Raw genomic sequence first — 52,933 nt, forward strand, 5'->3', positions numbered from 1 at the left:
GCTTTACGCCACCCATAAATTTGAGATTCATATAGCGAAAGCTGTCGTGCGGCAGCAGAGACACCGACTTTCTCTGCTAACTTAAGCGCTTCGGCTTTAAATTCAGGAGCATGTTTGATTCGTGTTTTCTTAGTTGTCATTGTTCACCTCGTTAGTGATTGTACTCACTTAACTCGGTGTCCAAAACTTCTGGTGCGGATCAGAATCGCCCTTTTTTTATTTGCTTTTTCACAACTAAAAGTCGTCAATCTCCCTAAGGGACGACGTTCATATTCTGAGCGTACCTTTGTCATGATCACGATTTCAATATCAACGTCAAAAACGGCCGCTTTAACCTACAAATTCCCCCTGAATGTCTACCTATATATACATCGCTTTTTTATGGTGAAGCGCATAATAGGCGCTTTCATGGCCTCCCCCAACAAACGCAATCTTCATTCAATACGTATAAATCCAGCGCGGGAATGAGAAAGCTTCTAAAAATCACAAAACAAACACCTGTTCACCTCGAATACAAAATAATTTCCTCCTACTCACCTCAAGTTGCCTATTGCTTTCATAAGCTTATTCACACGCAAAATTGTAAATAAATACATAATTGTTAAGCAAAATTGTGGAAGCGGGTCTAATCTTAAAAGGTAGGGAGAGCCTATTTTCAATCGCTCGTCAGTTTTGACTGGTTAACAAGGGGAATGTGACTATGAGTATTTTTGACCACTATCAATCACGTTATGAAGCAGCCAAGGAAGAAGAGCTAACATTGCAAGAGTTCTTAGGGCTGTGTAAAGACGATAAAAGTGCTTACGCGAATGCTGCCGAGCGCTTATTACTTGCCATTGGCGAACCGGAGGTCATTGACACCGCTCAAGACCCTCAACTGAGTCGTATTTTCTCGAACCGTGTCATCTCACGCTATAGCGAATTTAAAGATTTCTACGGCATGGAAGATGCGATTGAACAGATTGTTTCTTACTTAAAACATGCTGCGCAAGGTTTAGAAGAACGTAAACAAATCCTTTACCTACTTGGCCCTGTGGGCGGTGGTAAATCTTCTCTCGCTGAAAAGCTCAAAGCCCTGATGCAGAAACTACCCATCTATGTATTGTCTGCTGACGGTGAACGAAGCCCAGTAAACGATCACCCATTCTGTCTATTCGATGTTAACGAAGACGGCGACTTATTGAAGAACGAATATGGCATTGAAAAACGCTATCTTCGCTCAATTATGTCTCCGTGGGCCGCGAAACGTCTGCACGATTTTGGCGGTGATATTTCCAAATTTAAAGTCATCAAACTGCGCCCTTCTATTCTCGATCAAGTTGCGATCGCGAAAACAGAGCCCGGTGATGAAAACAACCAAGATATCTCGTCTCTGGTTGGTAAAGTTGATATTCGTAAACTTGAACACTTCTCTCAAGATGATCCTGATGCCTACAGCTACTCTGGTGCGCTATGTAAAGCCAACCAAGGTGTGATGGAATTCGTGGAGATGTTCAAGGCTCCAATCAAAGTATTACACCCTCTACTAACGGCAACGCAAGAAGGTAACTTCAACGGTACCGAAGGACTTTCAGCACTGCCATTTGACGGTATGATTCTCGCTCACTCGAACGAATCCGAGTGGCAGACCTTCCGTAACAACAAAAACAACGAAGCCTTCCTCGACCGTGTGTACATTGTAAAAGTCCCTTACTGTCTGCGCGTCTCTGAAGAAGTTAAGATCTACAAGAAACTGCTTGAACACAGTGAGCTATCCAAAGCCCCTTGTTCACCAAGCACACTCGATCTGCTATCGCAATTCAGCATCCTATCGAGGCTGAAAGAGCCTGAAAACTCTTCTCTGTTCTCAAAAATGCGCGTTTACGATGGTGAGACACTAAAAGACACCGATCCAAAAGCGAAGAGCTACCAAGAGTACCGAGATTATGCTGGCGTTGACGAAGGCATGTCTGGGCTATCAACGCGTTTCGCCTTTAAGATCCTATCTCGTGTGTTTAACTTCGACCAAGCCGAAGTGGCCGCGAACCCAGTACACCTGTTCTACGTGATTGAACAACAAATCGAACGTGAGCAGTTCCCTCAAGAGACCGCCGAAAAGTATCTAGAGTTCTTGAAAGGATACCTAGTGCCACGTTACGTCGAGTTCATCGGTAAAGAGATTCAAACCGCTTACCTAGAGTCTTACTCTGAGTACGGTCAGAATATCTTCGACCGCTATGTCACCTATGCCGATTTCTGGATTCAAGACCAAGAGTACCGCGATCCAGAAACAGGCCAGCTATTTGACCGTGCTTCTCTGAATGGTGAACTAGAGAAAATCGAGAAAACGGCCGGGATCAGTAACCCTAAAGACTTCCGAAATGAGATTGTGAACTTTGTGCTTCGTGCCAAAGCCAACAATAACGGTCAAAATCCAGTTTGGACGAGCTACGAGAAACTGCGCACTGTGATTGAGAAGAAAATGTTCTCTAACACAGAAGAGCTACTTCCTGTTATTTCGTTCAATGCTAAGACCTCAACGGATGATCAGAAAAAACATGACGACTTCGTTGCTCGTATGATGGAAAAAGGCTACACCGAGAAACAAGTGAGACTGCTATCCGAGTGGTACCTAAGAGTTCGTAAATCTTCATAACCAAACGGTATTGAGCTGCTCAATTGGGCAGCTCGTACCAACCAATAACTTTATACCCTAACGAACGAATAGCTCTAATAAACCGAATACTCTTATACCCTAACAAAAAGTAGCATCGCGACATCAGCTGAGAGGGAGTTCTTATGGCACAATTTATCGATCGGAGGCTCAATGGCAAAAATAAGAGTGCTGTGAATAGACAGCGTTTCTTACGACGCCATAAAGAGCAAATCAAAGAATCTGTGGCCGATGCAGTTAACCGACGCTCAATCACCAATACTGAAACGGGTGAAGACGTTACGATTCCCCATAAAGACATCAAAGAGCCAAGCTTTCACCAAGGTCAAGGTGGCGTAAGAGAACGCGTTCACCCAGGTAATGACCAGTTCATCACGGGCGATAAAATTGAACGCCCTAAAGGTGGCGGTCAAGGTGGTGGAGCAGGCCAAGGCGACGCAAGTCCTGATGGCGAAGGCCAAGACGAGTTTACCTTCCAAATTTCAAAAGATGAGTATCTTGATATTCTCTTTGAAGATTTAGCGCTACCGAATCTGGAGAAAAATCAAGTCAACAAGATCACCGAATGGAAAACACACCGCTCTGGTTACCAAAGTGCAGGGATTCCATCCAACATTGCGATTGTTCGTTCACTCCAGCAATCTTTGGCTCGTAGAACGGCAATGACAGCAGGTAAAAAGCGCGAACTTAACCGACTGATGGAGCAGCTTGACCAAGTTAAAATGACGGAGCCGGCACAACCCTTTGAAGAAGGTCGCCTCAAAGAAGAGATTGCCGAGTTACGTAAAAAGATTGAAAGCGTGCCGTTTATTGACACCTTCGACTTACGTTTTAAAAACTACGAAAAGCGCCCTATTCCATCTAGCCAAGCCGTGATGTTCTGTTTAATGGATGTGTCGGGCTCAATGGATCAGGCCACAAAAGATATTGCGAAGCGCTTTTATGTTCTTCTATATCTGTTCCTAAACCGCACCTATGAAAACGTCGATGTGGTGTTTATTCGTCACCATACTCAGGCGAAAGAAGTCGATGAACATGAGTTTTTCTACTCACAAGAAACGGGTGGCACCATTGTTTCCAGTGCCCTAAAACTGATGAAGGAAATTGTCGCAGACCGCTACCCCGCGAATGAGTGGAACATCTACGCAGCTCAAGCCTCTGATGGTGATAATTGGGCTGATGACTCTCCTCGTTGTAAAGAGCTACTGGTCAATACGCTTCTACCGACTTGCCAATATTACTCTTACATCGAGATCACGCGCCGTTCACACCAAACACTTTGGCATGAATACGAGAAGTTAGAAGCGAGCTTCGACAACTTCGCTATGAAGAACATTAAAACCGTGGATGATATTTTTCCTGTGTTTAGAGAACTGTTCCAGAAAGAGACAGCGTAAGGGGGCTTGCTATGACAACAAAATCGAACGTTGCAAAGAAAAACAAAGCAGCACTGAAGAAAAACGACAAGATGCTGCCTGATGGTCCAGATTGGACATTCAACCTCTTAGAGCGATATCACGTAGAAATTAAACGTGTGGCGCAACATTATCGTTTAGATACGTACCCGAACCAGATTGAAGTGATTACCTCCGAGCAAATGATGGATGCTTACTCAAGTATTGGTATGCCGATCAATTACAACCACTGGTCTTTCGGTAAAAAATTCATCCAGACAGAGCAAAACTACAAACATGGTCAAATGGGCTTGGCGTACGAAATCGTGATCAATTCCAATCCTTGTATCGCTTACTTAATGGAAGAAAATACGGTCACCATGCAGGCGCTGGTCATGGCTCACGCTTGTTACGGCCATAACTCTTTCTTTAAAGGCAATTACCTGTTCCAAACTTGGACTGACGCCAGTTCCATCATCGATTACCTGTTGTTCGCGAAAAAGTATATCAGTGGTTGTGAAGAGAAATATGGCGTCGCTGAGGTCGAGCAACTGCTTGATTCTTGCCATGCATTAATGAATTACGGCGTAGACCGATACAAACGCCCAGAAAAGATTTCCATTGCAGAAGAAACAGCAAGACAAGAAGAACGTGAAGCTTATCTGCAATCGCAAGTGAATGAGCTTTGGCGAACCGTTCCTCAAAACAAAAGTAAGGAAGAAGCAACGAAAGTTCGTTTCCCGAGTGAACCTCAAGAGAACATTCTCTACTTTATCGAGAAGAACGCACCACTGCTTGAACCTTGGCAACGTGAATGTGTTCGCATTGTTCGCAAGGTAAGCCAGTACTTCTACCCTCAGAAACAAACTCAAGTCATGAACGAAGGCTGGGCAACCTTCTGGCATTACACTATTCTGAACCACCTTTACGACGAAGGCTTAGTGAGTGATAAGTTCATCTTAGAATTCCTACACAGCCATACTAGCGTCGTCGCACAACCCGCCTACAACAGCCCTTATTTCAGTGGCATAAACCCTTATGCGCTTGGCTTTGCGATGTTTAAGGACATTCGACGTATCTGTGAAGAACCCACCGATGAAGACCGCGAGTGGTTCCCAGATCTGGCGGGAAGTGATTGGTTAGAAGCGGTGCACTTTGCGATGCACAACTTCAAAGATGAAAGCTTTATCAGCCAATACCTTTCTCCAAAGATCATTCGAGATTTTAAACTGTTCGCTGTGCTCGACGACGACCGCAAAAACACCATAGAGGTAAGTGCTATTCATGATGACCCGGGCTATCGCCTGATTCGTGAGAAGCTTGCCGCACAATACAATCTCAGTAATCTGGAACCGAATATTCAGGTGCTGAATGTCGATATTCGTGGTGATCGTTCAATGACGCTGCAATTTGTGCCTCATGACCGTATCCCGCTAGATAAAGGCTACGATGAAGTAATGAAACATCTCTATCGCTTATGGGGCTTTGATGTCATTTTAGAAGAGCTCAAAGATACGGGACATCGAGAAATTCTAACCACTTGCCCAAAACGTAATGACTATGGCTCTCAAATTTAAGACTAATTGCAGTAATATCAATCACCATAAGTGATTGGCAAAAGACTCCGCTCCCCCTACAACATAGTGGTCAACCCGCTCGGAAGTGGAGCAATAAAAAAGCGCATAAGTCTGATGACTTATGCGCTTTCTTTTTAAGGAACCAACGTCTTTAAATGGACGTGAGGCACTCAACCTAGAACTGGATACTAGAGCTAAAATTCAATAAGCTTAAACAATCGGCTTTTGGCCACGTTCAATCAGCTTCATCAGTACGCTGTCTGCAGATTTACCTGCCACACCCGCGAGTTTGTCTGACAATTTTTTCTTCTGTACATAGTGAATCGCAAGAACCGTTTTGTCCTGACATGCCGCTACGACTAAATCATCCGAAGTGCTGATCTCATCCACCAGCCCAAGTTCCAGTGCTTGCGTACCAAACCAATGCTCACCCGTTGCTACTTTTTCAAGATCGAGTGCTGGACGATGGTCACGAATAAAATCTTTGAATAGACCATGCGTCTCTTCTAGCTCTTCTTTAAACTTCTCACGTGCTTTATCGCTGTTCTCACCAAACATAGTCAGTGTGCGCTTATACTCACCCGCCGTTAACTGTTCGAACTCAATATCATGCTTTTTAAGCAATTTATTGAAGTTTGGCAGTTGAGCGATAACACCAATAGAGCCAACAATAGCAAAAGGGGCAGAGACAATTTTGTCTGCGATACATGCCATCATGTAACCACCACTCGCGGCTACTTTGTCTACCGAGATAGTCAGAGGCAAACCTGCCGCTTTGATGCGATCAAGTTGAGAAGACGCTAAACCATAGCCGTGAACCATGCCACCGCCAGACTCCAGCTTAAGCAAGACTTCATCGCCTTCACGAGCCACAGCCAGAACCGCCGTTACCTCTTCACGTAGAGAGGCCACTTCTTTCGCATCAATACTGCCATTAAAGTCGAGAACGAATAAGTGTGGTTCACGCTTGCTATCAAGTTCCCCCTCTTTCACGGCTTTCTTCACTGCTTTACCACGTGATTTTACTTTCTCTTTTTCCGCTTTCTTTTCTGCTTTATCACGGGCTTTGATGAAAGCATCATCGTGTAGATGGTGCTCTAATTGTTCAATCGTCTGTTTATGGTGCTCAGATAGGTTCGTGATTTCCAGCTCACCTTTAATCGCGCTTGATTTTCCACTCACAGATTTAGCGATCACTAAAATTGCGATGATGGCGATTACAACGGTCGCAATCTTGGCTAAAAACAAGCCGTAGTCCAACAAAAATTCCAATGTCATATCCCCTATTGTATGAATTAGTGTATTGTAACCGTCTTGTCACGATTACCAAGAGTTTCTCATCATTCCTGCGGTTATCTGTGTGATTAAACATCAATGGAATGACGAGCATAATAAAAGAAAGAAGGATAAGCACAGTGGATTACCCAATCTCTACAGATGCCCTCAAAGATAAAGTAATTTTGGTTACAGGTGCCGGTGCTGGCATTGGTCGCCAAGCAGCACTCAGCTTCGCTCAACATGGCGCAACTGTCATTCTGTTAGGTCGCAATGTTAAAAACCTTGAATTCATTTACGATGAAATCGAAAGCGCTGGTTACCCACAACCTGCGATTATCCCATTGGATTTAAAAGGTGCGACAAAGCAGAACTACATTGATATGGCTGAAACCATTGAATCACAGTTCGGTCGTTTAGACGGTCTACTTCATAATGCTGGCGTTCTCGGCACTCTGAGTCCGTTTGAGCAGATTGATGAAGAAACCTTTGATGATGTTATGCAGATCAATGTGAAATCTGAGTTCTTGATGACTCAAGCATTACTGCCTGCACTTAAGAAAGCAGAAGCGGGTCGCATCGTATTTACCTCTTCAACGGTTGGTCACTCTGGCCGCGCATTCTGGGGCACTTACGCGATTTCTAAGTTTGCTACCGAAGGTATGATGCAAATCCTAGCAGACGAGCTTGAAGACACTAACATCCGTGTTAACGCAATCAATCCGGGCGGCACTCAAACACGTATGCGTGCAAAAGCGTACCCAGGAGAAGATGCGAATAAGCTAAAAACGCCACTCGATATCATCCCGCTGTACCTACACTTAATGAACCCAAGTGTGACAGACATTCATGGCCAATGTATCGATGCTCAACCTAAGTAACTGATATCATTAACCAACAGTAAAAAGTCGCTTCTATAGCGGCTTTTTTTGTATCTAAATCAATCAACTAACACTTACTTCCTCTGATTTTCATCATTTTGCTTTGCATCTTTTTTATTGTTAAATATACTGTATAAATAAACAGGTATTTAATTATGCATGAACTCATAAAAAACTTACAAGACCGCCAGCTAATCTGGAAAGGGTTACAATCGACAACTCAAGGAAATACCACTCCGACAGGCTATCCGCAACTGGATAAACAGCTTGATGGTGGCTTCCCGACGCACGGCGTTATTGAGGTTGAATCACAACAAGGGATCGGTGAACTTCGCCTACTTACGCCCTATTTAGCGCAACAAAACCCACAAAAATTGGCCATATTTATAAACCCACCAGGGAAAATCTGTGCCGAGTTTTTTAGCAGCCAAGGCATTGAATTAGAGAACATTCTCGTTATCCAGCCCCAACGCGATCTCGATGCGTTGTGGGCAGCTGAGCAGTGCCTCAAAAGCGGCGCTTGTCACTCTGTATTGCTATGGGGAGCCGATCTAGAAATACACCAAACAAAGCGCTTACAAGCAGCAAGTGAAACTGGTAAATGCCTGCAGTTTCACTTTAAAGCCACCAGCCATAATCAGTTATCCCTACCCGTATCTTTAAGCATGAAACTGTCTTCTCACGCCCAAGGATTGAAGGTAGAGATAACAAAAAAAAAAGGCAGTTGGTCATATGGCAGTTTTATTCTAGACATGACACACAACTGGCCGTTACTCACAGAGAAAGTCGTTTATGAAGACAATTCAAACCGCACTTTGCCTGGTAACACTGTGCTGGCTTTTCCTATTGCGAAGCAAGGCTAGCGTATGTTGTGGCTTTATCTGCACTTTCCATCTTTGCAGTTGGATACCTTGTTTAACTCTAATGAGTTGGGTTCGAACGAAGACTCACGCGAGCAATCTATTATCATCGTGGATGAAAAAGATCATCGTGTACTGCAAGCTAACCCAGCCGCGCTGCAATCGGGGATTTCGCTTGGTATGGGCTTAGGGTCTGCAGCGGCGCTGTGCCACAACTTACACGTCCACCCTTACAGTATTAAGCTGGAGAAAAGTAAGCTCAAAGAGATCGCTCAATGGGCGTATCTCGTCACTTCTGATATGGCGTTAGTGCCACCGAATGGTTTGTTGATTAAAGCCTCTAACATGCTGTCACTTTACGATGGGCTAGATAACTACTGGCATGCACTCAAAAGTCACTTAGAAACGCTCAATATCCAGTTCAGCTTCGCTACGGGTTATTCGCCGCTTGCTGCGATCCTTTTAGGTAGGCAAGCGATCAATCAAATCACAAACAATGTTGAGCAGATGAAAGCTTGGGTCAATCAGCAAGCATTGAGCTCCAGTGAGCTACCGAGCAAACAAGTTGAACGCCTGAATCGTGTCGGTATCAATACCGTCGAAGACTTATTGAAACTGCCTTTGCAAGAGGTCGCACGCCGCTTTGACATCGACTTGGTGAATTATGTCGGTCGCCTTAACGGTCAGTTTAAGCACCCGATTGATTTCTATCACCCACCAGAGAATTTCCAGCAATATTTGGAGCTGTTGTTTGATATTGAAAACATCCTGTTCATCGAAAAGCCGTTACTGAAATTACTGAATCAACTCGAGTGTTTTTTGAAGCTACGCGACCGAGTGGCTTTCGAGTTAACGTTGACTTTACACCTAAGAGATAAAGACGATCACCCTATCTCTTTTTATTCGGCACAAGGGGATTACCTTGCTGGAAAATGGGCGAACCTGACCCATCTCACCTTAGAGTCACTCAAGCTCACAGCACCGGTTCAGGGCCTAACCCTCAGCTTGATTCGTCATGGAGAACCGCAAATGGCCTACCATGATCTTTTTGATGGTCATACCGGAACACTTGCCGCATTAGATTTGCTTTCACTGTTGCAAGCAAAGCTTGGCCAAGCCTGTATTCAAACACCGAAAATACAGCACGACCCAAGGCCAGAAAAGGCCAATCAGTACTCGCTCCCAACACTGAGTAAATCTGTGGCAAAAAAGCAAGCGCCCCAACAAACCATAGCTCTCAGCGTCCATCAACAACGACTCAGGCCCAGTATTTTACTGCCAGAGCCCGAAGCCTTAGCCGAAAACGTCACTTTATCTCAAGGCCCTGAGCGCATTGTGTCTGGCTGGTGGGATGGAGAGAAGATCATTCGTGACTACTTTATTGCTCACAGTGAAAATGGTCGCTGGCTATGGATCTGTAGAACGCCAGATAAGCAGTGGTTTTTACACGGTTTATTTAGCTAAGCAATACCGGGACTTCGTGAAAGCATCCGCTTCATAGAGTCAAACTCAACGCCCATGTTCAATCATATTGACTCGTCATGGTTAAGTGAGATTATGTTATGTCTCAGCAATATTCAGAACTCTTTTGCCAAAGTAATTACTCCTTTCTTGAGGGAGCCTCACACGCAGAGGAGCTTGTTTTACAGGCCGACTTCTTACGTTACAAAGCACTCGCGGTGACTGATGAGTGTTCGGTGGCGGGCATCGTTAAGGTTCACTCGGCAATCAAGCAACATAAACTGTCGCTCAAGCAAATTGTTGGAAGCATGTTTTGGCTCAATGAAGAGTGCCAAGTAGTGTTGTTATGTCCGAATAGAACGGCCTATGCCGAGCTGTGCCGTATTATTACCAACGCGAGGCGTCGTAGCAGCAAAGGGCATTATCAGCTCTCTGAGTGGGATATCATGTCGGCTAAGCACTGCTTCATTCTTTGGCTTCCTCAACAAAAAAATGAAGACGCACACTGGGGGCAATGGCTATCCCAGCATCACTCTGGTCGACTGTGGATCGGCTTACAACGACACCTAAAACAAACCGACCAGCAGTACACAGATTACTGCGTTAAGCTGTCACAACATCATCACCTACCGATAACGGCTTGCGGCGGTGTATTGATGCACAACGCGAATCGCTTACCCTTGCAGCACTCACTCACCGCAATTAAATACCAAAAACCCATCACCGAAGTAGGCTGTCACTTACTCGCTAATGCAGAACGTTGTTTACGAAGTATCAATAAGCTCTCTCATATTTTTAAAGCGGAGTGGCTAGAAGAGAGCAATCGCATCGCTGAGCTGTGTGAATTTGATTTAGATAGCCTGCGCTACGAATACCCAAGTGAACTGATTCCTCAAGGTGAGACACCCATGAGTTATCTGCGCAGGTTAGTCGAGAAAGGAAAACGGGCTCGCTTTCCACAAGGTGTGCCTGACGACATCCAACAAATCATAAATAAAGAATTGAGGCTAATTGGCGAGCTTGACTACCCTTTCTTTTTTCTCACCATTCACGACATCGTCATGTTTGCCAAAAGCCAAGGCATTCTTTACCAAGGACGAGGTTCCGCGGCTAATTCCGTTGTCTGTTACTGCTTAGAAATCACCTCTGTCGACCCAAGACAGATCTCAGTGCTGTTTGAGCGCTTCATCAGTAAAGAGCGTGATGAGCCGCCTGATATTGATGTCGATTTTGAACATGAACGTCGTGAAGAAGTGATCCAATACATCTATAAAAAATACGGTAGAGAACGGGCCGCGCTTGCTGCAACGGTCATCTCTTATCGCTTCAAAAGTGCGGTAAGAGATGTGGGGAAAGCATTAGGGCTACAAGAAACTCAGCTCGACTACTTCATCAAGAACACCAATCGCCGGGACAAAAGCCTAGGTTGGCAAGCTCAATTAACTCAATTGGGGCTACAGCCTGATTCGTTGAAGGGACAACAATTTATCCACTTGGTTAATGAAATCATCGGCTTCCCACGTCACCTATCTCAACATGTCGGCGGCTTTGTCATATCTTCAGGGCCTTTATATGAACTGGTTCCCGTCGAGAATACCGCGATGCACGACCGAACCATTATTCAGTGGGATAAGGATGATCTAGAAACCTTAGGCTTACTGAAAGTCGATGTACTCGCATTGGGCATGCTCTCTGCGATTCGTAAATGTTTCACTCTGATTAAACGCATTCATGGGCGTTCACTCACCATCGCGGAGATCACTCGCCTTAAAGACGATCCTCAAGTTTACGGCATGATTCAACAAGCGGACACAGTCGGAGTCTTCCAAATTGAGTCACGCGCGCAAATGAGCATGCTGCCAAGGCTTAAACCGAAGACTTATTACGACTTGGTGATTCAAATCGCTATCGTCCGCCCAGGTCCTATTCAGGGTGATATGGTGCATCCATTTCTCAAGCGTCGAGATGGCATTGAGCCAATCAGTTATCCATCTAAAGATGTGGAATCGGTACTGTCGCGCACCTTGGGGGTTCCTATCTTCCAAGAGCAAGTGATTAAACTCGCGATGGTAGCCGCAGGGTTCACAGGTGGAGAAGCGGATCAGCTCAGACGCGCAATGGCCGCTTGGAAAAAAAATGGCAACGTCTTTAAGTTTAAAAACAAACTCATCGAGGGAATGCAAAAGCGCGGCTATGAGACTGAGTTTGCCGAACAGATTTTTAAACAGATATGTGGCTTTGGCGAGTACGGTTTTCCTGAAAGCCACTCGGCTTCGTTTGCGGTGTTAGCGTATTGTTCTGCTTGGTTGAAATGTTACTACCCTGAATGTTTCTACGCTTCTCTGTTAAATAGCCAACCCATGGGCTTTTATAGCCCATCACAGTTGGTACAAGACGCCCAACGGCACAATGTGGTGGTTCTTCCGGTATGTGTGAACGCTTCACAAGATAACCACGTCGTCGTTGAACATCAGAAGAGATTAGCTATTCGCTTAGGGCTGCGACAAATCAAAGGATTCAGCGAGCATGGTATCCAATGTGTGCTCGCTAATCGCCCACCATCCGGTTATCGACACCCAAATCAAGTGAAACAGTTATCGATGAATAAGAAAGATATCGAGCTACTGGCATCGGCCAATGCGCTACATAACGTTTCTGGAGACCGCTTCCAGACTCGCTGGGCGATCATGGACTCAGTGTCTGATTTACCGCTGTTTAGCCAAGCCTATGAGGATGTTGAGGATGACGAACAGGTGCTGAACAAGCCCAATGAGATGCAAGATTTACTCGAAGACTTCACCAGTATCGGCCTGTCATTGAACAAGCATCCAATCACTTTGCTAGAAGAAGCGAACCAACTTGGTCGATTCACCCATATGCAAGATTTAAAACAACAAAGGCATCAATCTATGGTCACCGTCGTGGGATTAGTCACCGGTAAACAATCACCCGGCACAGCGGCAGGGGTCACCTTTGTCACACTAGAGGATAACACGGGCAATATTAACGTTGTGGTATGGGGATCCACCGCACGCGCACAGCAGCAAGCTTATCTCACCGCCAAGGCGTTAAAAGTACAAGGGATATTAGAAAAACAAGGCGAAGTCGTGCATGTTATTGCTGGGAAACTCATCGACATTACCGATAAAATTGTTGGCTTACACACCCAATCACGAGAGTTTCACTAGCTATTTGAATAGCCGATGGCATGAACGTCTGAACAAAAATACAAGATATAAAAAAGGAGACCTAAGCCTCCTATTTATGGAATGGTTAAACTGGAAATCAGCGTCAGTTTCCGTATAGAAACATGAACTATAGAAGCTGACGCATTCGCTCTTGAGTCACTTCAACCAAGAGATCGGGTTGGAATTTAGAAATAAAGCGGTTACAGCCAACTTTCTCAACCATAGCTTCATTAAAACTGCCGCTCAATGAAGTATTGAGCGTGATGAATAGATCGTGCATTCTTGGGTCAGAACGCACTTCATGGGTCAATTTATAACCATCCATTTCAGGCATTTCAGCATCCGTGATCATCAGCAGTATTTCTTGATTGATATCTTTGCCTTCATCACACCAGCCTTTAAGCAAGTTCAGAGCTTCTAAACCGTCGTAACATTCAATAATGTTCAAACCGAGTTGTGACAAGGTGCCCTTAATCTGGTTGCGCGCTGTTGAGGAATCATCAACAATCAGAACGTTACGTCCAACCATTTGGTGGGCTAACTGTTCGTCTAAAACACCTTCTGAAATAGAAACATCGTAATCAATAATCTCAGCCAGCACTTTTTCAACGTCGATAATTTCAACAATTTTGTGCTGTTCTTCTTCTTGAATGTGTGTAATAGCGGTTAGGTAATTCGCACGCCCAGTCGTTTTAGGTGGCGGCTGAATTTCAGTCCAAGTGGTATTAACGATATTGCGAACTTGTCCAACCAAAAAGCCTTGTACGCTTCGATTGTATTCTGTAATGATCAAATTGCTCTCTTGAGAATCCATTCGAGATGGCGGAAAACCAATCGCACTACGCAAATCAATAACAGGAACAGATTCACCGCGTAAAGAAGCCACTCCGGTAATATGATGGTGGGAGCCCGGTAAGCGAGTGAGTACTGGTACTTTTAGAACTTCTTTGACTTTGAATACGTTAATCGCAAATAGTTGACGACTATTTAAGCTGAATAACAAGAGTTCTAGGCGGTTTTCACCTACCAGTTTGGTTCTCTGATCAACCGAATTTAAAACCCCAGACATACAACACCTTAGTGACAAATAATAACTGCTGCTACAATACCCCACTTCAATAGGTTAAAGCAAAGTACCAATGTACAGAATACGTAAGCTCAGTATCGAGAACAATGCTATAAACAGTCTAAATACATGGGAAATGTACGATAAAACTCAAGTACAAGTAAAAGATATTAACCTTCAATCACCTTCATCAATAGTTGACCATCAAACAAGGCCTGCTTGATAAGAGCAGCTCCTGGCATGGTTGCCTGCTTATAAAAGCGAGATTCCACCAGCTCTAAATCTTGATGGTAAACCGACAAACTCTGCTCTTCGATACACTGTTGAATCGCTGGGTATAAGACACTCTTTGCTTGATTGATTACGCCGCCAACTAAGATTTTCTCTGGGTTGAAAAGGTTAATCACAATCGCAATCGCAGAGCCTAGGTAACGGCCTAGTTGTTCAATCACTTCGACAGCCAGCGGATCTCCATCAGCAGCGGCAGCGCAGATCTGTTCAATAGTGACATCTTCAAAGACCGCTAGTGTTGATTCTTCGCCATTGTCCAGTCGCTCTTTGACTTGCTCACGGATTGCCTGAGAACTCGCGACCGTTTCTAAACAGCCTCGGTTACCACAGTGACAAAGTTTGCCCTGCCTATCGATCTGAATATGACCCAATTCACCGATGTTGCCGTGACGCCCTTGTAGGACACGACCATCAAGAATGATCCCGGCACCTAAACCATGGTGAATCGAGATAAGAACAGAGTTGTCGTTGTCTTGTGAGTTACCAAACAGCTTTTCTGCCAAGGCCCAAGCTCGGGTATCATTAGCAATAAAGACTGGCAAACCCGTTTCTTTGTAGATCTCCGGACCCAACGCTAAATTCTCCACGTTGTAATGCGGCATCTGCAACACAATCCCTTGCTCTGAATTGACAAGGCCAGGCAGTGTGATAGCGATGCTCGTCACCCGGTCAAGCTGCTCAGAATACGTTTGGAAAAACTCATCAATCTCATGAAGAAGACGCGCAAGCACATCATCTTGGTCACGTTCGTGAATGTCGATTTTGGTATCGATAAGCACATCGCCCCCCAATTCATGGAGTGCGATAGTCAAATATCCACGACCAAGACGCATGGAAAGAAACTGCCAACCTTCATTGTTAGTTTGTAAGCCGACAGCAGGACGCCCACGCGTCGTCACTTCTTGGACTGTCGTTTCGTGAATGAGGTGAGCTTCAATGAGTTCACGGGTAATTTTAGTAATACTCGCAGGAGCCAACTCACTTTGCTTGGACAAATCAATACGAGAAATAGGACCTTTAAGGTCAATTAGTTTATATACACGACCAGCATTGACCTGTTTGATATGATCAATATGGCCTAGTTGAGCCATGTACATTTTATGCTCCAGAAATCATCAACAGGGTAATTTTTTTACTTTGCGAAGTAATTGTGAAGTCACTTGGCATATCGCCGTGACCAGTATCACGTATATACATGAATCTTTGCGTATCTAGTCAAATAGTTAAAGGCAAATTAATAACCATATCGATAATTTGAGACTTAATTTTTATAAAAAAAGATCACATTTAATAAATAATGGCCGAAGATTCTCCCAAAAATAATCCTCATGGAGGTGCTGTAACGGCACGAGAGCTTGAGCAAAATGACAAACCATTTCCATTATAAATTTGACGCTAATATTCATCCACGAGTCACCCCATTTATTTCTATATTTACGGAATAAATGTAGGAATATCTTCCTAGCGCCCAATAAATGATCCATTAATGCATATACTTAATTCTGTCTAAACAAGATTTTCTACGTCTCAACTTCGGAGCATTCATGACAAAAGAGTTAAGAAAAACAAAAATCGTCGCCACTTTAGGACCCTCAACCGATAAAGGAAACGTGCTTGAAGAGATCATCAAAGCCGGGGTTAATATTGTCCGCATGAACTTCTCTCATGGCACCAGCGACGACCATATTCAACGCGCTAAAAAAGTTCGGGCAATCGCAAAAAAATTCGCTATTCAAATCGCAATACTTGGCGACTTACAAGGCCCTAAGATTCGTGTGTCGACATTCAAAGATGGCAAAATCCAACTTGCCGTCGGTGATCGGTTTACTCTCGACAGTAGCCTAGGTTTGGGCGAAGGCAACCAACAAGCCGTCGGCCTTGATTATAAAGAACTGCCTAACGACGTATCCGCCGGCGATATCCTGTTGCTGGATGATGGTCGTGTTCAACTGAAAGTAACCAAAGTGGAAGGCTGTCGCGTTCATACCGAAGTCATCATTGGTGGCCCACTGTCGAATAACAAAGGGATTAACAAGAAAGGCGGTGGACTGTCTGCTGAGGCGATCACAGACAAAGACAAGCAAGACATCATCACAGCCGCGCAAATTCAAGTCGACTATCTAGCTGTATCGTTCCCACGAAATAGTCAAGACATGCACTACGCTCGTCAGCTCGCACGAGATGCGGGTTTAGAAGCACATCTCGTGGCCAAAGTAGAGCGAGCAGAGACAGTCGCGACTGTTGAGAACATGGATGACATCATAATGGCCTCAGATGTGGTCATGGTGGCCCGTGGAGACCTCGGCGTGGAAATTGGCGACCCTGAGTTAGTCGGTGTACAAAAACAGCTTATACGCAGTGCTAGAGCACATAACCGAACGGTGATCACCGCGACTCAAATGATGGAATCGATGATTTCAGCCCCCATGCCAACTCGTGCCGAAGTCATGGATGTGGCCAACGCTGTATTAGATGGCACCGATGCTGTGATGCTGTCAGGGGAAACCGCAGCAGGTGACTACCCAGTTGAAACCGTAAAATCAATGGCTGAAGTGTGTATTGGCGCAGAGAAAATGGCCGGTATTAACCATCAATCCAATTACCGTATTGACCGAACGTTTATTACCGCAGAAGAAACGGTCTCGATGGCGACGGTATACTCTGCGAACCATATGGAAGGCATCAAAGGTATTGTCGCTCTCACCGAGTCAGGGCGAACGGCACTAATGATGTCCCGCCTAAGCGCTGATATGCCTATCTACGCCTTGTCTCGTAACGAAGGAACTCTTAACCGTTGTACTCTGTACCGAGGCGTAACACCTATCTATTTTGAGACAGAGGCCAAAGATAGTTTTGATATAGCACTATCGACGCTCGCTTGTCTAAAAGAACAAGGGCACCTTAAATTTGGTGACCTCGTGATCATCACTCAAGGTGATATTATGGATGTTGCCGGTTCAACCAACTGCATGAGAATCTTACCTGTCACCTAATTTTTACCTTTAGACTCTCGCGACTAAATTCAGAGATGGCATAGAGAAAACAACAAAGGAGTATCGAACCCAGTTCTATACTCTTTTTTAATTTCAGAATATTGTTCGCGTTATCAACAATCAACGACGAGTGTTATTTATCCGCTGCATTAACCATCAACTGCGACATATATGAACTGCGAGCGTTCTCTGTTGAAGTGTAGGTTTCAACAAAGCGGTAACCCGCCTCTAACCCCAATTGGTAATCATGCAGCAAATCTTCTTTGTCACTCATTAATGAACTCGATTTAAGCGGTTGGCTAGGCGCAATCTGAACCACAAACGCATCATCGGGAGGAGAGTTCAGGAAATTCTGAGTGAGTGAGTAAGTTTGATAATGGACCATCAATATATCAGCCAAACCTGAGTCAAATTTATCACCAATCAAATGACTTAAGCGGTAAATATCATCGGCACCAAATAACCATCGTCCACCGTTTAACAGATCCAAATGCCCACGGTCACACTTCTGCTCTTTTGAGCGCATAATTTGTTGTTGAAAGAAAGAGGTCCAGTCGGTTTTCCACTGTTCCATTTTTTGTTGCCAATGACCTTGAACACTGTCGAAAGATTCGCGGAACCATTGCAGTTCTTCGGCAGATATCGGTTTAAGCGCTTTGACTGTAGATCCCTTGGTTGGTGCTTCAACCAAATGACCATTGCCTTCCTCAACCACAGGCTCAGTGCGAATCACCACAATAGAACGAGCTTGACGGCGCCAAGCTTCTTGCACTGGAATAGCAGCCGAAACACCGCCGTCTACATAAGCACCATTACCAATCAAGATTTCGTCGTTATATAGACGAGGTATGGCGCACGTTGCAATCATCACCTTATACCAATCGTCACCGAGCAAAGGAAAATAATGATCTTGAAGATCTTTCGAGTCTGTTACCGCCGCAAAAAGTTGGCGATCCCCCAGCGTTTGCCTACCTAGGTCAAGATCAAGTTTGTATGGATACGCCATGATCTGTTCCAACGCCCATTCTAACCCTAAGTTCTTACGGTGTCGTATGTAAGAGAACAAGTTAAAGAATTCTGGGGCTGTGGTGAGGTCAAGCACAAAAGAACGACCTAAGCCTTTATCACGACACAGATAAGCGCACAAATTCAACGCGCCTGCGGAAGTACCAAAAAATTCGTCGAAGGGATCAAAATTAGAAAGAAGAAAGGCATCGAGCACTCCAGAAGTAAAAATACTTCTCTGTCCGCCACCTTGAGCGACCAGCGCTGTTTTTCCAGCAATAAACTTAGCGTAATAATCCAAGTCTATTGCTGTATCAATATTGGTTATAGTCCCACTATTCATGATTCCCTGAGTATAAAACCCAGCCTCGCAATAGATGATTGTTAACTACCAATCGCCATAAAGCCAAATGAAAGAATAATTACGTAGATAAACGCGGTTATTAGTAGGGCATTTTTCAGATTATGTTCCATAGACACCTCTGGCTTATTATTAATTCATCAAGTCTCTATTTAAGTACTATCAGGTGTGTGAAGTATCTTCAAGATTCGTCGAAATTAGTCGCACAATATTGATGTAACCATCACACTTAATAAGTGTATGGATAAGGATATACTCATGAATAACAAAGTAAATATGATGGCGCTAATGACACTTTTCTCTGTTTCAAGCGCAGATGCGGCACCGGAAATCATCATAACCCCTATGGTGGGTTACACCGGCGGTGGCAGTGTTGAAGACCAGGATGGTAAAACCTATGACATGAAAGCGTCGGAAAACTTCACCTTCTCGATTGAAACACCACTACAAAAAGGACGAGTTGGTCTTTTCTATTCCAATCAAAGCTCAGAGTTAAAAACGTTGAATCTTAGCTCTTCAATCCAATACCTGCACTTTCAAAGCAGCATCGACTACCCCGCTTCGTCCGCATTGTCTGGTTATTTTGGATTAGGTATTGGAGCGTCTTACGTCGATGTGGATTGGGCAAAAGATAAATATGGCTTTTCAACGTCGATCTTTGGAGGATTAGAATACAAGTTTAGCGACCGCTTAGCGATCAATACCCAAGTGCGTTGGTTAGGCACGGTGGTGGATAACGATACAACGGGGGTGTGTAACCTCCCCAGTAATGGTCAAGACTGCATTATTCGTTTTGATACCGACTGGATGAACCAATTCCAGGCGAATATCGGATTAAGTTTTACTTTCTAAATAAAGATACGCGCTGAAAACATAAAAAAGCCAACGGATTTGAACTGACCCCCAATTGCTGGCTTTTCTCTATGCCCTGTTTTTCAGTTCAACCTTAGAACTTATAGGTCACGCCTAGAGCACCACCTAGCTGTAGCTCAACACCTCTGTACATGTCGAGTTCAGGGTGGAACTGTGCGTAAGCATTCCACCCTTCATAGAAATTCACTTTCACACCTAACGGAACTCTTAGACCAAAATCATCATTCCACTCTGCCCATGCACCTGCGCCAACATACCAGCTCAAAGGCGCTTCTGTCTCAAACTGACCACGCTTCCAGATGTAATCAAACGCAGCACCGTCATTACCAACGGTGACACGGTATTGTTGATCCAACTCAACAACGACACTCAGGTCTTGATCAACGGCGAGACCAACTTCTAACGCTGGAGCTTCAGAAGCATGAGCGAACGAGGTAAGGCCGCAGCATATAAGGCCAATCATGTAACGATGTTTCATAGTATTCTCAAACAGTTTCAAAAAGCGCTAGGTTAATTAAAAACCAACGCTATTTGTCATCACAAAGTTAAAGATAATCGGCATCAGAATTTCATTGAACAGCCATCAATATCTGAGCGAACGATAACAGATTGGGTTAGAAGGGAACAAACTTAAAAAACTTTCATAGTACAAAAACAAAAAAGGAGGCCTTTCGGCCTCCTTGGTATTCATTGAATCAGTGAATTAACCGTTATTACGGATCCACTCATCCATGTCTGTCTTAAGGTTGTCAGACTTAGTACCGAAGATAGCTTGCACACCACCAGCTACTGTTACGACACCAGCAGCACCGAGTTTCTTCAGCTTATCTTGGTCAACAATCGCGGTGTCAGCAACGGCGACACGTAGACGAGTGATACAAGCGTCAAGGCCTGTAATGTTCGCTTTGCCACCGAATGCAGCCACTAGCTCACCAGCCAGTTCTGTACCCGTTGCAACGATGTCATCTTCAGACTCATCTTCGCGACCAGGAGTTTTAAGGTCCATCGCTTTGATCACAGTGCGGAATACAATGTAGTAAATAGCAGCGTAACCAATACCACATACAATCATCAGACCCATTTTCTGAGCGTTGCCAGAAAGAACTAGGAAGTCGATAAGACCGTGTGAGAACGAAGTACCGTGAACAAAACCTAAAGTGTTCGCAAGAACGTATGCTGAACCCGCTAATAGAGCGTGGACTGCGTACAGTACTGGAGCAACGAATAGGAATGAGAACTCGATTGGTTCAGTAATACCCGTTAGGAATGAAGTCAACGCAGCAGAAGCCATGATGCCCATTACTTTAACGCGGTTTTCAGGCTTAGCTGAATGTGCAATTGCGATTGCAGCAGCAGGTAGACCGAACATCTTGAACATGTAACCGCCCGCTAGCTGACCGAAGCCATTACCCGCAGCACGAGATGCGTCATCAGCAACAAGGTAACAAGTCAAAACACCGTGTTGAGTTTCACCAGCAGCGTTAACACAAGTACCAGCTTCGAAGAAGAAAGGTACGTTCCAAACGTGATGAAGACCAAATGGAATCAGTGAACGTTCAACGACACCGTAGATACCAAATGCCACTTGTGGGTTTTGGTGTGCAGCCCAATCAGAGAACGCAGAAATAGCGCCGCCAATAGGTGGCCATACAACAGAAAGTAAGATAGCTAAACCAATCGCAGCAAAACCTGTGATGATTGGCACAGCACGCTTACCAGCGAAGAAGCCAAGGTATTCTGGTAGTTGAATACGGAAGAAACGGTTGAATGCCCAAGCAGCAACACCACCGACTAGGATACCACCTAGTACACCAGTATCGATTTTATCAACGCCCATGATACCTGCCATTACGCCAAGTGTCGCAGTCATGATGCCGTAACCAACGATAGCAGCTAGACCCGCTACACCGTCGTTGTTAGTAAAGCCAAGCGCTACACCTACTGCAAACAGTAGTGCCATTTGGCTGAATACTGAACCACCCGCTTGTTCCATTAGGTTCGAAACAATCTCTGGAATAAAACTTAGGTGGGCAGCACCAACACCTAGCAAAATACCCGCAACTGGTAAAACTGATACTGGTAGCATCAGTGATTTACCAACTTTTTGCAGGTTAGCAAAAAGGTTCTTAAACATGTTTATGCTCCTGATAAAGAAAAATAATTATATGGGTTCTAACGGCACACCCCCGTAGCCTATATGTTAGCACCCTGTGAAAATGTAACCATGTGTTGCATTATATTTTCTGCCGCTAAATATATATTGATGAGGAACTAACTTTCTAGTCACTTACGAAATTTTGTTTCAAAACACGTCTTGGATCACATGTCAAATATAGAAATGCAATGGTTTGCAAAATTTTAAGCTATTGATATATAAGGATAATTTAATTAATTCATATTATTTTACTGAGTAAATAAAATAGGCACCAATGWTATTTTTAGTAACAAAATTACAAATGTTGCAATTAGTGCTCTCAAGTTCAACATATTTGGTAAACATCAAAAAAAAATGCGATTTTGATGATCAAAAACACAAAAAGGGAGCGCAAGCCCCCTTTTAACTGTTTCATTAGTTTTTTATCGCAAAAAAAGTTTTTGATAGTTTTTGGTCGTTTGTTCAGCAACCTCTTTCATCGACAGACCTTTCAATTGCGCAATGTAGGCCGCCACTTCTACGACATATGCAGGTTGATTCTGTTTTCCGCGATATGGAATGGGAGCTAAGTATGGAGAATCCGTCTCGATCAATAACCGTTCTAACGGTAAAGTCTTAACAACCTCTTTAAGCTCTATGGCTTGTTTGAAGGTTACAATCCCCGATATTGAGATATAAAAACCTAATTCCATTGCTGCTTCAGCGAATGCTTGATCTTCGGTAAAGCAGTGAATCACACCACCACACTTCTCTGCTCCGCCATCACGTAAAATCGCTAATGTGTCTTCACGCGCTTTACGAGTATGGATGATCAAAGGCTTATTAAGATCGACAGCTAACGCGACATGCTGCGTAAATCGCAGTTGCTGCAACTCAGCCGTCTCCGGTTGGTAGTGATAATCTAAACCTGTTTCACCAATCGCCACTACTTTAGGGTGGCTCGCGTATTCACGCATTCTGTCTAAACAGAAATCACTTTCTACGTCGAGAGGGTGAACACCACAAGAAGCGTTAACGTTATCGAACGGCGAGATCATCTCAAGCATATTTTCGAATGAATCGAGTGTCACACCAACAGACAGCAATTGGTCTACGTTGGCTGCCTTGGCCTTATTAACCACGTCTTCTACGCTGGTGTGTAAACCTTGATAATCCAGTTTGTCTAAATGACAGTGGGAATCTACGAACATGTTTCCTCGCAAGCAGCAATCAGCCAATTTATTATGAGTAGCTCCGTATTGAGCCCTGGGTGTTGTTTTAACTGCTCAATCAATATCAGCAATTTTTTCGAGGCTACATAAGCACTTTGATAAGACATTACTTCAGAGAGCGCTTCCGCACTTGGTGTGATAGCACGATTAACCAAACCAAAATGCAACTTCTGCACATCAGAGAGCAAATGCCACAACCAACCAAGTTGAGTCAAAGGGTCTTTACTCAGCTCAGTAGAGAATTGCATCATATCCAGTTGAGTGCCTTTGATAACATTCAAAAAGCCATCGAGCACTTTAGTTGAGCCATCAACACCGCCTTGTTCAAACATAACTTTGGCTTTCAAAGGCGCGTTGTCATTGAGAGCTAAAATATACGGCGGAATCGCTTTATCCACTTCTTTATCTAACCATGCAGAACCCACATCTAACTGCGGACTGACTACTTTAAATTGCTGACAGCGGCTAAGGATCGTGGGCATTAAGCGATGGCTATTACGCGTCGAAAGAATAAAGATACAGTGACTCGCCGGCTCTTCCAGTGTTTTCAAAAGCGCATTCGATGCCGATTCATTCATCGCTTCAGCAGGATCAAGCAAAATAACACGCAAGCCACCTAACTGAGACGACTGTTGAGCCCAGCGGTTGCTAGCACGCACTTGATCGACCGTAATCGACTTACCTTCTTTCTCGGGTGAAAGTACATGAAAATCAGGATGACTGCCTGATTTCATCAATTCGCAACTGTGACAAAATCCACATGATTCACTTTCATAGTTCGTGCACATTAATGCAGCGGTAAGTTGACTAATCAGTGCATCAACACCAAGCCCTTCCGGCGCATTAACAATCACAGAATTAGGAAAACGCCCAGCATCAAGACTTTTTTTCCACTCACTCCATATCGGCGTGAGCCAAGAATACACTTCAGCCATACTACCTACTGTTTGTTGAGCCAAGTCGTCAGCGCTTGTTTAATATCAGCAGCCACTTGCTCTATCTCTTGTTGTGCGTTAATCACAAGAACCGTTGAATCTTGTCCTGCAATTTCAAGATAACGCTCACGTGTACGATCGAAGAATGAGATATCCATCCTTTCTATTCTATCGAGCTCACCACGACCTCGAGCACGCTCTAATCCAACTCTAGGGTCTAAGTCCAAGTATAGAGTGAGATCGGGCTTAAAATCGCCTAGTGTCGTCGCTTTAAGAGATTCCATTGTAGAGCGAGCGATCTGACGGCCGCCGCCTTGATACGCCTGAGAAGACATATCGTGGCGGTCACCTAAGACCCACTGACCACTCTCTAAAGCCGGCTTAATGACATTCTCTACCAATTGAACTCGTGCTGCATACATCAGCAGTAGCTCAGTCATGTCTTGAAGCTTTTCGCCTTCGTGCTCTTCTTTGACCAATGAACGCATTTTTTCCGCCAAGACAGTACCACCGGGCTCACGTGTATTAACGATATCTTCAACACCCGCTGCTTTTAATGTCTCAACAATGGCATTGATTGCTGTGCTTTTCCCTGCACCTTCAAGGCCTTCAACAACGATAAATTTCGACTGATTCATAATGTGTTCTTTATTTGTTTTTTCTTAATTGTTTTAAATAAGCCCGTACTGCACGATTGTGCTCTGCCAAACTCTTTGAAAATACGTGACCACCGGTTCCACTCGCAACGAAATACAAGTAGTTACTCTTTTCCGGATTCAACGCCGCATGAATAGAGGCTCTACCAGCCATAGCAATAGGCGTGGGTGGTAAACCACGTATCGTGTATGTGTTATAAGGCGTTGGTGTGCGTAGATCTTGCTTTCGAATATTGCCTTTGTAACTGTCGCTCATACCATAAATAACCGTCGGGTCAGTTTGCAGACGCATCCGCTTATTCAAACGATTAACGAAGACTGATGAAACCCGCTCACGCTCTGAAGCCACTGCCGTTTCTTTTTCGATGATAGACGCAAGAATAAGAGCTTCATAAGGTGTTTTAAGTGTGTGCTTATCCGCTCTATTTTCCCACGTTTTATTGACCACATTCATGAGGTCTCGATGTGCGCGTTTCAGTAAATCTAAATCCGTTGTGCCGTAGGTATAGTGATACGTTTCAGCTAAGAAAAGACCTTCTAGCTTTTCATTTTCAATACCAAGTTTTTGAGCAATCTCTTTTTCCGAGACACCGTTTAGCGTTTGTTTGATGAATTCGTTATCTTTCATCTGCGCGAGCCACTCTTTGAATCGACTGCCTTCAACAAACGTAATAGTAAATTGATGTTCTTTTCCTTTCACGAGCACACGTAATGCTTGTTCTAAGGTTATACCCGGTTCAAGCAGAAATGTACCCGCTTTTACGTCTACAAGCTCTGGGTGCAATTTGCGAATAAGTTTCTCGTAAGGAGAAGCCTCAAACAGACCCTCATGAATTAACTGCGCAAGAACACGATTAAAGCTACTACCGGAAGCAACCGTCACGACTTGTGGCTCTTCTAATTGAATAATTTGTTTCAGATTATCTTGTGCTTGATTGTAAACATAATAACCAGCAGCACCGGCTGCGATTAGGCACAAGAAAATGAAAATGAATAACTTTTTGATCACGAGTTTAATTGTCCTTGAAGGCTTCGAGTAACGGATCCAATGGTAAATTGGGTGTTACTAATACGGGTAACTGGGGCAACCCCTAAAATTGAGTTGGTAATGAAAACTTCATCAGCTTGCATGAGTTGAGATAAGCTGTAATCACCAATAGTAACGGAAAGTTCAGCTTGATTCAGTGCGGTTAACACTTGCTTACGCATCACCCCAGCAACGCCACTTTGTGTCAGTTGTGGGGTGTGAATAGTCTGCCCCTTTCGCCAAAACAAATTAGCCATAGTGGTTTCAATCACGTTACCTGAAATATCAAGCACAACACCATCCGTTTCACCAGCTTGGTCCATTTCATCTTTCATCAAGATCTGCTCAAGGCGATTATTATGCTTATGGCCAGCAAGCAACGGACTCAAGCCCAGCGCTTGTTGGCAGATGCCGAGTTCGATACCAGACTCATGCCACTCTGAATAATGGTTAGGGAATTCAAACGTGCTAATGGTTATCGTAGGCTTAGCGATATTCTTCGTACTATAACCCCGACCACCAGCACCTCGGCTAACGTGAAGCTTTATCCCTGCTTTTTCATTTTGAGTCGTGTTTGGATGATGGGAATGATTGTGTTGGATATATTGAAGTGCACTATCGAGCCAGACATTAATCGTATCCCAATCAAGACCAGAAATACGCAATGCTATTAGAGCTTCATCGACGCGATGCTGATGATCGCGAAAATACTGAATTTGACCACCTCGAACAAGCATTGTCGTAAAACAGCCGTCTCCGTACTGAAACGAACGATCCAATATGTCGACTGTTTGCTGGCTTTCACCATTAACCCAAAACATGTTTTGCCCCATAAAAAGAAACGGCTCAATGCTAAAGCATCAAGCCGTTTAAAAACAAGTCTAATTGTGACTATCTACGAGTGTTTACGTCTTTAATAGGATAATTAAATATTTTTGAAGATCAAACAGCCGTTTGTACCACCGAAACCGAATGAGTTACATGCAGCATATTCCATGTTGCTCACTTCACGCGCAGTGTGAGGTACTAAGTCAATATCTAAGCCTTCTTCTGGGTCATCGAGGTTGATTGTTGGTGGAACAATTTGGTCAACCAGAGACATTGCCGTAATGATAGCTTCAGCAGAACCTGCAGCACCTAGAAGGTGACCAGTCATAGATTTCGTAGAAGAAACCAATACTTGCTTGCTGCCGGCTTCGCCAAGAGCACGCTTAATGCCCTTAATTTCCGCGACATCACCCGCAGGAGTCGAAGTACCGTGTGCATTTACATAACCGATTTGTTCACCAGTAATGCCTGCATCACGCATCGCCGCTTCCATGGCTAGCGCACCACCAGAACCATCTTCACTTGGAGAAGTCATGTGGTAAGCGTCACCCGACATACCGAAGCCAACAAGCTCACAGTAAATCTTAGCGCCACGAGCTTTCGCATGTTCATACTCTTCAAGAACCATCATGCCAGCGCCATCACCAAGAACAAAGCCATCACGACCTTTGTCCCATGGACGAGAAGCTTTTTGAGGCTCATCGTTACGAGTAGACAGAGCTTTAGCCGCACCAAAACCACCCATACCTAGCGGTGTGGAGGCTTTTTCAGCACCACCTGCTAGCATTGCGTCAGCATCGCCATACGCAATCATACGAGCCGCGTGACCAATGTTATGCAGGCCAGTCGTACATGCCGTAGAAATAGCGATGTTTGGACCGCGCAGACCACGCATAATCGACATGTGACCCGCAATCATATTCACGATCGTTGACGGTACAAAGAACGGGCTGATCTTACGAGGACCTTTTTCAGTTAGTGCTTGGTGACCGGCTTCGATCAAACCAAGACCACCGATACCAGAACCGATAGCAACACCCACACGTGGAGCGTTTTCTTCAGTAATAGTTAGGGATGAATCATCTAAAGCTTGAATACCTGCTGCGACGCCGTACTGGATGAATAAATCCATCTTACGAGCATCTTTTTTAGTCATATACTCTTCGCAGTTAAAGTTTTTAACTAAACCTGCAAAACGAGTTGAGAAATTGGTTGTATCAAAATGGTCGATATTCACGATACCACTTTGACCAGCTAGCAGGGCTTTCCAAGAAGATTCTACAGTGTTGCCTACCGGTGACAACAAACCCATGCCAGTGACAACTACACGACGCTTGGACACGATTTTACACTCCGGGAATTGAGGTGATTTAAGATGAGGAAGATGAGTTAGATAAAACACAGGCGGTCGAGGTGACCGCCTGGGAGAGATTATTACTGAGCGCTAGTTACGTAATCGATAGCTGCTTGAACAGTAGTAATTTTCTCAGCTTCGTCGTCTGGGATTTCAGTGTCGAATTCTTCTTCCAGAGCCATTACTAGCTCAACAGTGTCTAGAGAATCTGCACCTAGGTCATCAACGAAAGAAGCTTCGTTTTTAACTTCAGCTTCATCTACACCTAGCTGTTCAACAATGATTTTCTTTACGCGTTCTTCGAGGTTGCTCATTTTTTATTTTCCTTTACAGAGTTCGCTTTATGCGATGTTTTCCGTAGTTTATTCAATCTATTGAAAGTTGCAAGGTCAACTTTTCTGGTCAAACCACAATTTTCACGATTTTAACCGAAATTACGTATGATCTTAACTTAAATCATGCACAAATATTGCACATAATTTACACCATGTACATACCGCCATTGACGTGAAGTGTTTCACCTGTGATATAAGCTGCCGCAGGTGACGCCAAAAATACCACAGCTTCAGCGATTTCGCGAGGGTCACCTAGTCGACCTGCTGGTACATTCGCCAAAGTTGCTGCACGTTGCTCATCATTTAACGCTTTCGTCATGTCTGTTTCAATGAAACCAGGTGCCACAGTATTAACTGTAATGCCACGAGAAGCAACTTCACGAGCCATCGATTTCGTAAAGCCAATTACACCAGCTTTTGCCGCTGCATAGTTAGCTTGACCTGCATTACCCATCGTACCTACTACAGAACCGACGTTGACGATACGACCTTGACGTTTCTTCATCATGCCACGCAATACCGCTTTAGACATGCGGAAAATAGGCGTTAGGTTAGTATCGATGATGTCATTCCACTCGTCGTCTTTCATACGCATAAGTAGGTTATCACGGGTGATGCCTGCATTGTTAACTAGAATGTCAATCGCACCAAATTCATCGTTGATGGTTTTCAGTGTAGCAGCAATCGAGTCAACGTCAGTGACATTAAGAGCAAGACCTTTACCATTCTCGCCAAGATACTCGCTGATTGCAGCAGCGCCGCCTTCAGAAGTAGCCGTACCGATAACTTTAGCACCACGCTCAACTAAAAGTTCAGCGATTGCACGACCGATACCACGGCTTGCGCCTGTAACTAGTGCAACTTTACCTTCTAAATTCATCATAACTTCTCTATGTAAGTGGTTATTTACTTAGCAGCGTCTAGTGATGCAGTATCATTAACTGCAGCAGCTGTCATCGTTTTTACAATTCGTTTTGTTAGACCAGTAAGCACTTTACCTGGACCTAATTCTAGTAACTTCTCAACGCCTTGCTCATTCATTGCGAGGACACCTTCAGTCCAACGAACCGGGCTGTACAGCTGACGAACCAGAGCATCTTTGATTTTTGCAGGGTCTGTTTCAGCAATAACATCAACGTTATTAATAACAGGCAGTGCTGGCGTGTTGAACTCTAGCGCTTCTAGAGCAACCGCTAGCTTGTCTGCTGCAGGCTTCATCAAGGCACAGTGAGATGGCACAGATACAGGTAAAGGAAGCGCACGCTTAGCCCCCGCTTCTTTACATAGTGCACCAGCACGCTCTACTGCCGCTTTGTTACCAGCGATAACAACTTGGCCAGGAGAGTTAAAGTTCACGGGAGACACCACTTCGTCTTGCGCTGCTTCTTCACACGCTTTAGCGATCGCTTCATCATCGAGACCGATGATTGCGTACATGGCACCAACGCCAGCCGGAACGGCTTCTTGCATCAATTGACCACGTAGCTCAACCAGCTTGATCGCTTCTTTAAAGTCGATAACACCCGCACACACGAGGGCAGAATATTCGCCTAGGCTGTGGCCAGCTAGGTTTGCCGGTTGCTCTAGACCAAGCTCTTGCCATACTCGCCAGATTGCGACAGACGCTGTTAATAGAGCCGGTTGTGTACGGAAAGTTTCATTTAGATTTTCTACTGGACCATCTTGAACCAATGCCCATAGATCGTAACCTAGAGCTTCTGAAGCTTCAGCAAATGTCTGTTTCACAACATCATACTGTTCGCCTAGGTCAGCAAGCATACCAATAGCTTGAGAGCCTTGGCCTGGGAATACGATAGCAAATTTGCTCATTGTAATTTTCCTTTAAGCAAAGCAAAAAATTGAATAAGGCACATAACTTATGTGCCTTGTTTGTTGATTATCGCTCGGGGTTAGAATTTAACTAACGCAGAACCCCAAGTGAAGCCGCCGCCAAAGGCTTCCAGTAGAAGCGTTTGACCACGTTGAATTCGCCCATCGCGGACTGCCTCATCAAGTGCAGTAGGTACGGTAGCTGCCGATGTATTACCGTGTTTATCCAGGGTAATGACCACTTGATCAAGCGACATTGCCAACTTTTTAGCCGTTGCAGAGATAATACGGTAGTTCGCTTGGTGTGGCACTAACCAATCAAGCTCAGACTTATCCATATTATTCGCTGCCAATGTGTCTTTAACGAGTTTAGAAAGCTGAGTCACCGCCACTTTAAATACTTCGTTGCCCGCCATGTGCAACCATTTATCTGCATCTCCGCCACGCTCTGGAACTTCTAAGCTTAGAAGCTCACCGTATTTACCGTCAGAGTATATATGAGTAGACAAAATACCTGGCTCTTCGCTTGCGCCTACAACCACCGCGCCTGCTGCATCACCAAATAGGATGATAGTAGAGCGGTCAGTCGGATCACAGGTTTTTGACAGTGCATCAGCACCAATTACCAAAACGTTCTTACACATGCCAGTCTTAATGTGTTGATCAGCAACAGACAATGCATAGACAAAGCCTGAGCAAGCTGCCGCCAGATCAAACGCAGGGCAACCTTTTATACCGAGTTTACCTTGCACCTGACAGGCTGAAGACGGGAATGTATGGCTACTGCTGGTTGTTGCAACAATGATCAGATCAATATCTTCTTTGTCGATACCGGCCATTTCAATGGCATTTTCAGCCGCGTAAAACGCCATATCAGCAACCGTTTCATTTTCTGCTGAAATACGACGTTCTTTAATACCCGTTCTAGCAACGATCCACTCATCGCTAGTCTCTACCATTTTCTCTAAGTCTGCGTTAGTACGCACCTGAGATGGCAAGTAGCTGCCAGTACCTAAAATTTTGCTATACATGAAGACTAATAATGCCTCTCGAGTAAAACCGCTTCCAAACGATCGCTAATGCGGATAGGGACTTGTCGTTTGACCTCGTGTACTGCTTCACCAATCGCGTTGACAACTGCAGACACATCAGCACTTCCATGACTTTTAATGACAATGCCGCGCAATCCTAACAAACTTGCGCCGTTATACTGGTCGGGGTTCAAGGTTTTTAATTCAATAAATAGCTCAGAAAACAACTTTCTGGCAATCCAACCCTTTATTGTTGAAGCCATCATGCGCGTTTTTAACTTATCAATAAAGAGCTGAGCCGTACCTTCGCACGTTTTTAAGCAGATATTGCCCACAAAACCATCACATACAACCACATCAGCAGCATCTTGAAGTAATTGATTACCTTCAATATAGCCGATGAAGTTTACGGATTGAGTATTAGACAACATTTCAGCACAGCGTTTTACAAGGTCATTGCCTTTAATTTCTTCCGCACCAATGTTCAAAATAGCAACGCGTGGTACGCGGCTTAAATGCTGCTCTGCCAATGCACTACCCATCACAGCAAACTGAAACAATGAATCCGCATCACTAGAAACGTTCGCTCCTAAGTCAAGCATCCAAGTCCGATTACCGGAGGCCGTCGGTAGCGCAGAAACCAATGCTGGCCTATCAATACCGGGAAGGAGTTTAAGTCGGAAGCGAGATAAAGCCATCAGTGCACCGGTATTACCACCACTCACGCAAGCATCAGCCTGTGACTCGGCAACCAGATCGATCGCGACACGCATAGAGCTTCCTTGACTATTACGTAGTGCTAATGACGGTTTTTCAGAATTGGCAATAATTCGGTCACAATGCTGGATACTCAAACGAGAATCAGGCATTCGGCCTAATAAAGATAATTGAGATGTGATCGCATTTCGATCACCTATGAGAATGACTTTTAGCTCTGGGAAATACGACAGTGCCTGCACGGCGGCAGGCACTGTTACACGAGGACCGAAGTCCCCGCCCATTGCATCAAGCGCAACGGTTATATTTTGCAAAGGTCAACCTTACTTGTTGATAACCTTTTTGCCGCGGTAGAAACCTTCGGCAGTCACGTTGTGACGTAGGTGAGTTTCACCTGAAGTTGCGTCTACAGAAAGTGCAGCTGTAGTTAGCGCATCGTGTGAACGACGCATGCCACGCATTGAACGTGATTTCTTGCTCTTTTGTACGGCCATTGACCCTACTCCTATGTAAATTCTTAAAGAAGCAATTACTTCTTTAAGCTTTTTAAAACATCAAATGGATTCGGCTTTTTGTCTTCCTCAATTTCTTCAGGAAGTTCACCAAACACCAAGTTATTTGAGTTAACGCTACATGTCGCATCGTCGTGCATTGCTATTTGTGGCAATCCAAGGATGAACTCGTCTTCAACTAGTTGAATTAGGTCTAACTCACCGTACTCGTTAAGATCTACCAAATCGTACTCTTCCGGTGCTTCTTCTTCACTTTTCTCGCTGTAAACAGGAGTATAAGTAAATTGGACATCGCACTCATGTGCGAAAACCTCATTACAACGTTGACACTCTAAATCGACTTCGACGTTAGCTTTACCAGAGATAACGACTAATCGTTGTTCATCAAGCCCAAATGACATTGAAACTTGCGCATCACGTTTTACGCCTTCAGTTGCTTCGTTTAAACGCTTTAAAAGACTGACCTGAATGATACCATCCATATCAAGTCGTTTTTGAGCGGTTCTTGCCGGATCAACTGTACGCGGTATTTTTTCCTTTTGCATAGGGCGCGAATCTTATCTTCCAAATCATATTTAGTCAAAGGAAAAGGCAAAAAAAATGGACTTTCTTGCCTTTCCTATTCAGAGCATTATGAATAGCAGGACAAGTTACGTTATCCTGAGATCAATGCTTCCTTGAATTGTAAATTAAAATGAGAAATTACCAACTAGTTTTAGCCTCAACATCACCATTTAGGCAAGAGATCCTCAAAAAACTACAGTTAAGCTTCATTACAGCCAAGCCAGACTGCGATGAAACGCCACTTCCAGAAGAGACTCCTCAACAGTTAGTGATGCGCCTTGCCGAAACCAAAGCGAAGTCTTGTGCTGTAGAGCACCCTAGCTTAGTCATTGGTTCAGATCAGGTTTGCGTGGTTGACGGAGAGATCATAGGTAAGCCTCATACTCAAGAAAACGCAATCGAACAGTTATCTCGTCAAAGCGGTAAGAGCATTACTTTTTATACTGGGCTTTCGGTTTGGAACAACGAAACCAATAAAGCGGATACGCGTCTCGACACCTTTGTTGTGCATTTTCGCGATTTAACCGAGCAACAGATCATGAGTTATGTTGAGAAAGAACAACCTTATTACTGCGCGGGTAGCTTTATGTGTGAAGGGTTAGGCATCGCGTTGTTTAAACAGATGGAAGGCAAAGACCCGAATACTTTGATCGGCTTACCGCTGATCGATCTCGTCGATATGTTAGAAGCGCAAGGAATGAGTGTGCTGTAACAGATACGATCTCTTTGTTAGAGATTCCCTACCCCTTCCTTCGTCAGTCTAGGGAATCACGAAGATCGCTACATTATCCAATAGCTAAAGAAATCACTGATGGCAATAAGGAGCGATTCTCCGCATCGATAGCGTAAGGAGGCTAGCTTCGTTGGTAAGTGATCATAATACTGACTCGCTTCGCCCATAGAGAAATATCATGTTTGACGATAAACAAGCTAATTGATTGGTTCCATGACAACACCGACTGACTTTACTCACGAAAAAAGTCGTCATCCTCAAGAGCGAGGAACGAGCGAGTTGCGGATCTTCTACAACCGATAAAACAAAAAAGGTTGACGATATTCGTCAACCTTTTCCATGTGATGCGTCTGCTACTCAATCCACGAAAAATCTCGTATCTCGTATCTCGTATCTCGTATCTTCTTAAAGCTTACGTAAACCCGTGAGGGCTTTCTCGAGTCTTCTTTCCATTGGCGCAGAAATGTCCATCTTTTCTTCACTGCCCGGGTGCGTAAACTTAATGTTGGCGGCATGTAGGAACAGACGATCAAGCCCAACCTTGCCGGTGTAAGCATCAAAACGACGATCTCCATAGCGATCATCCCAAGCAATTGGGTGTCCTGTATACTGAGCATGCACACGAATTTGATGTGTACGGCCTGTAATTGGGCTAGCTTGAATCAACGTCGCCTCTCGGAATTTCTCTAGAACTTTAAAACGAGTTTCAGAGGCTTTACCATTTGGGTTCACGCGAACAATGCTATTCACTTCGTTTTTCAACAAAGGCGCATTCACAACTTTGCAGCTGTTTTTCCATTCGCCCATAACTAATGCAAAGTAGTATTTTTGAACCGTTTTTTCACGGAACTGTGCTTGAAGATGTCTTAGCGCTGAGCGCTTCTTAGCGACAAGCAAAATGCCAGACGTATCTCTATCGATACGGTGCACTAATTCAAGAAAACGAGCATCAGGGCGCAGGGCGCGCAATGCTTCAATCGCACCAAACTTTAATCCACTACCACCATGGACAGCCGTTCCCGATGGTTTGTTGAGAATTAGCATGTGATCATCCTCATAGATAATGCACTGTTCTAATTCTGAAACCTTGTTGAGTTTCGTGCTTGGCACGTTCTCTTCCGTTTTCTCTTCAATGGTTACGGGAGGAATACGAACTAAATCGCCAGCTTTTAGTTTGTATTCAGCCTTGATGCGTTTTTTATTTACGCGGACTTCGCCTTTACGCACGATTCGGTAAATCATGCTTTTCGGGATGTTTTTTAATTGGTTGCGTAAGAAGTTATCAATACGCTGACCAGCCATATCTTCGTCAATGTCGACGAATTGGACTTGGGTTCTAATTTCACTCATACCGTTATTGTATCACTGTCACTTTTGATAATTGAGATTTTCTTAGCACTATTCCGCAGTAATTTTCGCTAAAGGCTGGTGCGCCCATCATAAAACAGACGTTTTTGTCCTATACTTCCTTAATTCTTCGAACAAAAAAGCATCTAGATTCCTGAAAATTAGACTATCAATTGATAAATTATTTATAGACAGTGAGTTAGAGCTATCAAAACACAAACAAAAACTGTTTTTTTTATCGCATTACAACAAAGCAGATTGCCGAGTTTCACGACCACTGCTATAGTTCACAGCTGCTATAAGTGGTTTGATTATTATTTAAACAGCTAACCATTTACCAGCAAGCAAATGAGTAGATAACTCAGATTCGACCGTGCTGCAATCGGCGTAAGACATAGTCAACTGAGCCCCTTATCGCCCTACTCACGTACACTCATGTTGAGTATTAACCGCCACATCGCGGATCATAGGTCAACTCCCTATGATGACTGACGTGCCCCAGAGCATCCCTCTCCAGCCGGGAGGCTGCACCGATAAAGCCATGGGATCTGGCACCATGAGAAACGAAATAAAGCGATAAGAAATGATGAAAATAAGAAAAGACAATGAGAATTTCTAAATGAAAAGAATGCTAATCAACGCAACTCAAAAAGAAGAGCTGCGTGTCGCTTTGGTTGATGGCCAGCGACTGTTCGATCTCGATATCGAAAGTCCAGGTCACGAGTCAAAAAAAGCGAATATCTACAAAGGACGTATTACCCGTATTGAACCAAGCCTAGAAGCGGCATTTGTCGATTACGGCGCAGAACGTCACGGTTTCCTCCCTCTTAAAGAAATTGCCCGCGAATACTTCCCTCAAGGTTATACTTACCAAGGCCGCCCTAGCATTAAAGAAGTGCTAAAAGAAGGCCAAGAAGTCATCGTACAAGTTGAGAAAGAAGAGCGAGGCAGCAAAGGCGCTGCCCTGACCACTTTCATCTCTTTGGCTGGTAGTTACTTAGTTCTTATGCCTAATAACCCTCGTGCTGGCGGTATTTCTCGTCGTATCGAAGGTGATGAACGCACACAACTGAAAGCCGCATTAAGCACTCTTGAGCTTCCTCAAGGTATGGGTTTAATCGTGCGTACAGCAGGTGTTGGCAAAAGTGCAGAAGAGCTAGAGTGGGACTTGAACGTTCTATTGAATCACTGGAGTGCTATCAAGCAAGCTTCTGATTCAAATGCAGCACCTTTCCTAATTCACCAAGAAAGTAACGTTATCGTTCGTGCGATTCGTGACTACCTACGTCGTGACATTGGCGAGATTCTAATTGACAGCAATACTATTTTTGAACGTGCACAAGCGCACATTCAATTAATACGCCCAGATTTCATGAATCGCGTTAAGAAATATGACGGTGAAGTACCACTATTCAGTCATTACCAGATTGAAAGCCAGATCGAATCTGCTTTCCAACGTGAAGTTCGTCTTCCATCTGGTGGTTCTATCGTAATCGACCCAACAGAAGCGCTGACTTCTATCGATATCAACTCTGCTCGTGCAACAAAGGGCGGTGATATTGAAGAAACAGCACTGAATACTAACCTAGAAGCTGCCGATGAAATTGCACGTCAATTACGTCTGCGTGACCTGGGTGGTCTTGTTGTTATCGACTTCATCGATATGACTCCGGTTCGTCACCAACGCGAAGTTGAAAGCCGTCTACGTGATGCCGTTCGTCTAGACCGTGCTCGTGTACAAATTGGCCGTATTTCTCGCTTTGGTCTTCTAGAGATGTCTCGTCAACGTTTGAGCCCATCACTAGCAGAAGCTAGCCACCACATTTGTCCTCGTTGTACAGGTACTGGTGTTGTTCGTGATAATGAATCGCTAGCACTGTCTGTGCTACGTTTGATTGAAGAAGAAGCTCTGAAAGACAACACAGCGCAAGTACTTGCTGTTGTGCCTGTTCCTATCGCTTCTTACCTTCTGAACGAAAAACGTCGCTCAGTAAACCACATCGAGAAGAACCAAGAAGTTAAGATCACGGTTGTTCCAAACTCAGACATGGAAACGCCCCATTTTGAGGTTATCCGAGTTCGTGAAGGTGAAGAATTCGATCTACTCTCTTACTTACTGCCTAGCAAGCTAGAAGCGCTAAAAGAAGCAGAAAGCAAAGAGCCCGCTGAACAGACTATTCGTCCTAAGAAGATCGAAGAACCTGCTCTTAAAGGCTTCGCTGCTCCTGCTCAATCAGCACCGACTCCGGCTCCAGCACCTAAAGCTGTAGAAGAGAAGAACGCTGCACCAGCAGCAACTCAAGAACCAGGCGTTATGGGTCGTTTCTTCAAAGCTATCGGTAGCTTCTTATTTGGCTCTTCAACTCAAGAAGAGAAAAAAGAAGAAGAGAAGAAAGAAGAAGAGACACCTAAAAACAATCGCAACCACGGCAACCGCCAACGCCGTGACCGCAATGACAACCGCCGTCGTAACCAACGTGGCGAACAACGTAACGAACGTGGCGACAATCGTAACGAAAACCGTGACAACAAACGCCGTCGTAAACCTGTGCGTGATGAGAAGCCTGAAGAGCAAAAAGAAGCAGCTCCACAGCAAACTCGTCAGCCTCGTCAGCCTAAGCAAGATCGTCGCAATAAGCCACGTGATGAGCAGAAGCAACAAGAAGAGCAAGTACCATCTAAATTAGCAGAAGAAGGTCTACAGCTAGCGGCAGAAGCTCAAGCTGATAAACCAGAAGCGCCAAAGGCGAAGCCTGAAGCAAAAGCTGTGAAAATTAAAGAGCGTCGTCAACGTCGTAAGCTGAACAAACGAGTTCGAGTTAAAGACCAGCAAGCTCAAGCAGAAGCAGAAGCAGAAGCAGAAAACAATGCCGATAACGCTTCAAAAGAACTCTCTGTTTCGAAAGAACAATCAGTAGCTCAAGCGCAAAAAGTTGCAGAACAAGTAGAAGCAACTCAAGTAAATGCTGAGCAAACAGAACAGGAAGAGCCGAAGCAACGTCGTAACCGTCGTTCACCACGTCACTTACGTGCAAGTGGTCAACGTCGTCGTCGCGGTCGTGATCGTCGTCCTAACCCATTCCGCTTACGTAAAGGTGGTGTAGCCTCTCCTGAGATGGCTATGGGTAAAGTGATGCCTCGCTTCATTCCAAAACCTCACCATAAACAGGCAAAACCTGAAGTGGCTGAAGTTCAAGTAGCAGCTGAAACATCTGTTCAAGAGCAGAATGTCACTCTAGAGACGACTCAACAAAACAACACAGCGATGGCTGGCGGCTTTGCTTGTCCAGAGCTTGCGATGGGTAAAGTTATCATCCGTCGTGAAGACGTGGTTATTGCTGAAGACGTGGCGACTGAACCTAAGGTTGAAGCTCCAGTAACTGAAGCTCCTACAGTCTTAGAAGAAGCACCAGTGGTCGTTGAAACTGCGAAAGCTGAAGCTTCAGCAATTGTTGAAGCGACGAAAGTTGAAGCGACGAAAGTTGAAGCGCCTGTTGTAGCGGAAGCTGTGCAAGTAGAAGCAACACCTGTTGTTGAAGCTGAAGTACCTAAAGCTGAAAGTGCAAAAGTTGAAGAAGCGCCTGTTGTAAAAGCAGAAGAAGCTCCTAAAGCGGCACCAAAGGCAGCCGTTGCTAAAAAGCAAGCCGGCTCACCAATGACGAAAGCTCCTGGTCCTCAAGAGATCAAAGAGATTCAAGTTGTTGCAGCTCCGTTCCGCACTGAGCGTTTTGTCTCGAAAGGTGCAGGCAGTCAGGCAGCGTCGAACAAAGCTGGTGCAGGAATGACTAAGCCAAACTTCTCGTGATTGCTAACAGATAATCATGCGTAAATAGAATCAAAGGCTGCTTATTAAAGCAGCCTTTTTCATGCCTACTAATCGAATAAAAATGAACGGATATATTACTCAAAGTTAGGTTCAACCTTGAACTTCGTCACATTTTTGGGTAGCATTCGCGCACTTATCTTTTCGACACTTCGCTATTGCCGCTCTTTTCCATCACTGTTTGGCTACGCAATACCCCCGTGTCGGTAAATCCACTTTTAGCATAGCTGAGCAAATATGTTCGAATTCCCACAATTTTCAAAGCACTCTGTAAAGAATGAGGTGCTTTCAGGTCTTACAGTAGCCCTAGCATTAGTACCTGAAGCCGTAGCATTCGCCTTTGTTGCTGGCGTTGACCCAATGGTTGGTCTTTACGCAGCATTCATCGTAGGTTTAATCACTTCTGTATTCGGTGGTCGTCCAGGCATGATATCTGGTGCAACTGGCGCAATGGCCGTTGTAATGGTGAGCCTAGTCGCAACCCATGGCGTTCAATACCTATTTGCAGCCGTTATGCTGGCCGGCCTTCTGCAAATTGCAGCGGGTGTATTCAAGTTAGGTAAATTTATCCGTATCGTTCCACACCCAGTAATGATTGGTTTTGTGAACGGTCTGGCCATTGTTATCTTCCTGGCTCAGCTTGGTCAATTTAAAGCACCAGACGTAACAGGTGCATTAACTTGGTTACCAAGCGACCAAGTGACACTGATGTTAGGCCTCGTCGCCCTTACAATGGCAATCATCCACTTCCTACCTAAACTTACTACAGCAGTACCTTCTTCATTGGTTGCTATTGTAACGGTAACGGCTTTGGTTGTAGGCCTTGATCTCGAAACTCGTACTGTTGTCGACTTCCTACGTACTATGTCTGGTGACGAAGCCGCAACTCTGGCTGGCTCTCTACCAACCTTCTCTATTCCTGCTGTTCCGTTTTCTTTCGAGACACTTCAAATCGTCCTGCCATACGCGATTATACTTGCGGCTATCGGTTTGATTGAGTCTCTACTGACACTAACCGTACTTGATGAAATGACGAATACTCGTGGTCAATCTAATCGTGAATGTGTTGGTCAAGGTATGGCTAATATAACGTGCTCGGTATTCGGTGCGATGGGTGGTTGTGCGATGATCGGTCAATCTATGATCAACGTAAACTCAGGCGGTCGTGGTCGTCTTTCAGGTATCGCTGCGGCAGTGGCGCTACTTATGTTCATCCTGTTTGGTTCTTCGCTGATTGAAATGATTCCTCTTGCGGCACTTGTGGGCGTCATGTTCATGGTTGTTATCGGTACGTTTGAATGGGCAACCTTCAAACTTGCTCGTCGTGTTCCTAAGCAAGATTTCTTCGTTATCGTTCTTGTTACCGTGGTAACAGTACTGACGGATCTTGCTGTAGCAGTTGGTGTGGGTGTTGTCGCTTCAGCGCTAATGTTCGCTTGGCAACATGCTAAACACATCTACGCAGACACGTCTGTAAACGCAGAAGGTTCTAAAGAGTACAAAATTAACGGCCCTATCTTCTTTGGTTCAACCGCTAACTTCCTTGAGTTGTTTGACGCATACAATGATCCACAAGATGTAATCATTGATTTTGTAAACTCACGCGTTACCGATCACTCTGCTATTGAAGCGATCGACACCATTGCTGACCGTTATGCTGCACTCGGAAAAACACTGCACCTTCGCCACCTAAGCCAAGACTGTGTTGCGATGCTGCACAAAGCGGGTAGCTTAGTGGAAGCGAACGTTGCAGAAGACCCGATTTACAAAGTGATGTCTAAGTAATCTTAGCGGTAACTTTAAGTTAAATTGAGAAAGGCCGACATTCGATGTCGGCCTTTTTTATACCTGTAGATAAGCGGCAAAGATTCCCCATACAAACGACGAGTATCGACTTCATCCCTAATCACCTGTTCTTCCGATGGTTTTTGCTATCGTAAAGTTAGGCTATGATAGATGCGATCACCACTTAAAAGGATTTGTTATGTCGACTGAAGACAACAAAGAACAACGCCACAAAGCCAGACAACAGAAAGTAAAAGAGCAAGTCGATGCTCGCGTTGCTGCGGCACAGGAAGTAAAAGGCCTATTGCTGGTCATCACTGGTAACGGTAAAGGTAAATCAACATCAGGTTTTGGTACGATTACACGTGCAGTCGGTCATGGTAAGAAGTGTGCCGTTGCTCAGTTTGTAAAGGGGACTTGGGATAACGGCGAAAAGAACGTTCTTCAAAAGCTCAATGTCGAGTTTCAAGTGATGGGGACAGGCTTTACTTGGGAAACTCAAAACAAGGCTCAGGATATCGAAGCTGCACAGCGCGTTTGGAAAGAGTGTCAGCGCATGCTAGCCGATGAGTCGATTGATGTGGTTCTGTTTGATGAACTGACTTACATGGTGAGTTACGGCTACATTGAACTGGATGAAGTGGTAGAGGCTCTAAATAATCGTCCGAAAATGCAATCCGTGATCATTACGGGTCGGGGTGCACACCGCACTTTAACGGACATGGCCGATACCGTGTCTGAAGTTCGTAACGTAAAACACGCTTTCGAATCTGGTGTAAAGGCTCTGCAAGGCGTAGATTGGTAGTACCCTTCAATCAGAGATCCCCGACTCGGTCATTCTTCCCTCTCGAGGATGACGACTCTTCAGTGTTACTCCCTTAAATAAAGGACGAGCACCGAGCGTCATTCCCTAGAACGAGGAACAAGTCTCATAGGGAATCTCTTTGCTTACTATGCCCGGATAATAATCAGCACCCAAACAAAAGCGCCATTCCTAGAGTAGGAATGGCGCTTCTTTTATATACGAGTTAAAAACGTTTAGTTAAAGAAACCTTTCAACAAACTATCCACCGCTTCTTTGGTTTTCTCGTCTTTAATCTTATCCGTTAGCTTATTCACACCACGATCGATCTCTTTCTGCGCTTTTTGTTTCAACACATCATCAAAAACAAGCCCAAATTTTGGATCCGCCCACTGACCGGTTACTTTAATTGGGATCGTCACATCTTTCAGTTCATCGATACTCTTACCACCCTGACCTTCAAGCGAACCCACAATTGATGTGCGTACAAGGAAATCGACCGTTTCATTGATGAAGTTTGCTTTGCCTTGGCCTGTCACGCGCAGCAGTGGCGACTGTGCTGATAAGTCGTTGGTCGAAACCCAACCCTTATTCACTTTCAGTGTCGCTTTCATTGCACTGAAGTCCGTCTTTTGGGCCTCATCTTTATTCTCGACTTTCTCGCCTTTGATCTTAGCGTAGTTTTCTCGAATCAATTGAGCGACGTTGATACCATTCACCGCACCATCTTCAAAATTTATCGCGATAGTACCGACCAAGTTCTTCTTAATTCCTGTTGGAGTTAAGCTCTTACCTTTCACATTAACGTCAATATTACCGGTCCCTTCCAGCATATCGTTACCCGCAACATCAACCAATAGTAGTTGTACTTTCACGCCTTTGATTTTCTTCTTAGCTGTATAAGTCGCAGGTGTTTTTCGCGCATCTAATCGTGCTGTCGCTGAAATAGAACCACTATAAAGATTTGATGTGAATGAAGTTAGCTCTGCGATGCCACGATTAACAGAGAATGCTGTTTTCACGTTCTGCATCTTCGCGTTGTTCGCCTTGAACTTATCAATCGTAATGTCACCTTTTACGTCTAACTTTTTCAGAGCCGACAGATCAGGTTCCACTTCTTTAGCAGGAGCTGAACTGCCCGAATTGGGTGTTGAGCCACTCCCCTCCACTGAAGGCGCAGCGCTCACCGTTTCTGTTGTATTGCCTAAGCCCAAACCTAAGAATTCATCCAAATCAATATTCGGGCTATGAAGAGAGAAACGAACCTTTGGTATTTCAGATAGGGTTACGTCTGCTTTACCGTCTAATGCAATAGCGTTAGCTTGCAACTTCTCTAACACAAAGCTCAGGTGGCTCTTGTTAAGATCGAAGCTTAAGTCAGACAGCATGTCGACTTTCATTGGCGACTGAGGAAGCGTGTCGCCTTTGAATGTTGAGTCTAACGTTAATTTGTTCAGCGTTACTTTTGAAATCGCGCTATCAACCGTAAGTTCACCGCCACCTTTAAGATCAACATCAAGCCCCGATGCTTTACCAATCACAGCATAAGTCAGTGAATTTACCTTATCAAACTCAAACGTATTCAAGCCAATTTTTGCTGACTCAATCGACGTCGCTGGATCATTGAACTTAGCGTTTAAGTCGATATTACGAAGTGCGTAACTTGCGAAGCCTTCCGTTAATTTGAATTCAGCACTACCGGTAGCCGAGAATTTTTGTTGATTGTTTTCACCAGAAGCGGCAAACGTTGCCGTTGTCCATGTATCAACGGCAAACTCAGAAAGATTCAAAGACACATCGTATAGCTTAGTGAATGAACCCGTTTGTTTGTCATCCATTTCAAACCGTGCATTCGAGACAGTGACACCTGCCAGGTTGATCGTCCAGCCAGATGCGTCTTTAGTCGCTGGCTCTTGAGGCGCAGGAGCAGATTCAGAACTTGCATCTTCAGCAGGTTCTTGAGGCGCAGACGATTGCGTGAGTGCATCAATGTTCTTACGACCATTTTTAAGCGTTTCTACATAAAATTCCGCACCGTCTAGAGTGATGTTGCCGATCTCTAGTTGGTTGCTAAATAGTGGAACAACCGAAACATCAACGCCAACTGTATCAACCTTGAATAGGTTCGGCTGAGTAAAACCTTCGGGGTTGCGCAGTTCAGTTTGACCAAGCTCGAAACCAATAGATGGGAAAAATTGCCAATTGATATCACCCTCAATCACCAGGTCTAGGCCGGTCTGTTTTTTGGCTTGTTCGACAATTAATGGCTTAAATTGGTTAGGATTCACTAACAGCACCAGTGCCAGAATGGCTGCAATAACAACAAACACTGGTACAGCTATGAAAATGAGTAGTTTCTTCATCCGCATATTCCTTGCTTAGATTCCAAAAGAAAGTGGCACTATAAAAGTGCCACTAATTCGGTAAAAAATAAAGCTAAGTGAATCACTTAGGCAAAATTCTATTCGATTAAGACTTCAACAACTTAGCAATGTGTGCTTTGAGAACATCAATTGCAATACGGTTTTTACCACCACGAGGTACGATGATATCTGCATGTTGTTTTGAAGGCTCAATAAACTGCATAAACATTGGACGTACTGTCTGTTGATATTGCTTGAGTACGCTGTCCATTGTACGACCTCGTTCTTCTACATCACGCTTAACACGACGTAGTAAACAGATATCTAGTGGTGTATCCATAAACACGCTTGCATGCATAAGATTACGTAGACGTGGGTCTGTTAGTAGCAGAATACCTTCTAAAATAATCACTTTCTTAGGGGTAAGTGTAGTCGTTTCAGAAGTGCGTGTATGCTCGGTATAGCTGTATTCAGGAACTTCTACCGCTTTACCACTCATCAATTGCTGTAGATGTTCACATAATAGATCGTGATCTAGTGCATTTGGGTGATCGTAGTTAGTTTTAACACGCTCTTCCATACTCAAGTGGCTTTGGTCGCTGTAGTAGCAATCTTCCGTGATAACACCAATTTGATGGTCGCCCACTTTCTCGCGCAGTTCATTATAGATTGTACTCGCAATCAGACTTTTTCCTGATGCTGAAGCGCCAGCGATACCTACGATGACACATTGATTATTATCAGACATTAATTTTGCACCCGATATGGTTTAGTGGTGGGAAGAGATAAACCGCCTGATTATAGGGGCTAAACAACATAGATTCTAGTCGCCATTCCTGCTAATTGCAGTCAAATTGGTGTTCTCTCTATTTTTAATGAAGACAAACGTTTGCTTTTGAATGACGACGCTACAACCATGTGCTCAACGCAATAGCGCTTTGGCCCTAAATGGCAATTTTTTCCAATATCAGGCTATGTATTCTAAACCAAACACTGTTGACGAGATTTGAAGGCTTACTTACTCTATTCCACCATAGAAAAACGGATCGCTTCCGGTCTTGCTTTTCCCGTCCAAAACATTTTCGCCGCCACATTCTCTGCAAGCTCTAGATAGTGCCGCGTGTGTTCGCTTTCAGGTCTGCGTATCACGGTTGGGCACCCCACATCGATGTCTTCTCGCACATCAATATGCAGAGGGATCTGTGCCAAGATATCGAGATAAAACTCTTCTGACATGGCTTCTGCACCACCAGCACCAAAGATATGCTCTTTCTCGCCACAGTGACTGCAAATATGGTAGCTCATGTTTTCAACTAAACCTGCCACTGGCACGTTTACTTTATCGAACATCGCCACACCTTTACGTGCATCGGCTAACGCTAAATCTTGAGGCGTGGTCACCACAATCGCCCCGGTCACTGGAATCTGTTGCGACAACGTCAGTTGAATGTCCCCGGTGCCCGGCGGCATATCGATAACAAGATAATCCAACTCAGGCCATACCGTTTCATTAACTAGCTGCCCTAAAGCTTTCGCTGCCATAGGGCCGCGCCAGATTGCTGCATCGTCTTTCGACACAAGATAGCCAATAGAGTGAGTGAAAATGCCATGTGCCTCGATGGGCATCATCCACTTATTGTTCTGTACTTCTGGTTTTGCATCTAGTTGACCGAGCATCATAGGCACTGATGGGCCGTAGATATCCGCATCCAACAAACCCACTTTTGAACCTGACTGAGATAGCGCAAGCGCAAGGTTAACTGAAGTCGTCGACTTACCCACCCCACCCTTTGCCGACGTCACGGCGATAATATTCTTAACACCCTTCAATGGTGTCGCGACGGTAGTTTCCAGCGCAGACGGCTTCACTTTTACTTCAAACTGAAAAGCGCTAACCCGCTGTTGTTTAATCTGAGAGTGGATCCACTGTTCCAATTCAACCGCGAGCTGATTAGCCGCAAAAGGCAAAGTGATAACAAATGATCCACGCGGATCAACCGATACAATATTTTGGTGTAACGCCCACTCGGGGATGAGGATTGGTGACTCGAACTCATTCAACCATGAACAGAAGTCTTGCTTAGAAGTAAAGTTACGCATTGAAGCTCCTTTTTTATTTATGCTATCACCCACGAGAGGAAGACAGAACCCCTAAAAAACTAAGGGAATCCTTTGTCTGATACCTTGGCGTATCACACGTTATAAAGTAGTATTACCTCTCAAATTTATACCTATCAACAAAAAGCGAATTATTAAGTATGGCGACTGACCCAAGAAACGTTTCCTCAAGGAAATTACTGGTAACTTGTGCGCTTCCGTACGCTAACGGCTCTATTCACCTTGGCCATATGCTTGAGCATATCCAAGCGGATATCTGGGTTCGATACCAGCGTCTACGTGGCAACACTGTAAACTTCATCTGTGCTGACGATGCTCACGGCACGCCAATTATGCTTAAAGCTCAACAGATGGGTATCACGCCAGAAGAGATGATCGCGGCTGTTAGTGAAGAGCACCAAAAAGACTTCGCTGGCTTTGATATCAGCTTTGATAACTACCACAGCACACATAGCGAAGAGAACCGTGAACTGGCTTCTCACATCTACCTAGAACTTAAAAAGAACGGCTTCATTTCTAGCCGTACTATTTCTCAGCTTTTCGACCCTGAGAAAGAGATGTTTCTACCAGACCGCTTCGTAAAAGGTACTTGCCCTAAGTGTAAATCAGAAGACCAGTATGGTGATAACTGTGACAACTGTGGTGAGACATACAGCCCAACTGAACTGATTAACCCTAAATCAGCGGTTTCTGGTGCAACTCCAGTAATGAAAGACTCTGAGCACTTCTTCTTCGACCTACCTCAGTTCGAAAGCATGCTTAAAGAGTGGACTCGTTCTGGCTCTCTACAGAATGAAACTGCAAACAAAATGCAGGAATGGTTTGAGTCTGGTCTGCAACAGTGGGATATCTCACGTGATGCCCCTTACTTTGGCTTTGAAATCCCAGGCGAAAAAGACAAGTTCTTCTACGTATGGCTAGACGCACCGGTTGGCTACATGGCTTCTTTCAAGAACCTATGTGACAAGCGTGACGATCTAAACTTCGATGAATACTGGAAGAAAGACAGCACAACGGAACTTTACCACTTCATCGGTAAAGACATCGTTTACTTCCACAGCCTATTCTGGCCAGCAATGCTAGACGGCGCTGGCTTCCGTAAGCCAAACAACGTATTCGTACACGGCTACGTGACAGTGAACGGTGCGAAGATGTCTAAGTCGAAAGGCACATTCATCAAAGCAAGTACGTACCTAAACCACCTAGACCCTGAGTGTCTACGTTACTACTACGCTGCGAAACTAAACAGCCGCATCGATGACTTAGATCTTAACCTCGAAGACTTCACTCAACGTGTAAACGCTGACGTAGTAAACAAGATTGTTAACCTAGCTTCTCGTAACGCTGGCTTCATCACAAAACGTTTTGAAGGCAAGCTAGCGGCTGAATTTGCAGAGCCTGAGCTATACAACGAATTCGTTGCTGCTGCTGAGCGTATCGGTGAGCTATATGAAACTCGTGAATTCAGCCGTGCTATCCGTGAAATCACGGCACTAGCGGATAAAGCGAACCAGTACATCGACGAAAAAGCACCTTGGGTTCTTGCAAAAGAAGAAGGCAAAGAAGCTGAGCTTCAACAAGTGTCTTCTGTCGGTATTAACCTATTCCGCGTACTGATGGCTTACCTGAAACCAGTGATGCCAGAGCTCGCAGCTCGCACTGAAGCTTTCCTAAACGAAGAGCTAACGTGGGAAGCGATTGCGACTCCGCTAACTGATCACGAGATCACTCAGTTCAAAGCGCTATTCAACCGTATTGATCCTAAGAAAGTGGAAGCAATGGTTGAGTCTTCTAAAGAAGATGCAGCCGCTGAAGCAGCAGCGAAAGAAAAAGCAGAAGCTGAAAAAGAGCAAGCAAGCCAAACTGAGCTAGACAAAGAGCCAATCGCAGACGAGATTGAGTTCGATGCCTTTGCTGCAGTAGACATGCGTATTGCTCGTATCATCTCTTGTGAAGAAGTACCAAAAGCGAACAAACTACTGAAGTTCCAACTGGACATCGGTGGTGAGACTCGCCAAGTATTCTCTGGTATCAAATCAGCATACAAACCTGAAGAGCTAGAAGGCAAGCTAACGGTAATGGTAGCCAACCTAAAACCTCGTAAGATGAAGTTTGGTATGTCTGAAGGCATGATCCTAGCAGCGGGCCCTGGCGGCAGCGACCTATGGATCCTTGAGCCACACGAAGGTGCTCAACCTGGTATGCGTGTAATGTAATTCTGACTCCAGTCAGATAACAAGCACCCATCACGAAATCCCTAATGCATTTTTGACTTGAAAGAGTTAATCAGCATTGGGGATTTTTTATATCTACCGAAAATTAACGTTCTCTGTTAGAGTCGCCGTCAACTATGCTATGTAGAGTAGAAATGAGTTCGTCGACGCTGATGGGCTAACCAACATCTCTTTACTCTAAAACCTTTTTTAGGAATCTCCTGTGACTAACAACGAAATCTTGCGTCGTATTCAACACGCACTAAACCTTAAAAATGCACAAATCATCAAAGCTATCGAACAAGCTGATGTGACCGTTGCTCATGATCAAGTGATTGACTGGCTAAAAGACGACAACGACAAGTCATGCTCTAAGATGAAAGATAAAGAGTTAGCGGTATTCCTAAATGGTTTCATCAACCTAAAGCGTGGCAAAAAAGAAGGTGAGCAACCTAAACCTGAAGTCGCACTGACGAACAACATGATCTTCATGAAGCTGCGTATCGCATTAAACATGAAAGCAGAAGATGTTTTGGACGTACTAGAAGTGGTTGGCATTAGCTTGAGCAAGTACGAAATCGGCGCTTACTTCCGCAAGCCAGAAAACAAAAACTACAAAGTGTGTGAAGACCAACTACTTTGCGATTTTCTAAACGGCGTGCAATTTACCAACCGTCCAGACTCAGAAGAGTTTGCGGGTTAAGTCGCTACTCCTCGATAAATGTTAAGTTGCTACACATAGATAAATTACTTGTCATAGGTAAGTAACTGACCCACCGATAATTTTCTAGTAACGACAGATAAATAAAAAGCGGCGCGATAATTCAATTATCGCGCCGCTTTTTCATTTTCTTTACGTCACGGGCTCAATAAGAACAACAATAGTAAGCCTATGGCTTAGCTGTCGTCTTCAGTGAAATTCGTTGGTAATGTCGTTTTCATTTCATTCCAGATTTGAGCACTTGCAATGCCGTAATTACGGATCACTAATGGCAAATTTTCACGTTGGCCGCTCTCACAAATAACAAACAACTCTTTATAAAACTCCATCGCTAAACGGCGGGCTTCTGGATTAGAGAAGTAATAGCTACCAACACGGTCATACAGTTTACGTACACCGTTAAAAATCAGGCCGTAAATTTGGTTGCCTGAATGGAACGCCAAACGTTGAAATAGCATATAATCATAAAAGTTGAATGTCTTCGCAATTAGGATTGTTTGACGTTTCTCTTCGTCTTTTTCTACGTTTTCTTTAACGGCTTGCTTAATCTTATCTGCATAAGGCGATGAGGCTAGAAAGTCATCCCATGTTGGTGCCGCAAGTAAAGTTTCACAAGATTCAATCACGTTAGTTATCGTACGCTCAGAGGCTTCTTTATTTGCTTTGAAAGCATAACGCATAAAGATCGGGCTGATATTCGTCCGAGCGGCCAGTAAGTCTTCTACCATTTTACTGGCATTATCAACATCCAACGTCATTAGTGTATCGAGAATATGAAGACCTGAAGTCTCCATAAATTGGTTCACTTTGGTTGGTTTGCCGTGTTGTATTGTCAACCAACCGTCACGAGCGAGACGCTGGAGTACTTCTCGAAGCGTCGTACGTGTAACACCAATCAGCTCAGAAAGCTCACGCTCTGCGGGCAAGATAGAACCTGGAGGGAAACGGCCATTCCAAATACTTTCAATGATATACTTTTCTGCAAATCCTGCCGGGCTCTTCGCCTTAATGACCATCTACACTTCAATCCAATTATTCTATTCTAATTACTCATCATACCACTAGTCGAACCGAGCGGAAACACCCTCAAAAACTTTACTCACCTCGAACAAGTTAGAGTTAAAACTCTAAAGTTAATCAAAAGTTTACATCTCGAGCTGAGAAAGCAAGCGACTATAAACAGCCACCCCTAACAATCGGCTGGTATAAAATTACATTAAAAGTCAACAACATAAATCACAATAACGGAGTAAATAAATTACAAAATAACATTGCAATAAACACCTATAAGGCCTAGTTATCCCTGCGACTTTTAATCATTTCGCTGAAATATTGATTCTAGTCGGTTTTTATCACATTTTAAGTGGTATGCTTGCGCTACTTTGATCGCGTTTCTCAACAAAAAGCAGGTGTTTTTAGTACGACAAGGCTTTTCTTGTTGACTAAATGTTATCTAATAGTAAAGTTTCGCTCAAAAATAAGCACTGCTTGAGTTTCTAAGGGAGYGACTTGGCAAGACCACAGAACATTACATGGAATGTAGTTTTTCTAACTCACTGTTAGTTATAGCTTTTTTAAAATATTTATAGCTCGATTCTCAAATGTTGTATTGCTTGCCTGTTTATCATCAACATAAAAGAGTATTAACATGCCGATGTCTCTCGGAAATGCTTTTATCAAGAACTTCCTTGGAAAAGCTCCTGATTGGTACAAACTTGCCATCATTTCCTTTTTAATCATCAATCCATTTATTTTCTTCCTCGTTGACCCATTTGTTGCGGGCTGGCTATTGGTGGTAGAATTTATTTTCACTCTCGCTATGGCGCTAAAATGTTACCCTCTTCAACCGGGGGGCTTATTGGCAATCCAAGCTGTCGCGATTGGCATGACCAAACCAGAAATGGTGTATCACGAGCTGCAAACAAACCTCCCAGTATTACTCTTACTGATATTTATGGTTGCTGGCATCTACTTCATGAAAGAACTCCTTCTGTTCATATTCACGAAGATCTTGCTCGGTATCCAATCTAAAATTTTACTCTCTGTCGCTTTTTGTGTCGCAGCTGCTTTCTTATCAGCATTCCTCGACGCACTAACGGTCATTGCTGTTGTTATTAGCGTCGCGGTTGGCTTCTACTCGATCTACCATAAAGTAGCATCGGGGAAAGGCACTACGTCCGCACATGATCATACTCACGATGAAGAGATTTCTGAACTAACACGTGACGATTTGGAAAATTACCGCGCTTTCCTACGCTCACTGCTTATGCATGCTGGTGTAGGGACGGCACTTGGTGGTGTGATGACCATGGTCGGTGAGCCACAGAACTTAGTGATTGCGAAACAAGCAGGCTGGGAATTCGGTGAGTTCATTATTCGTATGCTTCCAGTAACCCTGCCGGTCTTCTTTTGCGGTATTCTAACGTGTGCTCTCGTTGAAAAACTTAAAGTGTTTGGTTACGGCGCAGAGCTGCCAAATAATGTTCGTCAAATCTTAGTCGAATTCGATAACAAAGAACGCGCAAGCCGCACTAAGCAAGATATAGCAAGACTTTGGATTCAAGGCGCAATCGCAGTTTGGCTCATCGTGGGTCTTGCGCTTCACGTGGCTGAAGTCGGCTTGATCGGTCTATCCGTTATCATCTTAGCAACGGCTTTTACCGGCGTAATCGAAGAGCACTCTATGGGTAAAGCCTTTGAAGAGGCGCTACCATTCACCGCTCTGCTCGCGGTTTTCTTCTGTATTGTTGCTGTCATAATCGACCAGTCATTATTCAAGCCCGTTATCGATGCTGTACTTCACGTTGAAGATAAGGGCGTTCAGCTTGCACTGTTTTATGTCGCCAATGGAATCTTATCGATGGTGTCAGATAACGTGTTCGTCGGCACGGTATACATTAACGAAGTGAAAACGGCACTGGTTGAGGGCATCATCAATCGTGACCAATTCGATCTTCTTGCTGTTGCAATAAACACAGGAACGAACCTTCCTTCTGTAGCAACACCCAACGGGCAAGCTGCATTTCTATTCTTATTAACATCGGCACTCGCTCCATTAATTCGACTATCTTACGGCCGTATGGTGTTCATGGCACTGCCATATACCGTGGTATTAGCGCTTGTCGGCCTTGTTGGCATCGTGTTCTTCGTAGAGCCGATGACAGCATGGTTCTATGACTTAGGTTGGATCGTTCAACGCACTGGTGAAGTGGTTGCTCCTATCTTGTCAGGAGAACATTGATATAACTTTATATGTACTTTTACGACGAACACTCTAACTAATCAAAAATATTAGTTGATCCGGAAACTTATCCAAGATAAAAAGCTCTGAGTAAACAGGGCTTTTTATTTTATAAACAGGATTAAATTCGTGAATTTTTTTGTCATTCTTAAAGACTTCTCTAAGCGACGTCTCTCTTGGCTTTTGCTACTGGCTTTTATTCTGTTTTTTGAGGCGTGTGCACTCTTCTTTCAGCATGTGGTGATGCTTGCGCCTTGTGTGATGTGTATCTATGAACGCGTCGCGATGCTGACTATCGGCGGCGCAGCAATCGTTGGTGCAATTGCCCCTAACAATCCAATATCACGTTGGCTTGGCCTTGCGGGTTGGGGATTTGGTGCTTACAAAGGTTTAACGTTAGCGTTGCAGCATGTCGACTACCAGTTCAATCCTTCCCCCTTCGCAACTTGTGATTTATTTGTCACTTTCCCTAGCTGGGCGCCTCTAAATCAATGGGCTCCATGGATGTTTGAGGCTTACGGAGACTGCAGTAAGATCGTGTGGCAGTTCTTGAACCTATCCATGCCGCAATGGTTAGTGATTATCTTTGCCGGAAATCTAATTGCTTTTGGATTGATTGTTATTGCTCAATTTGTTAAATCAAAAAAAGACTAACGATACACCATTAAAATTTGAACAATAAAAAAGTCGATCATAAGATCGACTTTTTTATTGCTTAAACTCTAAGGCTCACTCTAGCTAATACCAATCACAG

The 52,933-nt window shown here is 44.3% G+C and carries 43 protein-coding genes; 17 read left to right on the top strand and 26 right to left on the bottom strand.

The features are described 5' to 3' along the window. Window positions 1-140: transposase (locus L4B77_RS07550; RefSeq protein WP_429749574.1), on the bottom strand; the 140-nt coding region annotated here is incomplete at its 3' end. 560 nt (window positions 141-700) lie between these two features. On the opposite strand from L4B77_RS07550, the gene L4B77_RS07555 reads away from it, so the two are divergent. The 3 genes from L4B77_RS07555 (at window position 701) to L4B77_RS07565 (ending at window position 5,624) form a co-directional block, all read left to right on the top strand. After that, entirely contained in the window at window positions 701-2,635 is a 1,935-nt protein-coding gene (locus L4B77_RS07555) for a PrkA family serine protein kinase (RefSeq protein ID WP_016788844.1), read from the top strand. A 143-nt stretch (window positions 2,636-2,778) separates the two neighbouring features. Next, window positions 2,779-4,050: a YeaH/YhbH family protein gene (locus L4B77_RS07560; RefSeq protein ID WP_261837624.1), complete on the top strand. Its 1,272-nt coding sequence runs from the start codon at window positions 2,779-2,781 to the stop codon at window positions 4,048-4,050. Window positions 4,051-4,061: 11 nt separating this feature from the next. Further along, a complete protein-coding gene (locus L4B77_RS07565) occupies window positions 4,062-5,624 on the top strand; it encodes a SpoVR family protein (protein ID WP_261837625.1) in 1,563 nt (520 codons plus the stop codon). Window positions 5,625-5,834: 210 nt separating this feature from the next. Here L4B77_RS07565 and sohB read toward each other — a convergent pair whose 3' ends face one another. Beyond that, window positions 5,835-6,902: a protease SohB gene (gene sohB, locus L4B77_RS07570; protein WP_372040119.1), complete on the bottom strand. Its 1,068-nt coding sequence runs from the start codon at window positions 6,900-6,902 to the stop codon at window positions 5,835-5,837. Window positions 6,903-7,039: 137 nt separating this feature from the next. On the opposite strand from sohB, the gene L4B77_RS07575 reads away from it, so the two are divergent. The 4 genes from L4B77_RS07575 to L4B77_RS07590 all read left to right on the top strand — a co-directional run bounded on the left by L4B77_RS07575 (window position 7,040) and on the right by L4B77_RS07590 (window position 13,289). Continuing rightward, entirely contained in the window at window positions 7,040-7,780 is a 741-nt protein-coding gene (locus tag L4B77_RS07575; protein WP_429749524.1) for a YciK family oxidoreductase, read from the top strand. A 155-nt stretch (window positions 7,781-7,935) separates the two neighbouring features. After that, a complete protein-coding gene (gene imuA / locus L4B77_RS07580) occupies window positions 7,936-8,643 on the top strand; it encodes a translesion DNA synthesis-associated protein ImuA (protein ID WP_429749526.1) in 708 nt (235 codons plus the stop codon). A gap of 3 nt (window positions 8,644-8,646) precedes the next feature. Continuing rightward, complete coding sequence (locus L4B77_RS07585) at window positions 8,647-10,104, top strand: Y-family DNA polymerase (protein ID WP_429749528.1); 1,458 nt, start codon at window positions 8,647-8,649, stop codon at window positions 10,102-10,104. Between the two features lie 98 nt (window positions 10,105-10,202). Continuing rightward, window positions 10,203-13,289 (top strand): error-prone DNA polymerase, encoded by a 3,087-nt coding sequence (locus L4B77_RS07590; protein ID WP_429749530.1) that lies wholly within the window; start codon window positions 10,203-10,205, stop codon window positions 13,287-13,289. A gap of 127 nt (window positions 13,290-13,416) precedes the next feature. Here L4B77_RS07590 and L4B77_RS07595 read toward each other — a convergent pair whose 3' ends face one another. Both L4B77_RS07595 and mlc read right to left on the bottom strand, forming a co-directional pair. Beyond that, entirely contained in the window at window positions 13,417-14,358 is a 942-nt protein-coding gene (locus L4B77_RS07595) for a chemotaxis protein CheV (RefSeq protein ID WP_261837631.1), read from the bottom strand. Window positions 14,359-14,525: 167 nt separating this feature from the next. Continuing rightward, window positions 14,526-15,743, bottom strand: coding sequence for a sugar metabolism global transcriptional regulator Mlc (gene mlc / locus L4B77_RS07600; protein WP_429749532.1), 1,218 nt, complete (start codon window positions 15,741-15,743; stop codon window positions 14,526-14,528). A gap of 447 nt (window positions 15,744-16,190) precedes the next feature. Here mlc and pyk point away from each other — a divergent pair, with 447 nt between their 5' ends. Then, the gene (gene pyk / locus L4B77_RS07605) at window positions 16,191-17,639 is read left to right on the top strand and encodes a pyruvate kinase (RefSeq protein ID WP_429749534.1); all 1,449 of its coding nucleotides are present in this window, start codon (window positions 16,191-16,193) and stop codon (window positions 17,637-17,639) included. A 133-nt stretch (window positions 17,640-17,772) separates the two neighbouring features. On the opposite strand, the gene L4B77_RS07610 is transcribed toward pyk, so the two are convergent. Both L4B77_RS07610 and cydH read right to left on the bottom strand, forming a co-directional pair. Further along, window positions 17,773-18,987, bottom strand: coding sequence for a patatin-like phospholipase family protein (locus tag L4B77_RS07610; RefSeq protein WP_429749536.1), 1,215 nt, complete (start codon window positions 18,985-18,987; stop codon window positions 17,773-17,775). Window positions 18,988-19,028: 41 nt separating this feature from the next. Further along, window positions 19,029-19,118: a cytochrome bd-I oxidase subunit CydH gene (gene cydH / locus L4B77_RS07615; RefSeq protein WP_372040129.1), complete on the bottom strand. Its 90-nt coding sequence runs from the start codon at window positions 19,116-19,118 to the stop codon at window positions 19,029-19,031. Window positions 19,119-19,263: 145 nt separating this feature from the next. Here cydH and L4B77_RS07620 point away from each other — a divergent pair, with 145 nt between their 5' ends. After that, entirely contained in the window at window positions 19,264-19,857 is a 594-nt protein-coding gene (locus tag L4B77_RS07620) for a porin family protein (protein ID WP_429749538.1), read from the top strand. 94 nt (window positions 19,858-19,951) lie between these two features. Here L4B77_RS07620 and L4B77_RS07625 read toward each other — a convergent pair whose 3' ends face one another. From L4B77_RS07625 to yceD, 15 genes are all read right to left on the bottom strand, one after another. Continuing rightward, window positions 19,952-20,356 (bottom strand): hypothetical protein, encoded by a 405-nt coding sequence (locus tag L4B77_RS07625; RefSeq protein ID WP_372066028.1) that lies wholly within the window; start codon window positions 20,354-20,356, stop codon window positions 19,952-19,954. Window positions 20,357-20,581: 225 nt separating this feature from the next. Continuing rightward, window positions 20,582-22,012, bottom strand: a complete 1,431-nt coding sequence (gene ptsG, locus L4B77_RS07630) for a PTS glucose transporter subunit IIBC (protein WP_429749540.1) — start codon at window positions 22,010-22,012, stop codon at window positions 20,582-20,584. A gap of 443 nt (window positions 22,013-22,455) precedes the next feature. Next, complete coding sequence (locus tag L4B77_RS07635) at window positions 22,456-23,223, bottom strand: TatD family hydrolase (RefSeq protein WP_429749542.1); 768 nt, start codon at window positions 23,221-23,223, stop codon at window positions 22,456-22,458. Next, entirely contained in the window at window positions 23,214-24,179 is a 966-nt protein-coding gene (locus L4B77_RS07640; protein WP_429749544.1) for a DNA polymerase III subunit delta', read from the bottom strand. The genes L4B77_RS07635 and L4B77_RS07640 overlap by 10 nt, the downstream gene beginning before the upstream one ends. A gap of 5 nt (window positions 24,180-24,184) precedes the next feature. Next, on the bottom strand, window positions 24,185-24,817 hold the full coding sequence (gene tmk / locus L4B77_RS07645) for a dTMP kinase (protein ID WP_372066038.1): 633 nt from the start codon (window positions 24,815-24,817) through the stop codon (window positions 24,185-24,187). A 10-nt stretch (window positions 24,818-24,827) separates the two neighbouring features. Beyond that, the gene (mltG, locus tag L4B77_RS07650; protein WP_429749546.1) at window positions 24,828-25,844 is read right to left on the bottom strand and encodes an endolytic transglycosylase MltG; all 1,017 of its coding nucleotides are present in this window, start codon (window positions 25,842-25,844) and stop codon (window positions 24,828-24,830) included. Beyond that, complete coding sequence (gene pabC, locus L4B77_RS07655; protein ID WP_372066041.1) at window positions 25,841-26,683, bottom strand: aminodeoxychorismate lyase; 843 nt, start codon at window positions 26,681-26,683, stop codon at window positions 25,841-25,843. The genes mltG and pabC overlap by 4 nt, the downstream gene beginning before the upstream one ends. Before the next feature lie 104 nt (window positions 26,684-26,787). Further along, window positions 26,788-28,032, bottom strand: coding sequence for a beta-ketoacyl-ACP synthase II (gene fabF / locus L4B77_RS07660; RefSeq protein WP_429749549.1), 1,245 nt, complete (start codon window positions 28,030-28,032; stop codon window positions 26,788-26,790). Window positions 28,033-28,124: 92 nt separating this feature from the next. Then, window positions 28,125-28,358 (bottom strand): acyl carrier protein, encoded by a 234-nt coding sequence (gene acpP, locus L4B77_RS07665; protein ID WP_012603569.1) that lies wholly within the window; start codon window positions 28,356-28,358, stop codon window positions 28,125-28,127. A 166-nt stretch (window positions 28,359-28,524) separates the two neighbouring features. Then, window positions 28,525-29,259, bottom strand: coding sequence for a 3-oxoacyl-ACP reductase FabG (gene fabG, locus L4B77_RS07670; protein ID WP_372040174.1), 735 nt, complete (start codon window positions 29,257-29,259; stop codon window positions 28,525-28,527). 26 nt (window positions 29,260-29,285) lie between these two features. Continuing rightward, window positions 29,286-30,209: an ACP S-malonyltransferase gene (fabD, locus tag L4B77_RS07675; RefSeq protein WP_261837644.1), complete on the bottom strand. Its 924-nt coding sequence runs from the start codon at window positions 30,207-30,209 to the stop codon at window positions 29,286-29,288. 80 nt (window positions 30,210-30,289) lie between these two features. Beyond that, complete coding sequence (locus tag L4B77_RS07680) at window positions 30,290-31,240, bottom strand: beta-ketoacyl-ACP synthase III (RefSeq protein WP_261837645.1); 951 nt, start codon at window positions 31,238-31,240, stop codon at window positions 30,290-30,292. A 5-nt stretch (window positions 31,241-31,245) separates the two neighbouring features. Beyond that, the gene (gene plsX / locus L4B77_RS07685) at window positions 31,246-32,271 is read right to left on the bottom strand and encodes a phosphate acyltransferase PlsX (protein WP_429749553.1); all 1,026 of its coding nucleotides are present in this window, start codon (window positions 32,269-32,271) and stop codon (window positions 31,246-31,248) included. A 9-nt stretch (window positions 32,272-32,280) separates the two neighbouring features. Beyond that, window positions 32,281-32,451, bottom strand: a complete 171-nt coding sequence (rpmF, locus tag L4B77_RS07690) for a 50S ribosomal protein L32 (RefSeq protein ID WP_004737376.1) — start codon at window positions 32,449-32,451, stop codon at window positions 32,281-32,283. Window positions 32,452-32,486: 35 nt separating this feature from the next. Beyond that, entirely contained in the window at window positions 32,487-33,014 is a 528-nt protein-coding gene (gene yceD / locus L4B77_RS07695; protein WP_261837647.1) for a 23S rRNA accumulation protein YceD, read from the bottom strand. A 149-nt stretch (window positions 33,015-33,163) separates the two neighbouring features. On the opposite strand from yceD, the gene L4B77_RS07700 reads away from it, so the two are divergent. Further along, window positions 33,164-33,745, top strand: coding sequence for a Maf family protein (locus tag L4B77_RS07700; RefSeq protein WP_429749559.1), 582 nt, complete (start codon window positions 33,164-33,166; stop codon window positions 33,743-33,745). A 426-nt stretch (window positions 33,746-34,171) separates the two neighbouring features. On the opposite strand, the gene rluC is transcribed toward L4B77_RS07700, so the two are convergent. Beyond that, on the bottom strand, window positions 34,172-35,116 hold the full coding sequence (rluC, locus tag L4B77_RS07705) for a 23S rRNA pseudouridine(955/2504/2580) synthase RluC (RefSeq protein ID WP_372040137.1): 945 nt from the start codon (window positions 35,114-35,116) through the stop codon (window positions 34,172-34,174). 616 nt (window positions 35,117-35,732) lie between these two features. Here rluC and rne point away from each other — a divergent pair. The 3 genes from rne (at window position 35,733) to cobO (ending at window position 41,526) form a co-directional block, all read left to right on the top strand. Next, window positions 35,733-38,918 carry a ribonuclease E gene (rne, locus tag L4B77_RS07710; protein ID WP_429749561.1) on the top strand — a complete coding sequence of 1,062 codons (3,186 nt, stop codon included), beginning with the start codon at window positions 35,733-35,735 and terminating at the stop codon, window positions 38,916-38,918. A 255-nt stretch (window positions 38,919-39,173) separates the two neighbouring features. Continuing rightward, entirely contained in the window at window positions 39,174-40,721 is a 1,548-nt protein-coding gene (locus tag L4B77_RS07715) for a SulP family inorganic anion transporter (protein WP_372040141.1), read from the top strand. Window positions 40,722-40,920: 199 nt separating this feature from the next. After that, window positions 40,921-41,526, top strand: coding sequence for a cob(I)yrinic acid a,c-diamide adenosyltransferase (cobO, locus tag L4B77_RS07720; RefSeq protein ID WP_261837652.1), 606 nt, complete (start codon window positions 40,921-40,923; stop codon window positions 41,524-41,526). 233 nt (window positions 41,527-41,759) lie between these two features. Here cobO and L4B77_RS07725 read toward each other — a convergent pair whose 3' ends face one another. The 3 genes from L4B77_RS07725 to apbC all read right to left on the bottom strand — a co-directional run bounded on the left by L4B77_RS07725 (window position 41,760) and on the right by apbC (window position 45,986). Beyond that, window positions 41,760-43,886: an AsmA family protein gene (locus L4B77_RS07725; RefSeq protein ID WP_429749564.1), complete on the bottom strand. Its 2,127-nt coding sequence runs from the start codon at window positions 43,884-43,886 to the stop codon at window positions 41,760-41,762. A gap of 106 nt (window positions 43,887-43,992) precedes the next feature. Further along, on the bottom strand, window positions 43,993-44,634 hold the full coding sequence (gene udk / locus L4B77_RS07730) for a uridine kinase (RefSeq protein WP_261837654.1): 642 nt from the start codon (window positions 44,632-44,634) through the stop codon (window positions 43,993-43,995). Between the two features lie 275 nt (window positions 44,635-44,909). Then, window positions 44,910-45,986 carry an iron-sulfur cluster carrier protein ApbC gene (apbC, locus tag L4B77_RS07735; RefSeq protein ID WP_372066052.1) on the bottom strand — a complete coding sequence of 359 codons (1,077 nt, stop codon included), beginning with the start codon at window positions 45,984-45,986 and terminating at the stop codon, window positions 44,910-44,912. A gap of 158 nt (window positions 45,987-46,144) precedes the next feature. On the opposite strand from apbC, the gene metG reads away from it, so the two are divergent. Together metG and L4B77_RS07745 are read left to right on the top strand one after the other, a co-directional pair. Further along, on the top strand, window positions 46,145-48,220 hold the full coding sequence (gene metG, locus L4B77_RS07740; RefSeq protein ID WP_372040148.1) for a methionine--tRNA ligase: 2,076 nt from the start codon (window positions 46,145-46,147) through the stop codon (window positions 48,218-48,220). Window positions 48,221-48,440: 220 nt separating this feature from the next. Next, window positions 48,441-48,920 carry a YehS family protein gene (locus L4B77_RS07745; RefSeq protein ID WP_261837657.1) on the top strand — a complete coding sequence of 160 codons (480 nt, stop codon included), beginning with the start codon at window positions 48,441-48,443 and terminating at the stop codon, window positions 48,918-48,920. Window positions 48,921-49,114: 194 nt separating this feature from the next. Here the strand turns inward: L4B77_RS07745 and fadR are convergent, their stop codons facing one another. Next, the gene (fadR, locus tag L4B77_RS07750) at window positions 49,115-49,954 is read right to left on the bottom strand and encodes a fatty acid metabolism transcriptional regulator FadR (RefSeq protein WP_429749568.1); all 840 of its coding nucleotides are present in this window, start codon (window positions 49,952-49,954) and stop codon (window positions 49,115-49,117) included. 632 nt (window positions 49,955-50,586) lie between these two features. Here fadR and nhaB point away from each other — a divergent pair. Next, the gene (gene nhaB / locus L4B77_RS07755; protein ID WP_429749570.1) at window positions 50,587-52,179 is read left to right on the top strand and encodes a Na(+)/H(+) antiporter NhaB; all 1,593 of its coding nucleotides are present in this window, start codon (window positions 50,587-50,589) and stop codon (window positions 52,177-52,179) included. Between the two features lie 129 nt (window positions 52,180-52,308). Then, a complete protein-coding gene (gene dsbB, locus L4B77_RS07760) occupies window positions 52,309-52,833 on the top strand; it encodes a disulfide bond formation protein DsbB (RefSeq protein WP_429749572.1) in 525 nt (174 codons plus the stop codon). The last annotated feature ends 100 nt before the right edge of the window (window positions 52,834-52,933 follow it).

Source organism: Vibrio minamisatsumaniensis (genome assembly GCF_050337445.1).
Lineage (GTDB): Bacteria > Pseudomonadota > Gammaproteobacteria > Enterobacterales > Vibrionaceae > Vibrio > Vibrio artabrorum.

What these genes read in the sequence shown, in the direction of transcription:
- L4B77_RS07555 (WP_016788844.1), top strand. Translation starts at nt 701, where the DNA reads ATGAGTATTTTTGACCACTATCAATCACGTTATGAAGCAGCCAAGGAA.
- L4B77_RS07560 (WP_261837624.1), top strand. Translation starts at nt 2,779, where the DNA reads ATGGCACAATTTATCGATCGGAGGCTCAATGGCAAAAATAAGAGTGCT.
- L4B77_RS07565 (WP_261837625.1), top strand. Translation starts at nt 4,062, where the DNA reads ATGACAACAAAATCGAACGTTGCAAAGAAAAACAAAGCAGCACTGAAG.
- sohB (WP_372040119.1), bottom strand. Translation starts at nt 6,902, where the DNA reads ATGACATTGGAATTTTTGTTGGACTACGGCTTGTTTTTAGCCAAGATT.
- imuA (WP_429749526.1), top strand. Translation starts at nt 7,936, where the DNA reads ATGCATGAACTCATAAAAAACTTACAAGACCGCCAGCTAATCTGGAAA.
- L4B77_RS07585 (WP_429749528.1), top strand. Translation starts at nt 8,647, where the DNA reads ATGTTGTGGCTTTATCTGCACTTTCCATCTTTGCAGTTGGATACCTTG.
- L4B77_RS07590 (WP_429749530.1), top strand. Translation starts at nt 10,203, where the DNA reads ATGTCTCAGCAATATTCAGAACTCTTTTGCCAAAGTAATTACTCCTTT.
- L4B77_RS07595 (WP_261837631.1), bottom strand. Translation starts at nt 14,358, where the DNA reads ATGTCTGGGGTTTTAAATTCGGTTGATCAGAGAACCAAACTGGTAGGT.
- mlc (WP_429749532.1), bottom strand. Translation starts at nt 15,743, where the DNA reads ATGTACATGGCTCAACTAGGCCATATTGATCATATCAAACAGGTCAAT.
- pyk (WP_429749534.1), top strand. Translation starts at nt 16,191, where the DNA reads ATGACAAAAGAGTTAAGAAAAACAAAAATCGTCGCCACTTTAGGACCC.
- L4B77_RS07610 (WP_429749536.1), bottom strand. Translation starts at nt 18,987, where the DNA reads ATGAATAGTGGGACTATAACCAATATTGATACAGCAATAGACTTGGAT.
- cydH (WP_372040129.1), bottom strand. Translation starts at nt 19,118, where the DNA reads ATGGAACATAATCTGAAAAATGCCCTACTAATAACCGCGTTTATCTAC.
- L4B77_RS07620 (WP_429749538.1), top strand. Translation starts at nt 19,264, where the DNA reads ATGAATAACAAAGTAAATATGATGGCGCTAATGACACTTTTCTCTGTT.
- L4B77_RS07625 (WP_372066028.1), bottom strand. Translation starts at nt 20,356, where the DNA reads ATGAAACATCGTTACATGATTGGCCTTATATGCTGCGGCCTTACCTCG.
- ptsG (WP_429749540.1), bottom strand. Translation starts at nt 22,012, where the DNA reads ATGTTTAAGAACCTTTTTGCTAACCTGCAAAAAGTTGGTAAATCACTG.
- L4B77_RS07635 (WP_429749542.1), bottom strand. Translation starts at nt 23,223, where the DNA reads ATGTTCGTAGATTCCCACTGTCATTTAGACAAACTGGATTATCAAGGT.
- L4B77_RS07640 (WP_429749544.1), bottom strand. Translation starts at nt 24,179, where the DNA reads ATGGCTGAAGTGTATTCTTGGCTCACGCCGATATGGAGTGAGTGGAAA.
- tmk (WP_372066038.1), bottom strand. Translation starts at nt 24,817, where the DNA reads ATGAATCAGTCGAAATTTATCGTTGTTGAAGGCCTTGAAGGTGCAGGG.
- pabC (WP_372066041.1), bottom strand. Translation starts at nt 26,683, where the DNA reads ATGTTTTGGGTTAATGGTGAAAGCCAGCAAACAGTCGACATATTGGAT.
- acpP (WP_012603569.1), bottom strand. Translation starts at nt 28,358, where the DNA reads ATGAGCAACCTCGAAGAACGCGTAAAGAAAATCATTGTTGAACAGCTA.
- fabG (WP_372040174.1), bottom strand. Translation starts at nt 29,259, where the DNA reads ATGAATTTAGAAGGTAAAGTTGCACTAGTTACAGGCGCAAGCCGTGGT.
- fabD (WP_261837644.1), bottom strand. Translation starts at nt 30,209, where the DNA reads ATGAGCAAATTTGCTATCGTATTCCCAGGCCAAGGCTCTCAAGCTATT.
- L4B77_RS07680 (WP_261837645.1), bottom strand. Translation starts at nt 31,240, where the DNA reads ATGTATAGCAAAATTTTAGGTACTGGCAGCTACTTGCCATCTCAGGTG.
- rpmF (WP_004737376.1), bottom strand. Translation starts at nt 32,451, where the DNA reads ATGGCCGTACAAAAGAGCAAGAAATCACGTTCAATGCGTGGCATGCGT.
- yceD (WP_261837647.1), bottom strand. Translation starts at nt 33,014, where the DNA reads ATGCAAAAGGAAAAAATACCGCGTACAGTTGATCCGGCAAGAACCGCT.
- L4B77_RS07700 (WP_429749559.1), top strand. Translation starts at nt 33,164, where the DNA reads ATGAGAAATTACCAACTAGTTTTAGCCTCAACATCACCATTTAGGCAA.
- rluC (WP_372040137.1), bottom strand. Translation starts at nt 35,116, where the DNA reads ATGAGTGAAATTAGAACCCAAGTCCAATTCGTCGACATTGACGAAGAT.
- rne (WP_429749561.1), top strand. Translation starts at nt 35,733, where the DNA reads ATGAAAAGAATGCTAATCAACGCAACTCAAAAAGAAGAGCTGCGTGTC.
- L4B77_RS07715 (WP_372040141.1), top strand. Translation starts at nt 39,174, where the DNA reads ATGTTCGAATTCCCACAATTTTCAAAGCACTCTGTAAAGAATGAGGTG.
- cobO (WP_261837652.1), top strand. Translation starts at nt 40,921, where the DNA reads ATGTCGACTGAAGACAACAAAGAACAACGCCACAAAGCCAGACAACAG.
- L4B77_RS07725 (WP_429749564.1), bottom strand. Translation starts at nt 43,886, where the DNA reads ATGAAGAAACTACTCATTTTCATAGCTGTACCAGTGTTTGTTGTTATT.
- udk (WP_261837654.1), bottom strand. Translation starts at nt 44,634, where the DNA reads ATGTCTGATAATAATCAATGTGTCATCGTAGGTATCGCTGGCGCTTCA.
- apbC (WP_372066052.1), bottom strand. Translation starts at nt 45,986, where the DNA reads ATGCGTAACTTTACTTCTAAGCAAGACTTCTGTTCATGGTTGAATGAG.
- metG (WP_372040148.1), top strand. Translation starts at nt 46,145, where the DNA reads ATGGCGACTGACCCAAGAAACGTTTCCTCAAGGAAATTACTGGTAACT.
- fadR (WP_429749568.1), bottom strand. Translation starts at nt 49,954, where the DNA reads ATGGTCATTAAGGCGAAGAGCCCGGCAGGATTTGCAGAAAAGTATATC.
- nhaB (WP_429749570.1), top strand. Translation starts at nt 50,587, where the DNA reads ATGCCGATGTCTCTCGGAAATGCTTTTATCAAGAACTTCCTTGGAAAA.